Genomic DNA, 56938 nt, shown 5'->3' with positions numbered 1-56938 from the left:
GGTGGCGCCGTTCAAGGCGCAGAACATGTCGCTGAACTCGATGGTGACGGCGGACGGCGCCGAGATCGGGCGGGCGCAGTACATGCAGGCGCAGGCGGCCGGGGTGGAGCCGCGCGCGGTGATGAACCCGGTGCTGCTGAAGCCGGGCAGCGACCGGCGCAGCCAGGTCGTGGTGCTGGGCCGGCCGGTCGCCGAGGTGGACGCGGTCCAGTACGGCGACCACAAGGAATGGCTCCGCGGCGTCGTGAAGGAGAGCCTGGACGAGCTCCGGAGCGAGTACGACGTGGTGGTCTGCGAGGGCGCGGGAAGCCCGGCGGAGATCAATCTGCGCGCCGGGGACATCGTCAACATGGGCCTCGCGAGAACGGCGGACCTGCCGGTCGTCGTGGTCGGGGACATCGACCGGGGCGGGGTGTTCGCGTCGCTTTTCGGGACCGTCGCCCTGCTGGAGCCGGCCGATCAGGCGCTCATCACGGGATTCGTCATCAACAAGTTCCGGGGCGCGAAGGAACTGCTGGAGCCGGGGCTGGAGCAATTGCGGCGGCTCACCGGGCGTCCCGTCCTGGGCGTGCTGCCGTGGACGCTCGGGCTGTACCTGGATTCCGAGGACACCCTGGTCCTGGACGCGCCGCGTCCCGGCGCCGCCGCGCCTTTCGGGAGGCAGACGCTGCGGATCGCGGTCGTGCGGTTCCCGCGCATCTCGAATTTCACCGACCTGGACGCGCTGGCCTGCGAGCCGGGCGTCGTGGTGCGCTATGCCGCCGGCGCCGGCGACCTCGCGGAGGCGGATCTCGTCGTGCTGCCGGGGACGCGGGCGACGGTCAGCGACCTGGCGTGGCTGCGGGAGCGGGGAATGGCGGACGAGATCGTGCGGCGGGCCCGGGAAGGGCGTCCGGTGCTCGGCATCTGCGGTGGCCACCAGATGCTCGCGCGGGAGATCGAGGACCGCGTCGAATCGGGGACGGGCCTCGTCGAGGGGCTCGGCCTGCTGCCCACCAGGGTCGTCTTCGAGAGTGAGAAGACCCTTGGCCGGCCCAGGGGAAGCGCCTATGGCGAGAACGTCGACGCCTACGAGATCCACCACGGCATCGTGTCCGTGGAAGGCGGCGAGCCCTTCCTTGACGGGTGCCGGGCAGGCGCCGTCTGGGGGACGACCTGGCACGGCGCCATGGAGAACGACGGATTCCGGCGCGCTTTCCTGAAGGACGTCGCGGAAACGGCCGGACGCGATTTCACACCGGCGCCGGACGTGGAGTTCGCAGCGCTGCGGGAAGCGACGATGGACGCGCTGGGCGACCTCGTCGAGCGGCATCTCGACACCGACGCCGTGTGGCGGCTCATCGAGAAGGGCGCGCCGGACGGGCTGCCGGTGGTGCCGCCGGGGGGCGCTCCGGCTATCTGATGAGCCCCTGCTCGCGCATCCAGTCGCGGGCGACGAGGACCGGGTCGTCGCCGTTCACGTCGACCTTGCTGTTCAGGTTCCGCATGACGCCGGTGGTGAGCCTCGGGCTGATCTTCGCGAAGAGGCCCGTGAGCTCGGGATGCGCGCGCAGCACCGTCTCGCGGACGGTGACGGCGGGGTTGTAGTTCGGGAAGAAGTGCTTGCTGTCGCCGAGCACGTGCAGGTGGAGCGCCTGGATGCGGCCGTCGGTGGTGAACACCTCGCCGAAGGTGCATTTCCCGCTCGACGTGGCGTTGTAGACGACGCCCGACGACATCTGCCGGACGTTCGTGGCGGGGACGCTCGACCCGTAGGACAGCCCGTACGCCTGGAGCATCCCGCGCAGCCCGTCGTTGCGGGCGAAGAACTCGGGGTCGACGCAGAACGTCCGTTGCGCGGCCGGCACCTTCGCCATGTCGGAGAGGTCGGTGAGCCCGAACCGTTTCCGGTTCGCGGTCGTGACCGCCATCGCATAGGTGTTGTTGAGCGGCGCCGGAGGCGCCAGCCAGGCGATGCGGTTGCGTTTCATGTCGAGGTCGCGGACGGCCTCGAACTGCTTCTGCGGGTCCGGGACCGGGTTCTCCTGCCCGAGGTAGGTGATCCAGCCGGTGCCGGTGTACTCCCAGGCGAGGTCGTTGTCCCCGCTGGTGATGGACTTGCGGGCGGTGACGCTGCCCTGCACGTTGGTGTGGTCGACCGCGTTGGCGCCGGCGGCGGTGAGCGCCAGCACCGCGATCTTGCCGAGGATGATCTGCTCGGTGAACTCCTTCGAGGTGACCCGGATCGTCGCGTCCTTCAGGTTCGGGACGGGGCGGATGGCGCCGGGCTCGATGTGCGGGAGGAACGCCGACGCGGGCTTGAGCCCGCACCCGGCGAGGAGGAGCGGCAGCGCCGGCGCCAGGCCGGCCGCCAGGAGCCTCCGCCGCATCACAGCCCCTTCGGTGCGAGGACCCGGGCCGCCATCCCGCCGAGCCAGTCGATCAGCAGCGCGAGCAGCGCGATGAGGACGCAGCCGGTGAGCAGCACCGGTGTCCGCTGGGTGCTGACGCCGCCGGTGATGAGGTCGCCGAGCCCGCCGCCGCTGATGAACGCGGCGATGCCGGCCGTCCCGACCATGAGCACCAGCGTGGTGCGGATGCCGGCCAGGATGACCGGCGCCGCCAGCGGGAGCTCGACGCGGCGCAGCACCGTGCCCGGCGACATGCCGATGCCCCGCCCCGCGTCGGTGAGGGCCGGATCGACCTGCTGGAGCCCCACCATGGTGTTGCGGAGCGCGGGCAGCACCCCGTAGGCGACGAGCGCGACGACGGCCGTCCAGAAGCCGATGCCCCAGATCACCGCGAGCAGCACCACCACGCCGATCGCGGGCGCGGACTGCCCGACGTTGGCGACCGCCAGCACGAACGGCGTGGCGGGACGCGCCCACGAGCGGCTCAGCAGGACGCCGAGCGGGATCGCGATCACCAGGACGGCGAGCGTGGACGCGACGGTCAGCTCGATGTGCTCCCACGTCTTCTGCCCGACGTAGCGCGTAGCGAGGCTGCGGCGGGCGATGCCGTCGAGGTTCGCGTTCTCCACGTACAGCAGCCAGGCGGCGCCGATCAGGACGATGGCGACCGGCTCCAGCCACGACCGCCAGGACCGCCAGGTCGGCGTGTGCAGCGACTGCCGCGGCTCGGCGGCGGCGCTCGGGTTCTCCGCCGGCGCTTCCCCGGACGGCGCCGGGGCGGCGGGCGGCGGTGCGCTCACGAGGGCCGCCTCCGGGCCCGCGCGCGGTCCCTCATCTCCTTGAGCGCGTTCTGCAGGGTGCCGAGGGTGACGGTGCCGCGGTAGGCGCCGTGCGGCCCGACGACCGGCACCCGCTCGTGCTCGATCTGGATGAGCGACTCGAGGGCCTGCTGGAGGGTGTCGCGGGCCCGGATCGGCGGCGCGACGTCCATGCCGCGCTCGCCGATCGGCCCGGTGACGCCCTCCAGGTCCTCGGGGCGGGCCCAGCGGACGGGCCGGTCCCGCTCGTCCAGGACGATCGCGAAGCCGGTCTCGCCGCCCTCGATCCGGCGCCGGACCTCCGCCGCGTCGTCGCCGGTCCGCGCCCGCGGCACGTCCTGCAGCGGCACGTCCGCGACCCGGCTGAACCGCAGCAGCCGCATCGCCTGCCCGCCGCCGAGGAACTGCTCGACGTACGCGTCGGCCGGGTTCAGCAGGATCTCCTGCGGCGCCGCGTACTGCGCGACGCGCGAGCCCTTGTCGAGGATCGCGATGCGGTCGCCGAGCTTGAGCGCCTCGTCGATGTCGTGGGTGACGAACACGATCGTCTTGCCGAGCTCCTCCTGGAGCCGCAGCAGCGAGTCCTGGAGGTTCCCGCGGGTGATCGGGTCGAGGGCGCCGAACGGCTCGTCCATCAGCATGGCGGGAGGGTCGGCGCCGAGCGCGCGCGCGACGCCGACGCGCTGCTGCTGGCCGCCGGACAGCTCGCGCGGGTACCGGTCGCGGTACCGGGCGGGATCGAGGTCGACGAGGTCGAGCAGCTCGTCGACGCGGGCCGCGATCCGCTTCCTGTCCCACTTCAGCATCTGCGGGACGAGACCGACGTTCGTCGCGACCGTCATGTGCGGGAACAGCCCGGCGTTCTGGATGACGTAGCCGATGTGCCGGCGCAGCTCGGTCGGGTCGAGGCCCAGCGCGTCCCGCCCCGCCACGATGATCTTCCCGGAGGTCGGCTCGATCAGCCGGTTGATCAGCCGCATCATCGTGGTCTTGCCGCTGCCGGACGGGCCGAGCAGCACGACGATCTCGCCGTTCCGGATCGTCATCGTGACGTCGTCGACGGCGGGGGCGGCCTGCCCCGGATACCGCTTGGTGACGTTGATCAGCCGGATCCCGCCGCCCTCAGACACGGACGCCCCGCGGGGTCGTCAGCCGCCCGATCAGGACGAAGCACCCGTCGAACAGCAGCGCCAGGATGATGATCAGCACCGTCCCGGCGAGCGTCATGTTGATCGCGTTGGCGCCGCCCAGCCGGGCCAGCCCGGAGAAGATCTGCTCGCCGAGCCCCGGCCCGGACACGTACGCGGCGATCGCGGCGATCCCCATCGCGAGCTGCGTGCTCACCCGGACGCCGGTGAGGATCACCGGCCACGCGAGCGGCAGCTCGATGCGCAGCAGGATCGCGGTGCGGGTCATCCCGATGCCGCGCGCCGCGTCCACCAGCGTCCGGTCGACGCCGGCCAGCCCGACGATGGTGTTCCGCACGATCGGCAGCAGCGAGTACAGGGTCAGCGCGACGACGCTCGGCGCCACCCCGAGCCCGAGCGGCGTGATGAGCAGGCCGAGCAGCGCCAGCGACGGCACCGTGAAGATCACTCCGGCGGTGCCGGTGGCCACCGCGGACAGCCGGCCGCTGCGGTAGACGGCCAGCCCGATCAGCAGGCCGAGCACCAGCGCGGCCAGCACGCACTGGAACACCATGCTGGCGTGCTGCCAGGTCTCGAACTCGAGCCGCTCGCGCCGGCTGCCCAGGTACTCCCAGAAGTTCACAGCGCCTCCGCCGTGATCACTACCCACCTGCCCGTGCGATCACATGCGCCCGCGCGGGGCAGTCCGGCCTCTCCCGCACCCGTACTAAGCTCGACCCTCAACGACCTCAGTGTTGCGATCGCGTGCGAGGCAATGAGTACGGAGGAATGTCGGTGACCGACGAGCGGTCCAGTCTCATCGTCCCGCTGATGAAGGCGCGGGTTCCGGCGGAGATCCAGCTGGAGTTCCCGCTGCCGCCGGACGAGGAGCCCGTCCGCGACGCGTTCGCCGGCGACCTGTACGTCACCTACGCGCTGGAGATCGCCGACGAGTCGGCGGTGGCGGGCCGCCGCTACGAGCACGTGGCGCCGCGGCACTGCGCCGAGCTCGGCGTCGCGGCCGGCGACCTGCGCCGGCAGGCGGTGATCAACCTGCGGGACCGCAGGCCGGAGCTCGGCCTCAGCTGGTACCCGGACGTGCGCGCCGTGACGGTGACGCTCGGCGAGCCCGGCCCGACGGGCGCGGCGTCGCGGCGGGGCGGCCTGGAGGCGGCGCTGCTGCTCGACGAGGGGTTCCTCGACAAGCTCGCGCAGGACGTGGAGGGCGACCTCGTCGTCGCGGCCCCCGCGCGGGACGTGTTCGTGGCGTCCGGCACCGGGCACCCGGACGGTGTCGACAAGCTGCGCTGGGCGGTCGGCCAGGTGTGGGCGGAGAACCGCGGCGACGGCGTCGCGGACCCGGCGTGGGACGTGCCCGCCGGGAGCCTGCTGACCCACGACCTGCTGGTCCGCCGCGGCACGACCTGGGAGATCCTGGCGGGCTGACCCCGGTCGCGTGCGTGCTGACGTTCCGGGTCAGCCGAGCTTCTTGAACTCGGGCCACAGGCGGGTCCAGGGGCCGCGCTGCCCGCGGCACACCCATACCGGCTTGCCCTGCTCCTGGTTGTCGAGTCCGACGCCGTCGTCGATGCGGCCCACCGGGCGGACGTCCGTCCAGTAGCGGCGCAGGGACGAGCCGTCGGCGACGGTGTCCGGGCCGACGACGATCGCGGGGCCTCCGGTGTCGGGCGGGCGGCCGAAGTACCAGAACCCGTTGTGCCCGCTGTAGGCGCGTGGCAGGCCGAGCTTCGGGCCGTACCGGTCGAGCGCCCCGGCCTCCCCGTAGTTGCCCGTCACGATCACGGCCCTGGCGCGCTCGTCCGGCGGCAGCGTCCGGTAGACGCGCGCGACCTCCCGCGCGAAGCGGGGCCAGCCGACCGTCTCGGCGGAGTCGGCGTTGATGACCGGCTGCGGCGTGTCGGCCAGCCACTTCACCGGGTACACCGGCAGCGTCAGCGCGACGCTGCACAGCGCCGTCACCGCGTACGCGGGGACCGTCACCGCCCAGCCCCACCCGCGCGGCGCGCCGTGCCGCTCGACCTCGACGGCGCCGGCGGCGAACAGCGCCGCCCACAGCCCGGCCAGGTAGTACGGCTTGCCGCCGGTCGCGATGAACACGACGTTCAGCAGCAGGTACGCGTGGCCGAGGAAGCGGAACGGGCGCAGGGCGTCCGACCGGTACGTCCGCCACAGCCCGTAGATCCACAGCCAGGACGGCACGATCCCGGTCATCAGTATCTGGAACGGGACGAAGCCGGGCCGCCCGGCGAAGTCGCCGCTGCCGGCGATCTCACCGGCCATGTCGATCTGCGGCCAGCCGTGCCGGGCCTGCCACACCAGCCCGGGGACCACCGCGACCGCGACCACCGCGGCGCCGGCCGCGAGCATCGGGCGGCGCAGGAAGTCGCGGGGCCCGGAGACGAGCAGGCCCGCGACGATCGCGGCGAGCAGGAACCCGGCCAGGTACTTGACGTTGAGCGCCGCCGCCGCGACCACGCCGGCCGCCAGGAGCATCCGCTGGTCGGACGTCCGCACCCACCTGACCGCGAGCCACACCAGCGCCGTCGACAGCAGCAGGTCGAGCGTCGCGGTGTAGAAGCTGTGGCCCACCGCGACCGCGAACGGGCACACCGCGTAGGAGGCGGCGGTGAGGATCTGGGCGCGGCGCCGGCCGCCCATCTCCCGCGCGGTGAGCGCGGCGACCACCACGCTCGCCGCGGAGAAGGCGGCCGCGGGGACGCGCAGCGCCACGAGCGTGTCGCCGAACGCGGCCGTCGCGGCGCGGGTCAGCAGCGGCAGCAGCGGCGGCTGGTCCGGGTATCCCCAGGCCAGGTGCCGCCCGGCGACGCGGAAGTACAGCTCGTCGCGGTGGTAGCCGTAGCGGGCGGCGACCGCGAGCAGCAGCGCGCCGAGCGCGCCGGCCATCAGCAGCACGGGCCGCCAGGCGACCGGCGCCGGGCCGTCGGGGGAGGTGACGTCTACGGGCCCGGACGCGGCGCCGGCGGGGGCGGACATGCGATCACCGTATGCCGGGAATGTGGCCTAGGTCACGATCATTCCTCCGGCCAGGGCCGGTCATCTCCGCCCGCGGCGTCCCGGAACCGGCCCGGTGCTTCCGCGAACTCCCGCTTGAACGCCTTCGCGAACGCGAACTCCGACGCGTACCCCACCCGCTCCGCGACCGCCCGCAACGGCAGGTCGGTGTCCCGCAGCAGCCGCGCGGCGACCGTCATCCGCCACCACGTCGCGTACGCCAGCGGAGGCGCGCCGACCGTGGCGGTGAAGCGGCGCGCGAACGCGGCGCGGGACAGTCCCGCCCGTTCGGCCAGCGACCGGACGGTCCACGGCCGGCCCGGCTCGTCGTGGACGCCCCGCAGCGCCGCCGCGACCGCCGGATCGCGGAGCGCCGCCGCCCAGCCCGTCGCCTCGCCCGCCGGACGGTCCTCGTACCAGGCGCGCACCATGTAGAGCAGCAGGATGTCCAGGAGCGCGGGCAGCGCGGCGTCACCACCGTGCCGCGTCCCGCCGTCGAGTTCGCGGCCGAGCAGCTCGATGGCCCCGCGCAGCGACGGGTGCCTGCCGATCCGCGCCGGGATGTGGACGACGTCGGGGAGTTCGGCGAGCAGGGGATGCACCCGGGACTGGTCGAGCCGGTACGCCCCGCACAGCATCTCCGTTCGGCCGTCCGCGTCGTGGCCGTTCGCGCCGGCCGGGCCGGCGGCCTGCAGGCGGGTCAGGGAGCGCGCGTCGGCCAGCGGACGGTCCGGGACGTCCGCGATGCCGTGGCCGAGCTCGCGCGGCAGGAACGCGACGTCTCCCACGCTGAGCCGGACCGGGTCGCCCACGGTGGGAATCAGCCAGCAGGCGCCCTTGAGGAGCACATGGAAGCCCGCGCCCTGCTGCGGCTCGAACCGCACGCCCCACGGCGGGTCCAGGACGGTGCGCGAGGAGTGCGGCCGCCCGAGCCGCATGGCGGAGATCGCGTCGCTGAGCACGTCCATGTGTCCGACCGTATCGCGAGACGACCGGTAGCAAGACGAATGGACATGGTGGCTGGACCTTCAGGCATGGGGAGTCTCGCGCGCTCTCCCTACGGTGATCGCAGAGAGCACATCGACAGGGAGGCAGCAATGAGAATCGCCGTCTACGGAGCGAGCGGGTTCACCGGAGGGCTGGCGCTCGCCGAACTGCACCGCCGGGGCATCGCGGCCGTCGCCGTGGGGCGCGACCGCGAGCGCCTGTGCGCGGCCGCCGACCGCGCCGGCGCGCCGGACGCCGACCTCCGCGTCGCGGGCCTCGGCGACCACGCCGCCCTCACCGAGGCGTTCCGCGGCTGCGACGCCGTGGTCAACTGCGCGGGGCCGTTCGCGCTGTGGGGCGAGCCGGTCGTGCGGGCCGCGATCGCCGCCGGATGCCACTACGTCGATACCACGGGCGAGCAGGGCTACCTGCGGCACGTCCTCGACGCGTTCGATGCGGACGCCGCGCGCGCCGGGGTCACGGTCGTCCCCGGCCTGGCCGACGACGGCGGGCCCGGCGACCTGATCGCCGCGCTCGTCGCCGCCCGCCTCGGCGACGTCGACGACCTGCTGGTCGCCGACCTGCGGCGGCCGGGTGCGGTGTCGCGCGGCACCGCGCGGTCGATGGCGGCGGCGGACGGCGCGGCGCCGCTGGATTATCTCGACGGGGACTGGGCCGCCGCGCCCGCCGGCGACACCGGGCGGACCATCGCCCTGCCCGGCGAGCCGGAGAAGGTCGCGGTCGCGCCCTTCGCGCTGCCCGGCGTCGTCACCGTCCCGCGCCATGTGCGGGCCCGGCGCGTCCGGGGCGCGATCCGCACCGAGGTCGCCGCGCTGTTCGGGGGCCTGACCACCGAGGCGGTGGAGAGCGTCCCGGAGCGTCCGGACGAGGCGTCCCGCACGGGGGCCCGGTGGCTCATGCTGGCCGAGGCGTCCGACCCGTCCGGGCGGACCGTGCGCGGGGTGGTCACCGGGACGGACGCGTACGGGACCACCGCGGTGATCGCGGTCGAGGGCGCCCGGCGGCTCGTCGCGGACGGGGCGCCCGCCGGCACCCGCACGCCCGCCGAGGCGTTCGACCCGGCCGGCTTCCTCGGCTTCCTGGAGGCGTCCGGCGCGACCTGGCGGGTCGAGACCGCGTGAAAACCGGTGGGCGGGCGGGAAATCCGGTGCGTACTGTTCGTCCATGATGTCGACCGGACAACTGCTCGCCTTCTCCGCGATGGCGCTGGCCATCATCCTGATCCCCGGCCCGACGGTCCTGTTCGTGGTCGGCCGGGCCCTCGCGCACGGCCGCGGCACCGCGCTGACCAGCGTCGTCGGCAACGAGATCGGCGCGCTGGCGCTGGTCGTCGCCGTCGCGCTGGGGATCGGCTCGATCGTGGAACGGTCCGTCGTGGTGTTCACCGCGCTGAAGCTGGCGGGCGCCGCCTACCTCGTGTACCTCGGCGTCCAGGCGTTCCGGCACCGCCGGTCGCTGACCGAGGCGATCGGCGGCGCGGGCGGCGCCGCCGGCCGCAGCCGCGCCCGTGACCTGTGGCAGGGCTTCGTCGTCGGGGCCACCAACCCGAAGACGACGGTCTTCTTCGCCGCCGTGCTGCCGCAGTTCGTGGACCGCGGGCACGGGCACGTGCCGCTGCAGATGCTGGTGTTCGGCCTGATCTTCGTGGTGATCGCGCTGCTGTGCGACAGCTGCTGGGGGCTGGCCGCCGGCGCCGCGCGCGGCTGGTTCGCCCGGTCGCCGCGCCGGCTCGCCGCGATCGGCGGCACGGGCGGCCTGATGATGATCGGCCTCGGCGTCACCATCGCCGCGACCGGCAGGAAGGACTAGGGCGCCTTCGTGAGGGCCGGGGGAGCGGTGACGGGCGGCTTGCGGCCGAACCGCGCGCGCAGCGGGTAGCAGGCGGCGACCACCGCGAGGCTGACGAGCGAGGCGATCAGCTGCGACCGCTGGGCGTGCATGAAGGCCATCGACGCCAGCACCGCCAGCAGCGCGCCGATGACCAGGCACGACAGGTACGGGTACAGCCACATGCGGTAGGTCAGGCTGCCCGGGTCCTCCCGCCGGAGCCGGGCGCGCAGCCGCAGCTCGGACAGCATGATCGCCAGGTAGACGAACGCCAGGACGACCCCGATCGAGTTCATCAGGAACTTGAAGACCTGGTCGGGCGAGGTGTACGAGGCGATCACCGCCGCCCACGCCGCGACCGTGCCGAGCAGGATCGCGCGGACGGGGACGCCGCGCCGGTTCAGCCGCACCAGCCCGGCGGGCGCGTCCCCGTCCCGGGTCAGCACGTACAGCATCCGGGACGAGACGTAGATCGCCGAGTTCAGCACCGACAGGACCGCGGTGAGGATCACCGCCTGCATCACCGTGCCGGCGGCGGGCACGTCCAGCCGGTCCAGGGCGCTGACGAACGGGCTGGTCAGCACCTTGGCGTCGTTCCATGGCAGGATCGACACGACGAGCAGGATGGACAGCACGTAGAACAGCGCGACGCGGTACAGCACGTTGCCGGTCGCCTTCGCGACGGCGCGGCCGGGCTCCGCGCTCTCGGCGGCGGCGACCGTGACGATCTCGGTGCCGCCGAACGCGAACATCACCGCCACGATCGCGGTGAAGATCGCCTTGACGCCGTTCGGGGCGAAGCCGCCGTGCCCGGTGAGGACGTCCAGGCCGCCGGGGGAGCCGGGCCACAGGCCGGCGACCCAGAGCACGCCCAGCACGAGGAACACCAGGATCGCGGCGACCTTGATCGAGGCGAACCAGAACTCGAACTCGCCGAACGAGCGGACCGAGACGAGGTTGACCGCCGTCATCACCACCAGCAGCGCGGCGGCGAGGCACCACTGCGGCAGGCCGATCCAGCCGGCCAGGATCGCCGCGCCGGCCGTCGCCTCCGCGCCGACGAGGATGACGTACAGGTACCAGTACAGCCAGCCGATCGTGAACCCGGCGAACGGGCCGAGCGCCATCCGCGCGTACTCGGCGAGCGACCCGGCGACCGGCCGCGCCACCACCATCTCGCCGAGCGCCCGGAGCACGCACAGCACCAGGACGCCGGCCGCCGCGTACGAGACGACGGCGGCGGGCCCGGCGGTGCCGATCACGGTGCCGCTGCCGACGAACAGGCCCGCGCCCACCGCGCCGCCGATCGCGAGCATCGTCATGTGGCGGCGGCGTAGTCCGGTCCGCAGCCGGGTCGGGCGGTCGTCGGTGGTGTCGGTCATCGCTCCTGGTTCCGTGTCCGCGGCCGGGGGGCGCGACCCGTGACGGGGTCGTCACTCACCTTAGGGGAGTTCGGGACCTCGGCGACTCGCATATCGGACGTCCAAATAGGGGGCTCCGGGTGGAATGCCCCTGGCCGTACGCTGAGGGTGGCGGTACGGCGAAGGAGACGCGATGGACGTGACGGAGGACGTGCTCGGCCCCGGGTACGAGGCGATCGAGCTGCCGATGGGACGCGACGCCGAGGGCGAGGTCGTGGCGACCCTCGTCCGGCGGCGCGGCGCGGAGCCGTCCCGCCGGGCCGTGCTGTACCTGCACGGGTTCGTCGACTACTTCTTCCAGGCCCACCTCGCCGACTTCTACCTCGGGCTCGGCTTCGACTTCTACGCCCTCGACCTGCGCAAGTACGGGCGGTCGCTGCGGCCGCACCAGACCCCGAACTACGTCGAGAGCCTGACGGAGTACTTCGCGGAGATCGACGAGGCCGTCCGGATCGTCCGGGACGTCGACGGGCACGACACGCTGCTGCTGAACGGGCACTCCACCGGCGGGCTCATCGCCGCGCTGTGGGCCGACCGGGCGAAGGGCAAGGGCCTGGTCGACGGGGTGTTCCTGAACAGCCCGTTCCTCGACATCAACGAGTCCCTGCCGATGCGCAAGGTCGGTGCGGGGCTGGCGCGGGCGCTGCGCCCCCGGTTCCCGAAGGCGGCGCTGCCCGCCGGGGTGAGCGACCGCTACCCGCGCAGCATCCACCGCGACCACGAGGGCGAATGGGACTTCGACCTCGCCTGGAAGCCGATCGAGGGGTTCCCGGTGCGCGCGGCGTGGCTCGCCGCGATCCGCCGCGGCCAGCTGCGCGTGCACCGCGGGCTGGACATCGACGTGCCCGTGCTGGTGATGGCGTCCACGCGCAGCGTCCGGCCCACCCGCAAGGTCCTCGACGTCACCGGTGCCGACGCCGTCCTGGACGTCGCGCACATGGCGAAGTGGGCGCCCCGGCTCGGCCGGCACGTCACCCTCGTCCGGATCGGCGGCGGGCTGCACGACCTGACGCTGTCGGCCGAGCCCGCCCGCGGCGAGGTGTTCGCCGAGCTGGCCCGCTGGATCGCCGGCTACCTGCCCGCCGACCGGTGATCCGCGCCGGCCGGGTCCTCCCGGTCAGCCGGTGATCTTGGAGAGGTCGAAGTCGTCGAAGCCGACGACGCTCTTGTCGGCCTGGTTGCCGCCCCGCTCGATCTGCAGCTTCGCCCCGCCGTTCGGCAGCGGCTGGTCGGCGTCGGTCTTGTCGACGACCCGCTTCCCGTTCACCCAGAGCCGCAGCCGGACCTTCTTGCCGCCGTCCTCGCCCTCGCAGGCGACCTGCACCTTGTTCGGCCCCTTCTCGGCGAAGCCGGGGACGGAGTCGGGGGAGGCCAGCTCCTTGGAGCCGAGGGCGGCGCTGGTCTTGCGGAGCGTCGCGCCCTTGCCGTCGTGCCGGACGAGGAACGTGTACTGCTGCTTGCCGTCGTCGCCCGACCGGCACGCCATGCCGTAGTGCGCGTCCGGCGCGCCCTGCCAGACGGTGACCGTGACGGTCATCAACATCTTCTCCGGGACGTCCTTGGGATCCTTGGGCACGTCTCGCGACCGGGCGGCGCTGTAGGTGTCGACGTCGAGCCAGTACTTGCCGTCCCTGTAGCCGTACTGGCTGCCGTAGAGGCCGCCGCTCCAGCCGGAGTCCTGGCTGGAGAAGTCGTCGCTGAACACGGTGGCGAGCTTGTCCGGCGGGCCGTCCGAGCCGAACACGGTGAACGCCACGACCGCGGCGACGACGGCCAGCGCGGCGACGGCGGCGCCCGCGATGATCAGCGGCCGCTTCGGCGCGCCGCCGGAGCCGGCCGGCCCGCCGGCGGGCGTGGAGTCGCGGCGCGTGGCGTCCGCGCCGAACAGCGTGGCGGGGGCCGGGGCGGGGTGAGCCTGCGGCGCCTGCACGGTCGGCTCCGCCCCGGCGCCGTGCCAGCTCGCCTGGACGGTCTGCGCGAGCACGGCCGGGTCGGGCGTCTGCCCGGCGCCGACCAGGCGGCCGAGCAGCTCCTGGACGGACGGCCGCTTCCGCGGGTCCTTGTCGAGCGCCGCGGCGACGATGTCGCGCAGGCCCGGGTCGAGGCCGTCGAGCTTCGGTTCGTCGTGCGCGACCCGGTAGAAGATCTCCGGGACGGTGTTCCCCGCGAACGGCGCGGTGCCCGTCCCGGCGTAGGCGACGACGCAGCCCCAGGAGAACACGTCGGAGGCCGGGGTGACCGGCTCGCCGCGCAGCAGCTCGGGCGGCAGGTAGTTCGGCGTCCCGACGAACTGGCCGGTCCGGGTCGGGCCGTCGGCCGCGTCGAGGGCGCGGGCGATGCCGAAGTCGATCACGCGGGGCCCGGTGGAGGACAGCAGGACGTTGGCGGGCTTGAGGTCGCGGTGCACGATGCCCGCGCCGTGGATCGCGGCGAGCGCCGTCGCCACCCCGACCGCCAGGCCCTCCAGGTCGGAGCCGGGCAACGGCCCCCGCTCCCGGACCGCGGCCTCCAGGCTCGGCCCGTCGATGTACTCGGTGACCACGTACAGCGGGTCCTGGTCGAGCTCGGCGTCCAGCACGGGCGCCGTGCAGAACCGGCGGACCTGCCGCGCGGCCGTCACCTCGCGCCGGAACCGGTCGCGGAACGGCGCCTCCCCGGCCAGCTCGCGGTTGATCACCTTGACGGCGACGCGCCGCCCGCCGGCCTCCTCGCCGAGGTAGACCGTGCCCATGCCGCCGCGGCCGAGCCGTCCCACCAGCCGGTAGGGCCCGAGCTCGGTGGGGTCCTCGGGGCGCATGGCCTCGCCGTTCTCTCCTGCGTGCGTGGTCATGGTGTGAAGTTCCTGGGGAGGGGGTTGCCGGGAGGTTGCGGGGGTTTCGGGTAGCACCCTAGTGGCCGCCGACGTTTCAGACGCGCGGAGGACCGGCCGGGTTCGGGCGGCACGGGTGGTTCGCGCGCCCCGGCGGCTCAGCGCGACCGGCGCGCGCGGGGCAGCGTGCGGAACGGCGGGATCTTCTCGCCGGTGAGCCCGAACGCGTACGCCACGACGCGGCTCGACCAGCGCTGGCAGCCCACGGCCAGGCCGTAGAGCGGGCGCGGATAGCGGCCGGTGAACGGGATGACCACCCAGCTCACCAGCATGACCAGCACCAGCGCGGTGTACATGAGCAGCATCACCAGCAGGTGCGGGATCACCAGCAGCCCGCGCAGCAGCGTGAACCAGCGCCGCGGGCCGCGCCACACCTGCGGGAACGGCAGGTCGACCACGACGGTCTCCTCGTCCGGCCCCGGGGGCGCGGCCTTCGCGGGCGGCGCGGCGGCGGACGCGCCGTCGTCGGGCGCTCCGCCGGCGGGCGGCACGGAGGGACGCGGCTTCGGGACGTCCGCCGGGGCGGGAACGGGAGCGGGAGCGGGCGGCGGCGGGGCGGGCGCCGCCTCCGGACGCCGCCAGGTCGCCGAGACCGTCTCCGCGGTCCGCGCCGGATCGGCGGCCTCCTGCCCGACGAGCCGGGCGAGGAGCCGCTCGGCGGTCGGCCGCCTCCGCGGGTCCTTCGCGAGCGCGGAGCCCACGATCGCGCGCAGCCGCGGGTCCAGGCCGTCCAGCACCGGCTCCTCGGCGCCGATCCGCCGGAACGTGTCCGCGACCGACTCGCCCTGGAACGGCGGGCGGCCCGTCCCGGCGTAGGCGATGACGCAGCCCCAGGCGAAGACGTCCGACGCCTGCTCGACCGGCCCGCCGTGCAGCACCTCGGGCGCGATGTAGGACGGGGTGCCGACGAACTGGCCGGTGCGGGTGGGGCCGTCGGCCGCGTCGAGGGCGCGGGCGATGCCGAAGTCGATCACGCGGGGCCCGGTGGAGGACAGCAGGACGTTGGCGGGTTTGAGGTCGCGGTGCACGATGCCAGCGCCGTGGATCGCGGCGAGCGCCGTCGCCACCCCGACCGCCAGGCCCTCCAGGTCGGAGCCGGGCAGCGGCCCCCGCTCCCGGACCGCGGCCTCCAGGCTCGGGCCGTCGATGTACTCGGTGACCACGTACGGCGGGTCCTGGTCGAGCTCGGCGTCCAGCACGGGCGCCGTGCAGAACCGGTGGACGCGGCGCGCGGCGGTGACCTCCCGGCGGAACCGGGCGAGGAACGCCGGCTCCCCGGCCAGCTCGCGGTTGACGACCTTCACCGCGACCCGGCGCCCGTCCGGCTCGGCGGCCAGGTACACGGTGCCCATGCCGCCGCGGCCGAGCCGGCCGAGCAGGCGGTAGGGCCCGAGAACGCGGGGCTCGTCCTGTTCGAGGGGATCGGCGGTCCGAGTCGTCATGGAGGCAAGATTAGGGGAGCCGGCGCCGTGCTGATCATCGTTAGGGGATGATCGTCAGGGGACGAGGAGCAGCTTCCCGGTGGTGCGGCGCGCCTCCAGGTCGGCGTGCGCGGCGGCCGCGTCGGCGAGGTCGTACCGCTTCCCGATGTGCAGCCGGAGGGTGCCCGACACGATCCAGCCGTACACGTCGGCGGCGCGTTCCAGCAGCTCATCGCGGGTCGCGGTGTAGTGCGCCAGCGTCGGCCGGGTCAGGAACAGCGACCCGGCCGCGTTCAGCCGCTGCGGGTCGAACGGCGGCACCTTCCCGCCCGCCGCGCCGTACAGCGCGAGGACCCCGCGCCGCCGCAGGCTCGCCAGGCTGCCGTCGAACGTGGGGGCGCCGACGCCGTCGTACACCACCGCGACGCCCTCGCCGCCGGTCAGCTCCCGCACCCGGTCGGCGAAGCCGTCGTAGTCCAGCACCTCGTCGGCGCCCGCGTCGCGCGCCGTCCGCTTCTTCTCGGGCGTCGAGGCGGTCCCGATGACGCGCGCGCCCGCCGCCTTGGAGACCTGCGTGAGCAGCAGGCCCATCCCGCCCGCCGCCGCGTGCACGAGGACGGTGTCGCCGGGCTTCACCTCGTGCACCGAACGGGTCAGGTAGTGCGCCGTCAATCCCTGCAGCAGCGCGGCGGCCGCGTCGTCCAGCCCGACGCCGTCCGGGACGGGCACGACCTTGTCCACCGGGACCACGGCCTTCTGCGCGTACGAGCCCTGCACGTTCGACCACGCCACCCGGTCGCCCACCGCGACGTCGCCGACGCCCCCGCCGACCGCCGCGACCGTCCCCGCGCCCTCCACGCCCGGCACGTACGGCAGCGGCTGCGCGTAGGCGCCCGTCCGGTAGTACACGTCGATGAAGTTGACGCCGCTCGCCGCCACGTCGACGAGCACCTCCCCGGGCCCGGGCACCGGGTCGGGACGCTCGCCGGGCACCAGCACCTCGGGGCCGCCGCTCTCGGAGACGACGATCGCGCGCATTTCCACTCCTGCCGTTCGGGGAACCTACGACAACGGCGAACCCGGTGCCCGCACCGGCTATTCCGTCAGACCCAGTCGCGCATCGTGCGGCTGACGAGCGCCACCGCCTCCTCGACCCGGGACGCGACCGTCTCGGGATCCCAGATGTCCTGCCGCGCGCAGTCCTCGAACGCGATCCGCGCCGCCGACGAGTAGAACGCCACCACGATCCGGGGCCGAAGGTCGCCGAGCGGGTCCACGCCCTCGCGCCGCGCGATCTCCTCGGCGAGCTTGTTCTCCGCGGCCTGGTACCGCGCCATCTGCGCCGAGATCAGCGACGGCGTCGCCTCGATCACCCGCCGGACCCGGCGGAACCGCTCGCTGTCGGCGGGGTCGCTCCCGGCGATGGTGCGCAGCACCACCCGCAGCGACTCGAACAGCGCGGTGAACGGGCGCTCCTGCGGCGGCCGCGCCGCCAGCGCGTCCTCCAGCACCTGGTCGTGCTCGGCGAGGAAGCTCGTGACGACGTCCTCCTTGGTGGCGAAGTAGCGGAAGAACGTGCGCTGCGACACCTCCACCGCCGCCACGATCTCGTCGATCGTCGTGGCCTCGTAGCCCTGCGCGAGGAACAGGTCGAGCGCCGCGTCGATCAGCGCGAGCCTGGTCCGCTGCTTCTTGCGCTCGCGCAGCCCGGCCAGCTCGTGCCCGGTGCGGTGCGGGGCGTCCTCGTGCTCCTGCGGACCGCCTTCCGGTGGATCCGGTTCCTCGCCGGCGGGGGCGGCGGTCATCGGCTGACTCCTTCTCCGGGCCGGGCGCCGGACGCCCGTCTCAGAGAGGCTTCTATCACGGACGGTACCTCCGGATCAGAACCGGGTTCCGCTCGCCGGAACCCCGCACCAGGAGAACACCTTTCGACTCTCCGCGTTTTCCCTGCGCGAGGCCCCCGCTTGGGGTCATCCTGAGAGCCGGTCACCAACCGTCGCCGTCCGATCGCCCACGGTCGTCCGGAAGACGGTCCGGTCCATGCTGAGGCGGCTGATGCGGGTGTCTGTAGTCGAGGGACGAGATATCGCCGAGGTGCGTCGCCGGCACCTGGCGGCCCTGGCGGGCGAACTCCACGCCAGGGGCCTGACCTGCCGGTTCGCCGGGCCGGGCGAGAGCGTGCTCAGCGTCCACGGCGCGGGTGCGGGCGCGGACCGGCGGCTCATGGTCGTCGCCACCCCGGTCGGCACCGGCTGGTCCTACCTGTGGCCCGGCGGCATGGCCGATGTCACCACCGCCGCCGACGTCGCTGTGTCCATTTGCATCGCCCTCGGCGTCAGGCCCTAGGGGGCCTTCCTTCAACGGGCGCTGCGTGCGATCGCTGTGTTGATTGCACCGCCCTCGGCGGTCGGGCCCTGGGGGCCCTCCCTTCAACGGGCGATGCGGGCGATCGCTGCATCGCTCCGGCTCGCCCTGGGGGCTCGCTGCGCGATCGGATTCTCGCAGGCTCGAATCCGGCTTCGCTCGCGATCGCTACGGCCCGGCTCGCCGCGCGGCCCGGGCCCCGCCTTGCCCGGTGGTCGCCGGGGTCTCTAGACTCGGTCGCGAACGTATGTTCGAACGGCCGCATGCTCCTTCCCCCGTGCGGCGAGCACGAGGGGGAGGCAGATGACACGCGTGTTCGGCGACCCGGTGGACGTCTGGGCGAGCGACGGGCGTCCGGTCCGGTTCGTCTGGCGTGGCCGGCTCTACCGCGTCCGGCGGGTCCTGGAGCACTGGGTCACGACCCGCGACTGGTGGCGGGAGCAGCATCCCGACGGCGAGGCCACCGGCGAGCGGGAGTTCTGGCGGGTCGAGGCGACCCCGGACCGGGAGATCGGGGTCTACGAGCTGCGTTACGACGCGGTGTCCGACAGCTGGCTGCTATCCCGGGTATGGGATTGACGTGCACCTTCACGTCGCTTCGGCGTATTCGCTCCGGTACGGCGTGGCGCCGCCCGCCGCGCTGGCCGCGCGCGCGGCCGACCTCGGCCTGGAGACGCTCGCGCTGACCGACCGGGACGGCCTGTACGGCGCGGTCCGGCACGTCCAGGCGTGCGACGCCGCGGGGATCGGCGCGGTCGTGGGCGCCGACCTCGGCCTCGCCGGCGGCGAGCGCGTCGTGGTGCTGGCCGAGGGCCGCACCGGATGGCGGTCGCTGTGCCGGCTGGTCACCGCGGCGCACGCGGCGGGCGAGCGGGGGCACCCGGTGACCACGCGGGAGATGATCGGCGCCCATGCCGAGGGGCTCGTGGTCCTGCTCGGCCCCGCCTCCGATGTGGGACGGGCGATCGCGGCGCGGCGCCCCGACCTGGCGTCCCGGCTCCTCGACGCCTGGCGGGCGACCGCCGAGACGGTGATCGAGATCGTGGACCACCACGACGTGGGCGACGGGCACCGGGCGGCGCGGACGCTCGCGCTCGCCCGGGCGTCCGGGGTGCCCGCGGTGCTCGCCAACGCCGTCCGGTACCTCGAACCGGCCGACCATCCGGTGGCGCAGGTGCTGGACGTGACGCGGCGCCTCGTCCCGCTGGACCGCCGGCACCTCGACGACCGCACCGGGCACGCCTACCTGAAGTCGGTGCCGCAGATGCGCCGGGTCGCGGAGCTGGCCTGCGGCCCGGACGAGGCGGACGAACTGCTCGCCGAGACCCGGCGGCTGTCCGAGCGGTGCGTCCTGGATCCGGGCCGCGACCTGGGGATGGACGCGGTGCACCTGCCCGAGGCGGCCGGTGACCCGCACGCCCGGCTCGCCGCCCGCTGCGCCGAGGGGATGGCCCGGCGCGGCCTCGCGGGGTCGCGGCGCGCCGAGACGCGGCTCGCCGACGAGCTGGGCGTGATCGCCCGCAAGGGGCTCGCCTCGTACTTCCTCACGGTCGCCGACGCCGCCGCGCTGATCCGGTCGCGCGGCATCCGCTGCGCGATCCGCGGCTCGGGGGCGGGCAGCCTGGTCAACCACCTGCTCGGCATCGGCGACCTCGACCCGCTCCGGCACGACCTGGTCATGGAGCGGTTCCTCGCCGACAGCCGCGAGGGCCTGCCCGACATCGACCTCGACGTGGAGTCGGCGCGGCGGCTGGAGGCGTACGAGGCGCTGTTCGCCCGGTACGGCGCCGACGGCACCGCGTGCGTGTCGATGATGGAGACCTACCGGGCGCGCAGCGCGATCCGCGACGTCGGCAACGCCGTCGGGCTGCCGCCGCAGGAGATCGACGCGATCGCCAAGGCGTTCCCGCACATCCGCGCGAGCCAGATCGGCGCCGCGCTGCGGGACCTGCCGGAGCTGCGGCAGAGCAACCTGTCGCAGGGCCGCCTCGACGTGCTGTTCCGCATCGCCGAACGGCTGGACGGCCTGCCCCGGCACATCGCGATGCACCCGTGCGGGGTGCTGCTGTCCAACGCGACGCTGCGCGACCGGGTGCCCGTCGAGCAGAGCGCGCTCGGGTTCCCGATGAGCCAGTTCGACAAGGACGACGTCGAGGCGATGGGCCTGCTGAAGCTCGACGTCATCGGCGTCCGGATGCAGTCGGCGATGGCGCACGCGGTCGCCGAGGTCGCGCGGACCACCGGCGAGGAGATCGATCTGGAGGCCGTCCCGCGCGACGACCCCGACACCTTCGCGCTGATCCGCACGTCCCGCACGCTCGGCTGCTTCCAGATCGAGTCGCCCGGCCAGCGCGAGCTGATCGGCCGGCTCCAGCCGTGGAACCTCGACGACCTCGTCATCGACATCTCGCTGTTCCGCCCCGGACCGGTCAACTCCGACATGGTGACGCCGTTCCTGGACGCCCGTGCCGGGACCCGCGCCCCGGACTACCCGCATCCCGACCTCGAACCGGTGCTGCGGGAGAGCCTCGGCGTCGTCGTCTTCCACGAGCAGGTGCTGCGCGTCCTCGACGTGATGACCGGCTGCGGGCTGTCGACGGCGGAGGCGGCGCGGCGCAGCCTGAACCACGAGCGCGGCCAGGCCGTCGTCGGCGCCTGGTTCCGCGAGAAGGCCCTCGCGCGCGGCTACGGCGAGGCGACCGTCGAACGGGTCTGGCGGACGCTCACCGCGTTCGGCGCGTTCGGGTTCTGCAAGGCGCACGCCGCGTCGTTCGCGCTGCCGACCTACCAGTCCGCCTGGCTGAAGCGGCACCACACCGCCGCGTTCTACGCCGGCGTCCTCACCCACGATCCCGGCATGTACCCCAAGCGGGTCATCCTGGACGACGCGCGGCACTTCGGCGTCCCGATCCTGCCGCTGGACGTCAACCGGTCCGCGCCGCAGTGGCACGCCGAACCCGTCTCCGAGGGCGGCGCCACCGGCATCCGCGTCGCGCTGAACGAGGTCAGGGGCATCAGCGACGCCGAGGTCGGCGCGATCGTCGGCGCGCGGCCGTACGCGTCGCTGACCGACTTCTGGCGGCGCGCCCGGGTGTCCCGCCCGACCGCCGAGCGGCTCGTCCTCGCCGGGGCGTTCGACGCGCTGTACCCGGGCGGCCCCGGCGGCGGGCCGGTGCCGCGCCGCGACCTGCTCTGCCGGGTCGGCGCCCTCGACCGCGTCACCTCCCGGCCCCGCCGCTCCGGCGCCGCGCCCGTCGAGGGGCAGCTGCCGCTCGACCACGAGGACGGCGACGGCGGCCTGTCCGGCGCCGAGCCCGGCCTCGCCGAACCCGTCCCGCTCGGCGAGCTGCCGCCGATGACGCCCGCCGAGATCGTCGAGGCCGAGCTGGACGTCCTCGGCATGGACGTCAGCCGGCACGTCCTCGGGTTCTACGACGGGCTCCTCGACGGCCTCGGGATCGTCCGCGCCGCCGCGCTGCCGGGCCGCCCCGCCGGATCCGACGTGCTGGTCGCCGGGGTGAAGGTCGCGACGCAGACCCCTGCGGTGCGGTCGGGCCAGCGCGTCATCTTCGCCACGCTGGACGACGCCACCGGCCCCGTCGACCTGGCGTTCTTCGAGTCGGTGCAGGAGCGGTGCGCCGCGACCGTGTTCGGCTCGTGGCTGCTGGTCGTCCGGGGCCGGGTCCGGCACGCCGGGGCCCGCGCCGTCTCGATCACCGCGACCGCCTGCTGGGACCTGAACACCCTCTACGAGGAGTGGCGGCGCGGCGGCCTGGACGCCGTCCGCTCCGCGATGGCCCGGCGGGGACCGCAGGGCCGCCCGGCCGGCCGCCGCGTCGTCCAGCCGACCGGTTTCGCGATGTCCCCGTACTCCGACATCGGCCATGCCGGACCCGCCGTCAAACGGCCCCCGCGCGCGCCCCTCTGGCACACCAGCGGAGGCTCGTCCGGCCCGTCCCCGAACTAGTCGCGCGCCACCTGGAGGCGGGTGATCTTGAAGACGGTGGCCATGCACAGCGCGGCGGCGAGCGCCTGGAACGCGGACGCGGCGACGCCCACGTGCACGTCGAAACGGGCGTCGGCGAGCGTGTCGACGCTGCCGTGGCCGAACATCCGGGCGAGCAGCAGGCCGACCAGCGCGCACGCCCACCAGGCGGCCACGACGAGGCCCGCCGCCTGCCGCTCCGTCGTCCGGTACCGGCCGCTGTTCACCCACACCTCGTAGACCATGCGCGGCGGCAGCCACAGGTTCACCACGGGGCAGAACCAGCCGAGCAGCACCCACGCGCGGTGGTGCCGGTGCGGCCCCGGCGACTGCCCGTACGCGCGCCACAGCCACGCCAGGTACAGCATCCCGGTGACCGCCGCCATGATCGCGCCGATCAGGAACACGTCCTGGTACGGCGTGAGGGCCTTGTCCGTCACGGACGCGTCGTAGGTGTCATGAGTGGCGTCGTGCAGCGGGCGCGCCATCCGCAGCAGGCTGATCCCCGACCCGAGCGAGACGAACGCGTCGAAGCCCAGCAGCATGAACACCGCCACCCCGACGGCGCGGAAGTCGCGGCGCCGCGCCCAGGCCCCGCATGCCGGGCACCGGGCGACCTCGGACGGGATGATGTCGCCGCATAGCGCACACGGCATGGTTTCACCTCCGAGGGCCCCTTTTTACCGTTCGCTGCTTCGGATACTACGTATCTTTGACTGGCTTGGGCCCCGAAGGGTTCGCGCTCTTCCAGGGGATCTTTCGGGAGCGGCCGCCGCTACCGGCCGAGGACGAGGCGCCCCGTCACATACGTCACGGCGGCGGTCACCAGCAGCCACGCGGCCAGCCGCCGCAGGCCGCCACCGGCCACGAGCCGGGCCGGCTGGAACCCCGTCACCGCCGCCAGCGACCACCACTCCGCGGCCAGCGCGATCGTCGCGTACAGCGACCCGTACCCGAGCACGGCGAACGTCAGGACGACGCCCGCCGGGGTGACGGTGTGCGCGAACAGCGCCGGGCCCCGCTCCCGGCCGCGCAGCCCGCGGCGCAGCCCCGCGAGGACCACGCCCCATCCGGCCGCGCACAGGATCCAGATGACCACCACGGTCACGGGGATGCCCTCGATCGACTCCGGTGCCAGTGCCGTTCCCCCGTGCTCCTCCGATGTGCGCGCCGCGGCGCCGTGCTCCGGTCCGCAACCCGCTAGGCCATCAGGCCGGACTCCCACGCCCACGCCGCGACCTCGACCCGGTTCCGCGCGCCCAGCTTGCGGTGCACGCTGCCGAGGTGGGTCTTCACCGTGGACAGCGACACGAACAGCTCCCCGGCGATCTCCTCGTTCGTGCGGCCGCGCGCGACGAGCCGGATCACCTCCAGCTCCCGCTCCGTCGGCTGCTCGCGGGGCGGCGCGGGCGCGGCGGGCGGGCGCGCCAGGTGCTCCAGCAGCCGGACGGTGATCGAGGGCGACACCAGCGCCTCCCCGTTCGCCGCCGCACGCACCGCCTCCAGCAGCAGCGCCGGCCCGCTGTCCTTGAGCAGGAACCCGACCGCGCCGCCGCGCAGCGCCCCGTACACGTACTCGTCCATGTCGAACGTCGTGACGATCACCACCCGGGGCGGGTCCGCCACGTCCGGGCCCGCGACGAGCCGGGTCGCCTCCAGGCCGTCCATCTTCGGCATCCGGATGTCGAACAGGCACACGTCCGGGCGGAGCCGCCGGGCCAGCGCCACGGCCCCGGCGCCGTCGGCCGCCTCCCCGACCACCTCCATGTCGGGCTGCGAGTCGACGATCATCCGGAACCCGGTCCGGACCATCTCCTGGTCGTCGGCGATCAGTACGCGGATGGTCACGGGATCATTTTGCCCTGTCCTCGGCGCCGGGCCGCAGACGGCCGCGGGTCACTCGTTCCCGGCGGCGGGGAGGAGGGCGACGACCTCCCAGCCGCCCTCCGGGCGGGGGCCGGCGCGGAGGCGGCCGCCGAGCGCGTTCACCCGCTCGGTCAGCCCGGCCAGCCCGAACCCCGAGGACGGCAGCCGCCGGCCCCGGCCCTGCCCGTCGTCGCGGACGCTCACCTCGACCGACCCGCCGGCCGCCCGCGCGACCGCGACCCGGACGGACGCGGCGTCCGCGGCGTGCTTGCGGACGTTGGTCAGCGACTCCTGCACCACCCGGTGCACCGAGGCGGCGACCTCGGGCGGCAGCGGGCCGAGGTCGGGCGCGAGCGCGAGGGTGGCGGGCGGGTCGGCGAACCCGGCGACCAGGTCGCGGAGCCGGCCGAGGTCGCCGACCGGGCGGGTCGCCGCCGCACCCGCCGCGCCGCCCGCCGCGCCGCTCGCCGTCCTGCCCGCCGCCCCGAACGCCTCGCCGTCGGCCGCGCCGGTGTGCTGCGCGTCCCGCAGCAGCCCGACCATCTGCCGCATCGACGTCAGCGCCTCGGTGCCCGCCTTCTCGATCCCGGCGAACATGGTGTCGAGCCGCTCGGGCGACTGCGCGGCGCCCGACTGCGCCGCGAACCGCGCGGCCTGCGCCTGGACGACGATGCCGGTCACGTGGTGGGCGACGAAGTCGTGCAGGTCGCGGGCCAGTTCCAGCCGCTCGTCGCGGCGCGCCGCCGCGAGCGACCGGGCCCGGCGGGCGTCGATCGCGCGCAGGTAGAGCCCGACGCCGAGGGCGACCGCGACCGTGATGCCGAGCGGCGCCGTGAACACCAGCGCGGCGACCGGCGACCAGCGCAGCGGGACGGCCAGCACCGCCGCGCCGAGCAGCACCGCGAGCGGCACGAGCCGGTCCCGCGGCGCCTTCCAGACCGCCCGGGCGATGACGATGAGCAGCCCGCCGATCTCGGCGGCCACGCCGGGGTTGCTGTGGTGCAGGTCGGCGGCGGTGCTGATGTAGAGGGTGCCGAGCAGGGACAGCGCGCCCGCGCCGAACGCCGCGCGGATCCGCCACCGGCCCGGGGCGAGGACCGCCGCGTTGGCCACCGCGGCGAAGACGATCAGCCAGATCTGCGGCCGCTCGTGGTGGACCGCGATGAGCCCGGCCAGCAGGTACAGCGAGGCGAAGCCGCCGTACGCGATGCGCATGAGGCACCCGCCCACCGAGTGGACGCGGTCGAGCCCCGTTCCCGTATCGCTCACGATTATGCAGATTACGACCCGGAGCGGACCCCGGGATCGGCCGTTCGGCCGATGGGCGGCCGCCGGGGACCGGACCTGTGCCCGATGTACGCGCGCCCCCGCCGCGCGCACGCTGGAGCCATGGAACTGATCTACACCCCCCTCATCGTCGTGTTCGCCGTCTTCGTGATCTACGGCGGGCTGGTGATCCCCGTCCGGGAGATCGTCGAGTCGGTCCGGGACCGGCGCTCCCGCGGCCCGTCGGACCACGCCGAGCCCGGACCGGGCACTGGGCCCGGCGCGGGGACCGGCGCGGGGACCGGCTCGGCGTCCGGCGAGGTCATCGAGCTGCGGTCGGCCGGGGAGCGGCGGAGGGCCGCGGCGTGAGCGAGCCCCGTCCCCTCGCCGGGCCGGAGCCGGTCCTGACGGGCCGCGGCCTGGCCAAGCGGTTCGGCGCCGCCGTCGCGCTGGACGGCGTCGACCTCGCGATCGGCCGCGCCGAGGCAGTCGCGATCATGGGGCCGAGCGGGTCCGGCAAGTCCACCCGCTGCACTGCCTCGCCGGGATCATGCGACCGGACGCGGGAGAGGTGCACCTGCTCGGGCAGCGCATCGACGCGCTCGGCGAGCGCCGCCGCAGCGCGCTGCGGCGCACCCGGTTCGGGTTCGTGTTCCAGTTCGGGCAGCTGCTCCCCGAACTGCCCGCCGAGGAGAACGTCGCGCTCCCGCTCATGCTGAACGGCACGCCGCGCCGCGAGGCCGTCACGGCCGCCCGGACCTGGTTCGGCCCGCTCGGGCTCGCCGGGCTGGAGGGCCGGAGGCCGGGCGAGCTGTCCGGCGGGCAGGCGCAGCGGGTCGCGATCGCCCGCGCGCTGGCGCCGCGCCCGGCGGTCGTCTTCGCCGACGAGCCGACCGGCGCCCTCGACCAGGCCACCGGCCACGAGACGATGCGGCTGCTGACCGAGGCGACCCGGCACAACGACGCGTCGCTGGTCGTGGTGACGCACGACCCGTCCGTGGCGCGCTGGTGCGACCGGACGGTGCACGTCCGCGACGGCCGCGTCCGGCAGCCGGTCCCCGGGGCGGCGTGATGCGCGGCACGCTGGACCTGACCTGGCGGTTGCTGCGCGGCGGGGGCCGCCGCAACCTGCTCGGCTCGGGGCTCACCCTCGCCGCGGTGGCCGTCTCGACGGGCCTGCTGCTGTTCGCGGTGACGGCCAACCTCGCGTTCGCGCAGCGGACCCGCGCCGACGCCTGGCGGCACCCCGGCAAGGCGGCCGCGGCCCCCGTGATGATCGAGGCGCTCGCGACCGACCACGTCCGCGGCAAGCCGATCACCGTCGTGGACCTGGCGGCGCTGAAGCCGGACGCGCCCGCCCCGCCCGGCATGCCGCGCTTCCCGAGGCCGGGGGAGACGTGGACCTCGCCCGCGCTCGCCCGGCTGATGAAGGACCTGCCGTCCGACCAGCTCGCCGGCCGCTTCCCGGCCCGCGCCGGGACCCTCGGACGGGCCGCGCTCGTCCATCCCGGGGAGCTCGTCGCCGTGGTCGGCCACGCCCCCGGCGACCCCGCGATGACGGCGCCCCGCGACGGCCTCTCCGGCATGGAGGGCACCGCCGCGCCCACCCGGATCGCCCGCTACTCCACCGGCGCCACCGCGTTCTCCGGCGCCTACCAGGCGCTCGTCGCGATCGCGTCGGTGCTGATGGTCGTCCCGCTGCTGGTGTTCGGCGGCGCCGCCGCCCGGCTGACCGTCGCGCGCCGCGACCGGAGGCTCGCCGCGCTGCGGCTGGTCGGCGCCACCCCCGGGCAGGTCGTCGCGATCACCACCGCGGAGGCCGTGGTCACCGCGGCGGCGGGCGCGCTGGCCGGGACCGCCCTGTACGCGGCGGCGATCCCGGCGCTCACCCGCATCACCATCGCGGGCGGCGGCTGGTATGCCTCCGACCTGTGGCCGGGCCTCCCCGTCGCCGGGGCGGTGCTCGCGGCGGTGCCCGTCCTCGTCGGCGCCAGCGCGGTCGCCGGGCTGCGCCGCGTCGTGGTGAGCCCGCTCGGCGTCGCCCGGCGCGAGACGCCGCCCGCGATGCGCGCCGTCCGGTTGCTGGTGCTCGGCGCCGTCGTGGTCGCGTTCGGCGCGACGAGCGGCGGGCTGACCGGCCTCGGGCGGCTCGGGCTGGTGATCATGCTGGCGTTCCTCGTGCTGGCGTTCCTCGCGATCAATCTCGCCGGGCCGTGGGTGGTCGCGCTGATCGGCCGGATCACGGTCGGCCTCGCGCGGAGCCCGGCACGGCTGCTGGCCGGGCGCCGGCTGATGGACGACCCGCGCTCCGCCTGGCGGACGGTCGCCGGCGTCGCGCTGACCGGGTTCGTCGCCGGGTTCCTCGCCCTGCTCAGCGGGGCGGCCACTGGGACGGGGGACTCCGGCGAACTGCGGCTGAGCGTCCCGCCCGGGCGCGCCGCCGCCGTCGCCGAGCAGGTCAGGGGCAGGCTGGACGGGATCGACGCGGGCGTCGCGGTGCGGCCGCCCGTCGCCGGGAGCCCGGTGGAGGGCGCCGCCGTCGTGGCGATCACCGTGCGCGGCGGTGCGGGCGCCGTCGACCGGGCTCGTACGGCGCTCACCGCGGCCGTCCCCGGCCACGTGGCCACCACCCCGGCCGACGAGGACCGGAGCGAGGCGCAGCTGTTCGCCGACCTGCGGACGGGGGCGCTCACCGTGCTGGCCGTGTCGTTCCTCATCGCGATCACCAGCGCGGGCATCACCGGCGCCTCGGCCGTGCTGGACCGGCGGCAGGCCTACGCGATGCTGCGCCTCGCGGGCACCCCGCTGCGGGTGCTGGACCGGGCGCGGCGGCAGGAGACGCTCATCCCGCTCGTCGTGATGGGCGGCGGCTCGCTGGCGACCGGGCTGTTCTTCGCCTCGCCGTTCGCGATCGGGTTCGGCGCGTCCGGGGCGGTGACGCTCGCCGCGTTCGTGGCGCTGGGGTTCGGCGGGATCGCCGGCGCGAGCGCGCTGAGCCGGCCGCTGCTCCGCTCGGTCACCACCGACCCCGCGCCCGCCCCCGACTAGCCGAATATCTGTTCGAGAAATGTCCGAGGGGGGCTCTAGGTTGGGATGTGACTTAGGGGACAACCTGGGGCGATTGGGAACAGGCGCCGAACCGAGTGGCTTGTGCCTACGTACCTAGGGGTATGTGACAACCGGTGGCCGCCGCACAGGCGCGGGGCCGCCGGGTCAAGGAAGGGGTGTCGACAGTGAGCGAAGCGACCGGCACATTCCATCTCACCCACCCGCGGCTGGACGGGCCCGCCGAGCGGACCGTCGTGCAGCCGTGGCTCACCGAACTCACCCACGCGACGCTGAACGCCTACGCCGAGGTTCCGCCGGCGCTGGCCATGATCGAACCGCTGCCCGCCCCGGCGCCCGTCCCGGCGGTCCCCGCCGCGCGGCGCGTCGCCGCCCGGCGCATCGCCCTGGCCGCATGACGAGCAACGCGACCTGGCGAGCAACCCGGCCTGGCGAGCAAGGTCGCATGACGGGGAAGGCGGCCTGACGGCGGCCGCCTGACGAACCGGCTCCGGAAGGGGGCCGAGGCATCGCGCCTCGGCCCCCTTCCGCATGTCCGCACGCCGACACTGTCTCATTATACGAGATTCAGTTCTCAAATTCTGAGAAGTCGGCGTAGGGTACGGACATCGACAGAGAGGTGATCCCGATGTCCGCGAACGCGACCTACACCCACGGCCACCACGCGAACGTGCTGAGCGCGCACCAGTGGCGCACCGTCGAGAACTCCGCCGCGTACCTGGTCCCGCACCTGCGTGCCGGGCTCTCGGTGCTGGACGTCGGCTGCGGTCCGGGCACCATCACCGCCGGGATGGCCGAGCTGGTCGCGCCCGGACGCGTCGCCGCCACCGACGCCGCCGAGGTCGTCCTGGCCGAGGCCCGCCGCAACGCCGAGGCCAAGGGCGTGACCAACGTCGAGTTCGCCGTCGCCGACGTCCACGCCCTGGACTTCCCCGACGACACCTTCGACGTCGTCCACGCCCACCAGGTCCTGCAGCACATCGCCGACCCCGTCCGGGCGCTGGCCGAGATGCGCCGGGTCGCCAAGCCCGGGGGGATCGTCGCCGCCCGCGAGGCCGACTTCGGCACCATGATCTGGTACCCGGAACCCGAGGCCATGGCCCCCTGGCGGCACATCTACTACAAGGTGGCCCGCGGCAACGGCGGCGAGCCGGAGGGCGGGCGGCGGCTGGTCTCCTGGGCGCGGCGGGCCGGGTTCACCGACGTCACCGCGTCCGCGTCGGCCTGGTGCTATGCCACCCCGGAGGAGCGCGAGTGGTGGAGCGAGTCATGGGGAGGCCGGATGCGGGACTCGTCCGTCGCGGACAAGGCCGTCGCCGCCGGCCACGCCACCCGCGAGGAACTGCAGCGCGTCTACGAGGGCTGGAAGGAGTGGGCCGCCGCCGAGGACGGCTGGTACTCCGTCACGCACGGCGAGATCCTCTGCCGCGCCTGATCCGCGTCCGGGACGCGGCGGCGGGGGCGGCCGCGTCCCGGTCAGGACCGCCCGTCGAGGAACTCCTCGGCCAGCCTCCGGGCGAAACGGGCGTCGGTGCCCGGGATCGAGAAGACGACCCGGAAGTACAGCGGCGCCACCACCCGGTCGATGATCTCCTCGACCGGCGGCGGGTCGGCCTCACCGCCCGCGCGGGCCGCGGCGACGACCGCCTCCAGGTCGCCGTTGACCTGCCGGAGGCATTCCCGCAGGCCCGCCTTGCGCTCGTCGAGGTCGTCCGCGACCTCCGCGCGGAAGAACGCGATGCCGCCGGGGCGCGACAGATGCGCCAGGTCCCACTCGGCGTACGCCGCGAGGTCGGCGCGCAGGTCGCCGGTCGGCGGCGGAGGCGCGTCGGCGTCCAACTCCTTGGCGGCCACATCGGCCAGCAGCGCGGGCACGGTGCCCCAGCGTCGGTAGACCGTCGTCGGGTTGACGCCCGCGCGCGACGCGACCAGGGGGATCGTGACCCGGTCGGCGCCGCGCTCGCAGATCAGCTCGGTGACCGCGCGGTGCACCGCGTCCCGGACGCGGGCGCTGCGCCCGCCGGGCCGCGCCGCCGCGGAACGGGTGGCGGTGCTCATGGGGCCAGGTTAACGCAATAATCTTTGCTTTAGTGTCCGGAGGGGAGTACGGTCTCTTAAAGCCAATATCTTTGCTTTAGGAGTTCGCCGTGACCACCGCCCTCCCGGCCGCCGAACCCGCCGCGCGCCCGCGGACCCGCCGGCTGCCCCGCGCCGCCGCTTTCTGGACCCTCGCCGCCACCCTCCTCGCCTTCATGGCCGCGGCCGCCGCGCCGTCCCCCCTCTACGTCGTCTACCAGGCCGAATGGAAGTTCTCGGCGACCACGCTGACCGTCGTCTTCGCCGTCTACGCTCTCGCGCTGCTGGCCGCGCTCGTCACCGTCGGCGCCCTCTCCGACCACATCGGGCGCCGTCCCGTGCTCGCCGCCGCGCTGGTCGCCCAGGTCGCCGCCATGCTGATGTTCGTCGCCGCGGACGGTGTCGGCTGGCTCGTCGCCGCCCGCATCCTGCAGGGCCTCGCGACCGGCACCGCCACCGGCGCGATCAGCGCGGGCCTCGTCGACCTGCAGCCCCCGCACGACCAGCGCCTCGCCTCCCTCGTCAACAGCGCCACCCCGGGCATCGGCCTCGGCGCCGGCGCCCTCGGCTCCGGCCTGCTCGTCCAGTACGCGCCCGCGCCGACCACCCTCGTCTACTGGCTGCTCGCCGCGCTGTGCGCCCTCGCCGCCGCCGCCATGCTGCTCATGCCGGAGACGTCCGCCCGCCGTCCCGGCGCGCTCGCCTCGCTGCGCCCGCAGGTCAGCGTCCCCCGCGGCGCCCGCGGCACGTTCCTGCTGATCGTCCCCAGCCTGATCGCCACCTGGGGCGTCGTCGGCCTCTACATGTCGCTCGGCCCCTCGCTCGCCGCCGGCGTCCTCGGGGTCCGCAGCCACCTCGTCGGTGGACTCGTCGTCTTCGCGCTGATGGTCGCGAGCGCCACCGCCGTCATCGCGACCGGCGCCCGCCGCCCCCGCCCCATGATGATCGGCGGCTCCGTCGTCCTCGCGGCCGGCCTCGCCCTCACCCTCACCGCGCTCGCCGCCGCGTCCACACCGCTGTTCTTCACCGCCACCGTGATCTCCGGCTTCGGCTTCGGGGCCGCGTTCCTCGGCGCCTTCCGCATCGCCGCGTCCCTCGCCGAACCGGCCCGCCGGGCGGCCCTCTTCGCGACCGTCTACACCCTCAGCTACCTCGCGTTCAGCCTGCCCGCGATCGCCGCCGGCATCGCCACCACGCACATCGGCCTGCGCGACACCGCCGACATCTACGGCGGCGCCGTGATCGTCCTGGCCCTCCTCGCCGCCGCCGGCCTCCTCCTCAACCGCTCCACCACCGAGAACCGCCCGCAGAGTTGATCACGCTGCCCCGCCCTGGTCGGCCGACGTCAGCATCATCCGGCGGATCGTGCTTTGCTCACCGCGTCCGGGATCTCCCGCCAGAACGGCCCGAGATGCCGCCCGGAGAAGCGAACAGGACGGTCCGCCCCCCGTGACCCCAACCCACGAACCGGTCCCGCCCACCACAGGACGGGACCGGACCCGCATCAGTCGAAGAGGCCGTCCGCAACGTCCATGTCGACCGCGCGGTCGAGCCAGCGCTCAAGCTGTTCGATGTCGTCGCAACCGGCGATCCGGTCGCGCGTCTCGTCCGTGACGACGACCCCCCGCCTGTCCAGAACTCGCAACACCACCTTGGCCATGCCCTGGCGGTATCCCTCGGCGATGTGCTTCTTGGCGAAGTCCGACTGCCACTCGTAGTTCTTGATGTCCATGGTCTCTTCCCCGAGGCCGATGCGCTCAGCAGAGCGAGCCGGGCGCGGAGCTTCGATGGCGTTCGGAGGTGGCCGCCCCCGCTCGGCAGCGGGGGCGGCCGGGACATCAGTCGAAGAGCTGCTCGGCGCGGTCGATGACGAGTGCTCGGTCGCCCCAGCGTTCGAGCTGGTCGGTGTCGGTGCAGCTCGTGATGCGCTCGCGGACTTCGTCGGGGACGGTGATGCCGCGGTTCTTGAGGATGCGGAGCAGGAACCTGGCCTCGCCGATCGCCTCTCCCTCGGCCCGCCCTTCAGCTCGTCCCTCGGCCCGTCCTTCAGCGAGTCCTTCGGCTATGTGCTTCTTGGCGAAGTCTGACTGCCACTCGTAGCCGGCGGTCTTCACAGTGTCCTCCAGGAGCTTGCGTGCAGCGTCGGAGAGCAGCGTCCTCAGGTAGTCATGGTACAGAGGGCCGGTGTCTCCGGTGAGCGTGTCGATGGCCGCCGCGACGGCGCTGACCACGTCTTTTGCGTGCGGGCCGTCGGCGTGCGCTGGGGCGCTGAGGACGGCGAGCTCGGGCATGCGGGCGGCTTCGTCGGGGTCGGTGATCGGGGGGAGCATGCCGGGGTGGACGGTCAGGGGTTCGAGCACCCAGTTGGGATGCCCCATGTCGATGGGGGCGGCGCATCTGCGGGCGCTGTTCTCGTCCGGGCAGAGGACGAGCAGCGTCGCTCCGCATTTGTGGCGTAGCCGGAGCAGCGCGATGTAGGCGGGCCAGCTGTACTGCTTGCCGCCGTCGAACCGCTGCTGCGACTCGACGATGACGCCGTGGGCGCGCTTGTCCCGGGTGTCGAACAGGACGGTGGCGTCGCACCGTAGTTCGGCCGGGTTCAGATCCGCGAAGGACTCGGACGTGATGCTGGGTTCGCCGAGGATGTCCAGGCCGAAGACGGTCCGCAGGATGGTGGGGACGAGCTCGGGCCGGTTGCGGACCATCTCCAGCGGGAGCTCGTGTGCACTTGTTGGCATGCACGCCAAACTAAGGGTAATCGAACGGTCACGCGATGTTCATGGTCTCGAATGGTCATTCGAGACCATGAACACCGCGGCGGATGATCAGAACGGGCCGGTCAGGTCGCCCAGCTTGTCGGTCAGCTGCAGATTGTGGGAGTAGTCCACCGGGACGGTGATGACGGACACGGTGTCCTCGGCGAGGGCCTTGCGGAGGGTGGGGAGGAGCTCGGCGGCGGATTCCACCCGGTAGCCGCGGGCGCCGAAGCTCTCGGCGTACTTCACGAAGTCGGGGTTGCCGAACTTGATGTGGGAGCTGGTGCCCATGTCGAGGTCCATCTTCCACTCGATCAGGCCGTAGGCGGAGTCGTCCCAGATCAGGACGGTGATCGGGATGTTCTCGCGGACGGCGGTCTCCAGCTCCTGGGAGTTCATCAGGAACGCGCCGTCGCCGGTGGCGGCGAGGACCCTGCGGTCGGGGTGGGCGAGCTTGGCGGCGATGGCGCCGGGGACCGAGAAGCCCATGGACGACAGGCCGTTGGAGACGAGGAGCGTGTTCGGCTCGTACGTCGGGTACATGCGGGCCATCCACATCTTCACCGCGCCGGTGTCGGCGAGGACGATGTCGGCGCGGCCCATGGCGGCGCGGACGTCGGCGACGATGCGGCGGGGGGAGAGAGGGAAGCCGTCCTCGGCGGCACCCTCGGCGAGCTCGTCGCGCATCATCCGGCGGATCTTCTCGCCGGTGCCGTTGACGTCCCAGCGGCGGTGGACGCTGTCGGCGAGGGCGCGCAGGGAGCGGGAGATGTCGCCCTGGATGCCGACGGTGACGGGGTAGTGGTCGTCGACCTCGGCGGGCGACTGGTGAATGTGGATGATCTTCTTGTCGGCGTTCGGGTTGATCTTGACGGGGTCGAACTCCTGCAGCTCGTAGCCGACGGCGATGAGGACGTCCGCCTCGTCGAAGCCGAAGTTGACGTAGTCGTGGCGCATGAAGCCGACGGCGCCGAGGGCGTTGCGGTGGTCGTCGGGGAAGACGCCCTTGCCGTTGAAGGTGGTGGCGACGGGCAGGCCGAGGCGCTCGGAGAAGTGGATCAGCGCGTCGCTCGCGCGGTCGCGGGTGGCGCCGTGGCCGGCGAGGACGATCGGCTGCCGGGCGAGGGCGATCACGTCGGCGGCGCGGGCGATCTGCGACGGCGACGGCTCCTGCGGCCGGACGATGTTGACCGGCAGCGGCCTGAGCGCGTCCGAGACCTTCGCGGACTCGACGTCCTCGGGGATGGCGAGGTACACGGCGCCGGGCCGCTCGGTCTGCGCGGTCTTGAACGCCTTGCGGACCATCTCCGGCAGCGCCTCGGCGGTCGGGGCCAGCTCGGACCACTTGGTGATGGGACGGAACAGCGACACCAGGTCGACGATCTGGTGCGACTCCTTGTAGATGCGGTCGAGGCCGACCTGGGCGGAGATCGCGACGACGGGGGTGCTGTTGGTGGTGGCGTCGGCGACGCCGAGCTGCAGGTTGATCGCGCCCGGGCCGAGGGTGGCGGAGGCGACGCCGGCCTTGCCGGTGAGGCGGCCGTAGATCTCGGCCATGAACGCGGCGCCCTGCTCGTGGCGGACGAGGATGTAGCGGATCGGTGAGTCGTTCAGGGCGTGGACGAAGTGGATGTTCTCCTCGCCGGGTATGCCGAAGACGTATTCGACGCCCTCCGCCTCGAGGGTCCTCACGAGCAGCCGGGCGGCGTCTTCCTGCGTGGACATCGTGTGTCCCATCTCCAGTCTCTGATCTCCGGGTGCCTTCGGTGCAGCACCCGGTTCGCCGCCTCCATTCCATCGCGCCGTGTGTGATCGGTTACGGGCGCCCCACCCCGGAATGGGGAGGGGCGGCCCCGCCTGAACCGGACCTCTCGCTCAGCCGTCGACCATCTCCCTGATCGCGCGCAGCGTCGGCTCGTCCTTCACCCCGGCGATCAGCACGGTGCTGACCGGGCTGTCGCGCCAGAGCTGGAGCCGCTCCTTGATCCGGCCGATGGGGCCGAGCAGCGAGATCGAGTCGGCGAGGTCGTCGGGGACGGCCTTGATCGCCTCGGCGCGGCGCCCGTCGAGGAACAGCTCCTGGACGCGCTGGGCCTGCTCCGCGTAGCCGAGCCGGCCGATGAGGTCGAGGTGGAAGTTGCGGTCCTTGGCGCCCATCCCGCCGATGTAGAAGGCGAGGGGGATCTTGGCGAACTCCAGTGCGGACGCCAGGTCGTCGGTGACGATCGTGGTGACGGTCGCGGCGATCTCGAAGCCGTCGGGGCGGTTCGCCAGCGACGCGCCGAACACCGGCTCGATCTGCTCGGGGTCGACGAACAGCGGCAGCCAGCCCTGCGCCACCTCGGTGGACAGCGCGACGTTCTTGGGCCCCTCGGCGCCGAGGTAGACGGGGATCTCCGGGCGGACGGGGTGGACGATCGACTTGAGCGGCTTGCCGAGGCCGGCGCCGCCGGGGTACGGCAGCGGGTAGTGCGGGCCCTCGCTGGTGACCGGCTCCTCGCGCCGCCAGACCTGCCGGACGATGTCGAGGTACTCGCGGGTGCGGGCGAGCGGCTTGGGGAACGGCTGCCCGTACCAGCCCTCCACGACCTGCGGGCCGGACGCGCCGAGGCCGAGGATCACGCGCCCGCCGGACAGCGCGTCGAGGGTGAGCGCGTGCATCGCGGTGGCGGCGGGCGTGCGCGCCGACATCTGGACGACGGCGGTGCCGAGCTTGATCCGGGACGTGCGGGCGGCGTACCAGGCGAGCGGGGTGAACGCGTCGGAGCCGTAGGCCTCGGCGGTGAAGACCGAGTCGTATCCGCAGCGCTCGGCGGCCAGCACCGTCTCGGTCTGGTCCTCGGGGTCGCGCTGCCAGTAGCCGACGTTGATGCCGAGCTTGAGTTCCGCGGTCACGATGCCATCCTCCGGTCGCGGGGGCCGCGTCGCCGGGTCGGCGCCGCACGGGCGATACTAGAACACGTTCTACTTTCGAGGGAAGGGCGGGGTCACCGCGCCGGTCCCCGTTCCGGCCCCGGCACGGCGCGCGGGCACGGCGAAGGGCCGCGGCGACGTGCGCCGCGGCCCTCCGGGGTCGTGCTCAGACCTCCCGGATGGAGTCGAGGAGGGTCTGCCAGGCGTCCGGCGTCAGCACCAGGGCCGGTCCGCCGGGGTCCTTCGAATCGCGAACAGCGCGTAGATCGCTGGAGAGGGGGGCCACCTCGACGCACTGGTCGCCGCTCCCACTGCGGGAGGACTTGCGCCAGGTGGCTCCGTTGAGTTCGCGCTGCAGGTTGGTCACAGGCTGCTCCTTGCTGCCTCGGCTATGAGGTGCGCGGATTCCTCGGGGGACAGGGCGGCCGCCTCGATCCGATCGAAGCGGTCCCTATGTTTTGCTATTGCCTCGCTGCTCTCAAGGTAAACGTCGCCCATGGTCCCCTCTACGTAGGCGATATCGGGGTCTGCGGGGTCCGGATACGACAAAATGGTGAAACGTCCGTCAAGGCCCGCATGTCCCCCCTGTGCGAACGGGAGGACCTGAACGGTCACCGTTGGGCGGTTCACCGCCTCGACCAGGGACTCCAGCTGGGCGCGCATCACGTCGCGGCCGCCGATGGGCCGGAGCAGCACCGCCTGGTCGAAGATCACCTGGAGCCGGGGCGCGCTCTCGCGGTCGAGCAGCGCCTGGCGGATCTTGCGGGCCGCGATGCGGCGCTCGATGTCCTCCTGCGCGGGCAGCAGCCGGCCCGCCGTGATGACCGCGCGGGAGTACTCCTCGGTCTGCAGCAGGCCGTGGATGAGCTGCGGGTCCCAGGTGCGGATGTGCGACGCCTCGTCCTCCAGCGCGACGTAGCTGCCCGCGAAGACGTCCTGGTAGGCGGTCCACCAGCCGCGCTGCCCCGCCTGCCTGGCCAGCGTGATCAGCGCGTCGCGGTCGGGGCTCGGCACGCCGTACAGGTCGAGGATGTCGGCGATGTCGCCGGGCCGCGGCCGGGTCTGGCTGGTCTCCAGGCGGGAGACGGTGGCCCTGGACCAGTCGAGCCGGTCCGCGACCTCCTGCAGGGTGAGTCCCTGCTCCTCGCGCAGCTTGCGGAGCTCCCGCGCCAGACGGCGGCCACGAACGGTGGGGCGGTAGGTCATGGGAGCGAAGTCTCGCTGCTCTCGGGCCGCGCCACAACGCGATTGGCGAACCCGGCACGAAGGGCAGGGCAATTCCATCAAGGCGCTTGCGTACGTGAGAATCTCACGAGAGTCTTGAATGCGTGACTGCTCGGGGACCGATAGTGACGGCGACCGGACCGCGCTCCCGGCAGGCGGCCCGCGGGAGGCGCTCGTGAAGACCCCGCCTGAGACCACCGACGCGAGCCGGCGCGCTCCGCGGCACACCGCCGCCCCGCGCGCCGGGCACGACCTGGCGGCCGGCGTCCCGGCCGCCGCCGACCGCGCGGCGCCGCCCGGCGCCCCCTCCGACCCGGCGGCCGACCTCGCCGCGGACATGATGATCGACGCCGCCGCCATGGCCGACGCGATGGCCGCCGGGGGTGCGTGCGGGCCGGGCGGCGCCAGGCCGGGATGGGTGTGGGCGCTGCCCGGCGGGCCCGGCTGCGCGAGCCACGCCCGCCGCGTGCTGCGCGACGCGCTCGCCTCGCTCGGCGTGCGGGACGAGGTGATCGGCGACGCGCAGCTGATGGTGAGCGAGCTGGCCACCAACGCCCACCAGCACGCCGGCGACCACGGTCCCCACGAGCTGTGGCTCTACCTCGGCGACCCGCCCGGCGCCGGGCCCCGCGCGTCCGGCGTCCCGGCAGGTCCCGGCGCCCCGGCCGGCGCCGAGGTGCGGTGCGCCGTCTTCGACGCCCACGTCGACGCGTCGCTGCCCGGCTACTCGTGGACGTCCGGGGACTGCGGGCGCGGTCTCAGCATCGTCCGGGAGCTGTCGCGGGGGCGCTGGGGCATGCTGCGGACGCTGTCACGGCTCGGCCCGGGCGTCCGGGGGAAGGCCGTCTGGTTCGCCGTCCCGGTGCGCGGCGGCGTGAAGCAGCCGGTCCCCGGTCTCTAGTCGCCTCCCGGCTCCGTCCTGGGCCTCCAGCGCGGGGGCGATGTCGGTGACCATCGACAGCAGCGACCTGGTCAGCAGCGTCTGCACCTGCGCGCGGTCGAGGGTCCGCTCCTGGAGCCACTGCCGCGTCGCCGCGTCCGCGAGCCCGGAGTAGATGCGCAGGACGGCCCGCAGCGTGCCGGTCGGGGCGGGCACCCGCAGGACGGCGAGCATGTGCTCGACCGTCCGGTCGCGGAACCGGTTGACGATGTGGAGCAGTTCCGGGTCCTGCCCGAAGCCCTCCGCGTCCAGCGCCGCGAACCAGGTGGTGGCGTTGCGCTCGGCGGTGTCGAGGAAGAGGTTCACGCACAGCTCGACCGTCTCGGGCAGCGTCATCCGCTCGTCCGGCGGCGGGGCCTGCACCGCCGCGGTGGCCGTCAGGCCCTGGACGACCTTGAGGAACAGCTCCCGCTTGGTGCCGAAGTAGTAGTGGATGAGCCCGCGCTGGACGCCGGCCTCGCGGGCGATCGCCGCGGTGGCCACCTCCGCGTACGGCAGTTCGGTGAACATGCGGCGCGCGACGTCGAGGATCTGGTCGCGCCGCTCGTCGCGCGGCAGGCGCTGGTAGCGGGCCTTCGGGCTCCGGGTGTCGCCCGGGCGCGGCGTCGCGGCTCCGGCGGCCTCGCCGCGCGGGGCTGCGCGTCGCTCCATACCGACCAGTAGACCATCTCATTGGCGTATCGCCAACATGGATCGGCACTTCGCCGATAGACGGCCGGGTCGAGCGCGTCCGGCCGGTGTGCGATCCTGGGCGGGCGACGGACGCGGAGGAACCCGGTGCGAATCCGGGGCTGTCCCGCAACTGTGACCAGGGGAGCCCCCCTCGACGCGGCCACGGCACCACGAGGTGCTGGAAGGCCGAGGGGGAGCGGTGATCCGGGAGCCAGGAGACTCCGGCCGTCGGACAGGCACCGCCACGGGCGTGGACACCCGAGGAAGGACGACGAGACGTGCGATCTGCGTCGGCGACGGACGCCGGCCGGCCGGAGAGGCGCGCCCGCGCGCGCTACCCCTTCTCCGCCGTCGTCGGAATGGCCGATCTGAAGCTCGCCCTGCTGATCAACGCGGTGTCGCCGGGCGTCGGCGGCGTGCTGGTCCGCGGCGAGAAGGGCACCGCGAAGTCGACGATCGTGCGCGCGCTGGCCGGGCTGCTGCCCCCGGTGCCGGTCGTGCCGGGCTGCCGCTTCTCCTGCGACCCGGACGATCCCGACCCGGCGTGCCCGGACGGTCCGCACGGTTCGGGCGAGGCGGGGACCCGGGCGGCGCGGCTGGTCGAGCTGCCGGTGGGCGCGTCCGAGGACCGGCTCACCGGCTCGCTGGACATCGAGCGCGCGCTGACCGAGGGCGTGAAGGCGTTCGAGCCGGGCCTGCTCGCGGCGGCGCACCGCGGCGTCCTGTACGTCGACGAGGTCAACCTCCTCCATGACCACCTGGTCGACCTGCTGCTGGACGCGGCGGCCATGGGCGAGTCGTACGTGGAGCGCGAGGGCGTCTCCGTCCGGCACGCGGCGCGGTTCCTGCTGGTCGGGACGATGAACCCGGAGGAGGGCGAGCTGCGCCCGCAGCTGCTGGACCGGTTCGGGCTGACCGTCGAGGTCGCCGCGACCCGCGATCCGGCCGAGCGCGCCGAGGTCGTCCGGCGGCGGCTGCGGTTCGAGGACGACCCGGACGGCTTCGCGGCGGCCTTCGCCGCGGACGAGGCGGACCTGGCCCGGCGGATCGCCGCCGCCCGCCGCCGGCTGCCCGGCGTGGAGCTGACCGACGCCGCGCTCCGCCGGATCACCGCCGTGTGCGCGTCGTTCGAGGTGGACGGCCTGCGCGCCGACCTGGTGACGGCGCGGGCCGCGATCGCGCTGGCCGCCTGGCACGGCCGCGACGCGGTGACGGCGGACGACGTCCGGACCGCGGCACGGCTGGCGCTGCCGCACCGGCGCCGCCGCGACCCGTTCGACGCGCCCGGCCTGGACCGGCAGAAGCTCGACGAGGTGCTCGACGAGCACGGCGACGACCCGGAACCGCCCGACGACCCGGGACCTCCCGGCGACGGGCCGGGCGGCCCGGACGGGGGAGGCGGCGTTCCCGACGACGGCCCCGGACAGGACGCGCCCGTCCCGCCGCCGGCCGGCGCGCCCTCAGAGGAGACGCCGCAGTCCGCGGAGAGCGGCGGTTCGGGGCGGTCGGGCGAGAGCGAGCCCGCGCCGGCGGACGCCGCCTACAAGCCGCGCCTCTTCACCGTTCCCGGGCTGGGCGAAGGCGCGCCGGGACGGCGGTCCAAGGCGCGCAGCCCGTACGGACGCGTGTCAGGTGCACGTCCGGGGGCGCGCGGGCTGCACCTGACGGCGACGCTGCGCGCGGCGGCACCGCACCAGCGCGCGCGGGGACGCACTGGTTCCGGTCTGGTCGTGCAGCCCGAAGACCTGCGCGAAGCGGTCCGCGACGGGCGGGAGGGCAATCTCGTCCTGTTCGTCGTCGACGCCAGCGGTTCGATGGCGGCGCGCAAGCGGATGCGCGCGGTGAAGGGCGCGGTCCTCAGCCTCCTCCTCGACGCCTACCAGCGGCGCGACAAGGTCGGCCTCATCACCTTCCGGGGCCGGGACGCGGACCTGGCGCTGCCGCCCACGTCGTCGGTGGAGGCCGGGGCCCGCCGCCTCGACGCGCTGCCGACCGGGGGCCGCACCCCGCTGTCCGCCGGACTGGCGCGGGCCGCGGAGGTGCTGCGGGTCGAGCGGCTGCGCGACCCGGCCCGCCGCCCGCTGCTGGTCGTGGTGACGGACGGCCGCGCCACCCACGGACCCGACCCGTCGGCGGCGGCCGGGCTGCTCGCTGGCGTCGCGTCGGTGGTCGTCGACTGCGAGTCCGGGCCGGTGCGGCTCGGCCTCGCCGCAGCGCTCGGCGCCCGGCTCGGCGCCGAGGTCGTCCGGCTCGACCGCCTCGCCGCCGACGCGCTCGCCGGGGTCGTCCGCGACGCGCGGAACGTCGCGTGACGCCGGCCGAGGCCCGCGCCTGGCTCTGCGCGCACCTGCGGCCCGTGCTGGAGGACGAGCTGGCGGCCGGAGCCGAGGCGGTCGGGTTCGTGTCGGGGCTGGACAACGCGCTGGCGGTCACGGCGCCGCAGGGACCGCCGAGGGACTACCCGGCTCCCGTGACGTTCTGGGACGACTTCCCCAAGAGGGGCAACCCGTACGGCGTGGGCGGCGGCTACACCTGCCCGGAGCACGGGCAGCTCCTCTACCTGGTCGGCGGTTCGGCCATCGCCGTCAACGACAATCCACGAACGGGGCGCTGAGATGCCGCAGGGCAAGCCGGAGTACGTGCCGGACGACGGGCTCACCACCAGGCAGCGCCGCAACCGGCCGCTGGTGATGGTGCACACCGGCCCGGGCAAGGGGAAGTCGACGGCCGCGTTCGGGCTCGCGCTGCGGGCCTGGAACCAGGGCTGGCCGATCGGGGTGTTCCAGTTCGTCAAGTCGGCGAAGTGGCGGATCGGCGAGGAGAACGCGCTGCTCGCGCTGGGCCGCCTGCACGAGCAGACCGGCGAGGGCGGGCCGGTGTTCTGGAACAAGATGGGCGAGGGCTGGTCGTGGATCCAGCGGCCCGGCACCGAGGCCGACCACGAGGCCGACGCCCGCGAGGGCTGGGAGCAGATCAAGCGCGACCTGGCCGCCGAGACCTACCGCCTCTACGTCCTGGACGAGTTCACCTACCCGATCAAGTGGGGCTGGGTCGACGTCGAGGACGTCGTCGCCGCGCTGGCGGACCGGCCGGGCAACCAGCATGTGGTGATCACCGGCCGGGACGCGGACCCGCGGCTGATCGAGGCCGCCGACCTGGTCACGGAGATGGCCAAGGTGCGGCACCCGATGGACGGCGGCCAGAAGGGGCAGAAGGGCATCGAGTGGTGAGCGTCCCGCGCCTCGTCGTCGCGGCGCCCTCCTCAGGCAGCGGCAAGACGACCGTGGCGACCGGCCTGATGGCCGCGTTCGCGATGCGCGGCCTGCGGGTCTCGCCGCACAAGGTGGGCCCGGACTACATCGACCCCGGCTACCACGCGCTCGCCACGGGCCGCCCCGGGCGGAACCTGGACCCCTGGCTGGCGTCCGAGGACCTGGTCGTCCCGCTGTTCCTGCACGGCGCGGAGGACGCGGACATCGCGGTCGTCGAGGGCGTGATGGGCCTGTACGACGGCGCCGCCGGCCTCGGGCCGTCCGACTCGGCCGGGGGCGGGGACTACGCGTCCACAGCGCACGTCGCGACGCTCCTGGACGCGCCGGTCGTGCTCGTCGTGGACGCGTCCGCCGCCGCGGGGCGGTCCGTCGCGGCGCTCGTCCACGGGTTCCGGTCGTTCGGGACGGTCCGCGTCAGCGGCGTCGTGCTGAACAGGCTCGGCTCCGACGGCCACGAGCGCATGTGCCGTGAGGCCGTCGAGGAGCTCGGGCTCCCCGTCCTGGGAGCGCTGCGCCGCAGCGACGACGCCGCGACGCCGTCCCGGCACCTCGGGCTGATCCCGGCCGCCGAGCGCAGCGCGGAGGCGGTGGACACCGTCCGGCGGCTGGGCGAGCTGGTCGCGTCCTCGTGCGACCTCGACGCCCTGCTCGCGCTCGCCCGGGAGGCGCCGGAGCTGGACGCCGCGCCCTGGGATCCGGCCGAGGCCGTGCCGGAGAAGCACCCAGGACGGCCCCGGATCGCGGTGGCGGGCGGGCCCGCCTTCACGTTCGGCTACGCGGAGAACGAGGAACTGCTCGAAGCGGCGGGCGCGGAGGTCGTCCGGTTCGATCCGCTGCAGGACGCGGGCCTGCCCAAAGGGACGCGCGGAGTCGTCGTCGGGGGCGGGTTCCCCGAGGTGTACGCGGCGCAGCTGTCGTCCAACGAGCCGCTGCGCGAGGAACTGGCGGCGTTCGCCGACGCGTCCCGGCCCGTGTACGCCGAGTGCGCCGGACTCCTCTACCTCGCGGAGGAACTCGACGGCGCGCCCATGTGCGGTGTGCTGAATGGCGCCAGAGCGGCCATGGCCCCGCGGCTGACGCTGGGTTATCGTGCCGCGGTGGCGGTGGCCGACTCGGTCGTCGCCCGCGCGGGCGAACGGGTGCACGGGCACGAGTTCCACCGCACGGTGACGGACCCCGAGCGCGGGGAGACCGCCGCCTGGCAGTGGTCCGCGTCCGGCCCGGTCGGCTTCGTGCGGGGCGACTGCGTCGCGTCCTACCTCCACGTGCACTGGGCCGGATCGCCCTGGTTCGCCAGCCGGATGGTCGCGGCCTGCCTGTGACGGTCCCGCCTGCGGGCATGGAGGGGAGCGGTGTGGACGTCTTCACCGGGAGCGTGCGCCTGGAGGCGGGGCGCCTCGTCCTGCGCCCGTTCGGGCTCGACGACGCGCCCGACCTGATCGAGGTGATCCGTGCGGGCGAGGACTTCCTCCCGCCGAACTTCCCCGACGCGCTGGAAGCTGAGCCGCTCGCCTGGTTCCTGCGCGAAGGCGTCCACAAGGTGCACCGCTTCGGCCTCGGCATCCATCTGGCGGTGACCGACCGCGAGACGGGCGGCCTCATCGGCACCATCGGGCTCTTCAAGGTGGACTGGACTCAACTGACCTGCGAGGTCGGATACGGGGTGCGGTCAAGCGCGCGCGGGCGCGGGTACGCGACCGAGGCGCTCACCCTCGTCTCGAACTGGGCGCTGCGGGACTGCGGGCTGTTCCGGGTCGAACTGCGCGCCCTGACCACGAACCACGCCTCGATCCGGGTCGCCGAGAAGGCCGACTACGTGCGCGAAGGGGTCGCGCGGGGCGCGGAACGCGACGCCGACGGCGTCAACCGGGACATGTTCGTCTTCAGCCGCATCGCGCCCGATCTCCGGCAAGGTGGTCCGGCATGCTGACCGATCCGGGGACGCGCGGCGCGCCGCGTCCCGGGCCGGGCGCGCCCTCCGGGAGGCTCGACGCCCACGACCAGGAGGGACGGGCATGACCGGGACACACGCGACGGAAGCGCCGGCGGTACGGCGGACGCTGGTGATGCACGGCGCGGACGCGGCGGACACCGCCCGCCGCATGCTGCCGGGACTGCCGGACGACTGCTTCGTCCCCGCCGGCCTCGACGCGCTGGGCACCGCGGTCGGGGAGGGGCTCGCGCAGATCGTGCTGGTCTCCGGCGTGGACGAGCAGGCCGCGATCGCGGGCGGCGTCCCCGCCCTCGCCGCGATCACCGCGGACATGGACGGCGGCCCGGCGCTGGCGGCCGAGGTCGAGGCGGCCGGGACGCCGCGCCGCGCCTACGAGCTGTGGGAGGCCGCCGGACGGCTCGGGCCGTGCGGGCGGGAGCTGTGCCGCCGTACCGCGGGGGAGCTGGAACGTCTCGCCGCCGAGGCGGCCGGGTCAGCCGAGAGCCCGGTGGCGGCGCAGGTCGTGCTGGTCGACGCGAAGGGAGAGCGCATGGTGGGAATGTTCGGGCGGATGGCGCGGTAGCCGTGCTCACGGTCAGCGGCCGTGACGGCGCGCCGCGCTCAGGGACGGCCCTTGCGGCACGGGCCTTCGCGCTGGCGGGCGTGCCCCGGGACGATGCCCTCGTCGTGTCCGCCGCAGAGTTCCGGCGCGCGGTGAACGCCTGCCGTGCGCACCCCAAGGTGGCCGTCCTGACCGCCCCCGGCGCGGGACCCGCCGAACTGGGGCGCGCACTGTTCCCGCAGACGCCTCGCTCGTTCATCGTGTGCGAGGACGTGGACGGGCCTTCCCAGCGCGTCGTCCACGTCCGTCCGGCAGAGGCGACCACGCGGCCCTGGCACAAGCCGGACGTGGTCCTCGTGCTGGACAACCGGCGAGCGGGGGACGCGCCAACATGGATCGCGGGCCTCGCCCTGAGGGAACCGGTCTGGGCGCTGGCTCAGGACGACTTCGACGGGGAGCCGGCCTTGACGCCCGAGGCGCGTGCGTTCGCCTTGGCCAAACTGGGGCCCCGCACAGGGGACATGGTGTGGGACATCGGTTCCGGCGACGGCTCGGTGGCGATCGAGTGCGCGCGGTTCGGCGCTGCGGCCGTCGCCCTCGACCGTGACGACTCCGTCTGCGTCCGGCTGCGGGAGAACGTCCGCAGGCACGGCGTCCGGGTCGCGGTGTCGCGAGGCGAGATCGGCACGGTCGTGGACCACCTGCCCGTCCCCGACGCCGTCTTTCTGGCGGACGCGTCCCCGAAGGCCCTGGCGACCTGCGCCGCGCAGGCCCTGCACCGCCTCGTCGTGACGGCACCGGCCGGCGCCGTCCCCGCGCTCATGGACGTCCTCGCGGGCCACGGCTTCACCGCGCACGCCACGACCCTCCAGACGATCCCGCTCGTCGGCGACGCGGAGCCGCCGTCCCCGATCACCCTCATCTGGGCCGAACGCCCCGCCCCCGTCGCCGAGACGCCCGCCGCGAAGCGGATCAGGGGCATCGAGACGCTCTCGCCCCCGCCCGGACGCTCGGTCCTGTGACGCTGGTCATCGGCGTCGGCGCGTCCAGCCGGGCGGACGCGCGCGAGATCGGCGAGCTGATCGGCGCCGTGCTGGCCCGCGACGACCTGCGCGGCGAGGACGTCGCGTGCGTGGCGACCGTCGAGGCCCGCGCGGGCACGGGCGGTGTCCGCGATGCCGCCGAAATGCTCGGATTTCACCTCGTCGCCTACTCTGTGGGCGTGCTGGCGCAGGTGGCGGTGCCGAACCCGGCGGAGGGCGTACGGGCCCGGACCGGGACGGCGAGCGTGGCCGAGGCGGCGGCCCTGCACGGGGCCCGCTCCCTCGGCGGCGACGCCCGCCTCGTCGTGGCGAAGCGCGCGACCGCGCGCGTCACGGCGGCGGTCGCCCGGATCGTCCCGGCGGCGCCCCGCGCCGCGGGCGCGCCGGCCGCCGCGGGCGGCCTCCGGATCACCGGCGAACCCGGTGAACCCGGTGAAGCCGGGTCATAGCGACCGGCGACCCGTGAAACCCTAGGTGCCCGACGACGAACCCCCGGCGACCGCGAGGACCGACCGTGACCCACCCGACCATGATCAATCCGGAGGCGCAGTGACCGTACGCCAGCCCCACCCGATCGAGGTCCGGTCCTACGAGATCCTGCGCTCCCGGGTCGACCTGTCGCCGATGCCGCCGCTGTGGCGGGCCGTCGCGGAACGGGTGATCCACGCCACCGCCGACCTGGAGTACGCGGTGGACCTGGTCACCACGGAGGACTTCCTCGTCCAGGGCTGGTCCGCGCTGCGCGCGGGCGCCCCGATCGTCACCGACGAGCACATGACCGCCGCCGGGATCAGCGCCCGCGAGACGGCCTGCCACGCCGACGACCCCGCCGCCGCGCGGATGGCGCGCGCCGCCGGGATCACCCGGCCCGCCGCCGCGGTCCGCATCGCCTACTCCGAGGTCGGGCCGGGCGCGGTCTGGGTGGTCGGCTCCGCGCCCGAGGCGATCTTCGAGATCATCGCGCGCCGGGTCCGGCCCGCGCTGGTGGTCGGCACGCCCGTCGGCTTCGTAGGGGCTGCCGAGGCGAAGGAGGCGCTGCGGGCCAGCGGGCTGCCGCAGCTCAGCAACGTCTCGGAGAAGGGCGGGCCGGCGGTCGCCGCCGCGGCCGTCAACGCGCTGCTCTACTTCGAGCAGGCCCCGCAGCCCTTCGGCCAGGGCGCGTCCTCGCACGGCCAGGGCGCGTCCTCGTACGGGCAGGGCGCGCCGTCGTTCGAGCAGGGGGCGCCGTGATCGGGCAGAGGCCGGTGATCGCCCCACCCGAGGACGGCGCCGACGAGGTCGACCTGCGCCACCACGGTGACGCCGAGGTCGGCGGCGGGCTCGCCGACTTCGCCGTGAACGTGCGCACCGGCATGCCGCCCGCGTGGCTCGCCGACCGGCTCCGCGCGTCCGTCGCCGACCTGGCCGGCTACCCCGACCCGCGCCCGGCCCGGCGGGCCGTCGCGCGGCGGCACGCCCGTGCCGCCGAGGAGGTGCTGCTCACCGCCGGCGCCGCCGAGGCGTTCGTGCTGCTGGCGCGCGTCCTGACGCCCCGCAAGGCGGTCGTGGTGCACCCGCAGTTCACCGAGCCGGAGGCGGCGCTGCGGTCCGCCGGGCACGCGGTGGAGCGGGTCGTCCTCACCAAGGACTTCACCCTCGACCCGGCCGCCGTGCCGGACGACGCCGACCTCGTCGTGGTCGGCAACCCGACCAACCCCACGTCGGTGCTGCATCCGGCCGCCGCGATCACCGCGCTGGCCCGGCCCGGCCGGACGGTCGTGGTGGACGAGGCGTTCATGGACTGCGTCCCGGGCGAGCCGGAGACCCTCGCGACCCGGCTGCCCGCCGGGATCGTGGTGATCCGCTCGCTGACCAAGACGTGGGGCCTCGCCGGGCTGCGCGCCGGATACCTGCTCGCCGACCCGTACCTGGTGAGCCGCCTGGCGGACGCGCAGCCGCTGTGGGCGGTGTCCACGCCCGCGCTGGTGGCGATCGAGGCGTGCTGCGAACCGGCCGCGATCGCCGAGGCGGCGGCCTGGGCCGCCGACCTCGCCGCCGAACGCGACCGGCTGGCCGGCGAGCTGACCGCCCGGGGCCTGTACGTGGTGCCCGAGGCGCGCGCGTCGTTCCTGTGCCTGCGGGTGCCGGACGCGCTCGGCATCCGGGCGCTGCTGCGGCAGCGCGGCTACGCGGTCAGGCGCGGGGACACCTTCCCGGGCCTCGGCACCGACTGGCTGCGGATCGCCGTGCGCGACCGCCCGTCCAACGACGCTCTGCTGGAGGTGCTCGGTGAGCTGGGAATCTGAGGGAGACGACGTGCCGGACAAGGAAGCGGGCGGCGTGATCGAGGAGACGCTGGCCGCCATCGCGCCGCCCGACCGGGCCGCGATGGACGAGGCCCGCGACCTGCAGGGCCGCCTGACCAAGCCGCCGGGGTCGCTCGGCGTGCTGGAGGAGGTCTCGGTCCGGCTCGCCGGGCTGGCGGGACGGTGCCCGCCGCCGCTGCCCGAGCCCGCGGCCGTCGCCGTCTTCGCCGCCGACCACGGCGTGCACGCACAGGGCGTCACCCCGTGGCCACAAGAGGTCACCGCGCAGATGGTCGCGAACTTCGTGGCGGGCGGGGCGGTCGTCAACGCGTTCGCCAAGCAGGTCGGCGCCCGCGTCACCGTCGTGGACATCGGCGTCGCCGCGCCGCTGGAACCGGCGCCCGGCCTGCTCTCCCGCAAGATCGCGCCCGGCACCGCCGACATGACGGCCGGTCCCGCGATGACCGCGGACGAGGCCCGCCGCGCCGTCGCGACCGGCATCGAGGTGGCCCGCGAGCTGGCGGGCCGGGGCGCCCGCTGCCTGATCACCGGCGACATGGGCATCGCCAACACCACCGCGTCCGCCGCGCTGATCGCCGCGTTCACCGGCCTGCCGCCCGAGCGGGTCACCGGCCGCGGGACCGGCATCGACGACGCCACCCACGCCCGCAAGGTCGAGGTCGTGCGGACGGCCCTCGCCCGGCACGGACTCCTCGACGGCGCGGGCTCCCGCGACCCGATGGACGTCCTGGCGGCCGTCGGCGGCTTCGAGCACGCCGGGATCGCCGGGTTCGTCCTCGGCGCGGCGGCGCTGGGCGTGCCGGTCGTGCTGGACGGGGTGATCGCCGGATCGGCCGCCCTCGCCGCCGCCGCGCTGAGCCCCGACGCCCTCGCCGGCTGCGTCGCCGGGCACCGCTCCGCCGAACCCGGCCACTCCGCCGCCCTCGATCATCTCGGGCTGCGCCCGCTCGTCGACCTGGAGCTGCGGCTCGGCGAGGGAACCGGTGCCCTGCTGGCGTTGCCGCTGGTCCAGGGCGCGGTGCGGGTGCTGCACGAGGTCGCCACGTTCGACTCGGCCGGCGTCACCGAGAAGGAGGCGGCGCCCCGTAACGACCTGATCTCGGAATGAGTCACGCTCGGCTATCGAACGGCCGGAGCCCCTCTCCATGAACTCGCCAACCCGAGTACCTTTGTTCCGCAAAGACACTTGTCCGTCACCGGCGTCCGAAAGAATCACCACGTGCCCCCGTACCTGCTAGGTCTGCGCCTTCGAGGGCGACGCGTCCTCGTCGTCGGCGGCGGCCGGGTCGCGCAGCGCCGCGTCCCCGCGCTGCTGGACGCGGGCGCCGAGGTCGTCCTCGTCTCGCCCGAGGTGACCGCCTCGCTGCAGGGCCTCGCCGAGGCCGGCCGCATCGCCTGGCACGCGCGCCCCTACCGGCGCGGCGACTGCGCGGGCGCCTGGCTGGTGCAGGCCGTCACCGACGACGCCAAGGTCAACGGGGACGTCGTCGCCGACGCGGAGGCCGCCCGGATCTGGTCGGTGCGGGCCGACGACGCCGAGTCGTCCCCGGCCTGGACGCCCGCGAGCGGGCAGGCCGGCGACGCCACCGTCGGGGTGCTGCTCGGCGGCGACCCGCGGCGCGCCGCCGGCATCCGCGACGCCGTCGTGGACGGGCTCCGCGACGGCGCCCTGGAGTCCCGGCACTCCCGGCGCAAGCCGTCCGGCGTCGCGCTGGTCGGCGGCGGCCCCGGCGACCCCGGCCTGATCACCGTCCGCGGGCGGCAGTTGCTGGCGATGGCCGACGTCGTCGTCACCGACCGGCTCGCCCCCGGCGGGCTGCTGGACGAGCTGGCCGCCGACGTCGAGGTGATCGACGCCGCGAAGATCCCCTACGGCCGGACCGTCACCCAGGACAAGATCAACGACTACCTCGTCGAGCACGCGAAGCAGGGGAAGTTCGTCGTCCGGCTCAAGGGCGGCGACCCGTTCGTCTTCGGCCGCGGCGGCGAGGAGGCGCTGCACTGCGCCCGCAACGGCGTCCCGGTCATGGTGGTGCCCGGGATCAGCAGCTCGGTCGCGGTGCCGTCCGCGGCCGGCATCCCGGTGACCCACCGCGGCGTCGCGCAGGAGTTCCACGTCGTCTCCGCGCACGTCCCGCCGGGGCACCCCGAGTCCACCGTCGACTGGGAGGCGCTCGGCCGCGCCCACGGGACGCTCGTGCTGCTCATGGCGGTGGAGCGGATGGCGCTCATCGCGCCCGCCCTCGTGCGCTATGGTCGGTCGTCCGACACGCCGGTCGCCGTCATCCAGGACGGCACCCTCCCGGGCCAGCGGACGCTGACCGCGACGCTGGGCACCGTGGCCGACGAGATGGCCGCCGGCGGAGTCCGGCCCCCGGCGATCGTGGTCGTGGGCGACGTGGTCGACGTGGCGCGAGAGATCGACATGATTCGAGCCGACTTGGGACGGGATCCGTGACACCCCCCGCAGAGCGAAGCGCGGTCCACGACGAGGAGGCGGGCACCGGACGCGGAAGCGAGGACTCCGCGAAGCCCGCGTCCGGGAACGCCATGCCCGAAGAGCACGCGCCCTCCGGCGCCGCGACGGTCCGGCAGGGCGAGCTGGTCAGAGCGCTGACCGCGCTGCGCGAGCAGCTCGGCGCCTTCGACTTCCTGCTGGACGCGCCCGGCGTCGAGGAGGCCCGCGAGGCCCGCGACGAGCTGCGCAACCAGCTCGACGACTACGTCCTGCCCCGCCTGCAGGCGGCGGGCGCGCCGATGCTGGTGGTCCTCGGCGGGTCGACGGGCGCGGGCAAGTCCACGCTGGTCAACACGCTCGTCGGGGCCCGCGTGAGCGCCACCGGCGTGCTCCGCCCGACCACCAGCAGCCCGATCCTGGTGTGCCATCCCGACCACGTGCGGTGGTTCATGGAGGGGCCGCTGCTGCCCGGCATGGGCCGCGTCCGCGGCCCGGCGCCCGACGCCATCGCGGGTGACCAGCTGGTCATCATCGCCAGCGAGGCCCTCCCGCCCGGCCTGGCGCTGCTCGACAGCCCCGACTTCGACTCCGTCTTCGAGGACCACTACGAGTTCGCCACCAAGCTGATGGCGGCCGCCGACCTGTGGCTGTGCGTCACCACCGCCGCCCGCTACGCCGACGCGCAGGTGTGGCAGATGCTCCAGCGCGCCAAGGAGAACGGCGCCACCATCGGCGTCGTGCTCTCCCGCGTCCCGCAGGGCGACGGCCCCGGCGGGCGCGCCGGATCGGTCGGGCAGGGCAGCTCCGACGTCGTCGAGCACTTCGGCGAGATGCTCGACGAGCACGAGGTCGGCGACGCCCGCCGCTTCACGATCCCCGAGACCCGGATCGAGGAGAGCCGGCTGCCCGAGGAGACCGTCGAGGACATCCGCGCCTGGCTCACCGGCGTCGCCGAGGACGTCGAGGACCGCGAGGTCGTCATCAGCGACACCCTCGCCGCCGTCCTCGACAGCTTCCGCACCCGCGTCCCCGAGCTGGCCCGCCAGGTCGAGGCGCAGGTCGAGCAGCGCGCCGAACTCGCCCAGCAGGTCGAGGCCGCCTACGGCACCGCCCTCGCCGAACTCGACGAGGCCACCCGCAACGGCTCGCTGCTGCGCGGCGAGGTCCTCGCCCGCTGGCAGGACTTCGCCGGCACCGGCGACCTGCTGCGCGCCCTGCACGTCCAGCGCGCGCGCCGCGGCCGGGGCTCCAACCGGCGCCGCCGCAGCCCCGCCCGTGTGCGCGCGCTCAAGGCCGCGCTGCGCAGCGGCCTCGAATCGCTGATCATGTCGACCGCCGAGCACGGCGCCGAGCAGGTCGTCGCCCGCTGGCGCGCCCACCCCGCCGGCGGCACGGTGCTCGCCGGGCGCGGCGACGAGATCGGGCACGTCTCCCCGGAGCTGTCGCGCCGCGTCACCCGTGCCGTCAGCTCCTGGCAGGACCACGTCCAGGAGCTGATCCGCACCGAGGGCGTGACCAAGCGCTCGGTCGCCAAGCTCGTCTCGTTCGACACCGAGGCGGTCTCCCTCGTCCTGATGATCGGCCTGCTCGGCTACGGCACCTCCGACGTGGCCGTCGAAGGCGGCAACAGCGCCGTCCCGCAGCGGCTGCTGAAGGCGCTGTTCGGCGCCGAGTCGCTGCGCGGCATGGGCGCCAAGGCCCGCGCCGACCTGCGCAGCCGCATCGGGATGCTGTTCGACGAGGAGGCCATCCGGTTCGGGCAGGTGCTCGACGGCGCCGGCATCCCCGACGAGACCGTCCCCGTCCAGCTGTACCAGGCCACCTACAACCTCGAGGTCGCCCGATGACCACCTCGGCCCTGCCCGCCGGCTCGCCGACGAGCCCCGGCGGCATCCCGCTCCCCGCCACGGACGTCCCCGGCGCGCCCCCGGCGGTGCCCGCCGAGCACGCCCCGCACGCCGAGCCCGCGGCTCCCACCCTCACCGACCGGCTCAACGGCCTGGACCGCCTCGTCCAGGCCGGCACCGGACGGCTGGACCGGCCCCTCCTCGACGACGCCGGAGCGCTGCTCGACCGGGCCGGCCAGCGGCTGCGGCTGTCCGGCGAGCACACCGTCGTCACCCTCGCCGGCGGCACCGGCAGCGGCAAGTCCTCGCTGTTCAACGCCATCTGCGGGCTGGAGCTCTCGCCCACCGGCATGCGCCGTCCCATGACCTCCAAGGCGCACGCCTGCGTCTGGGGCCTCGACGGCGCCGGCCCCCTGCTGGACTGGCTCGACGTCGACAAGCGGCACCGCTACGCCCGCGCCAGCGCCCTCGACCTGGAGCGCGCCGACAGCTCCCTGCAGGGCCTCGTGCTGCTCGACCTGCCCGACCACGACTCCATCCAGGCCATGCACCGCGCCGAGGTCGACCGGTTCGTCGCGATCGCCGACCTGCTCGTCTGGGTCGTCGACCCGCAGAAGTACGCCGACGCCGCCCTGCACCGCAACTACATCGTCCCGTTCGCCCGGTACGCCGGCGTCACCCTGATCGTCCTCAACCAGGTCGACCGGCTCGCCCCCGACGAGATCGACGACTGCGTCGCCGACCTGCGCCGCCTCCTGGAGGCCGAGGGCCTCGCCCAGCCGCGCATCATCACCACCTCCGCCGTCGCCGAGGACGGCGTGCACGGTTTCCGCGACGTCCTCGTCGACACCGTCGCGGCCCGCCGGGCCCGCAGCGAACGCCTCGCCGCCGACGTCGACCGGATCGCCGAGCGCTTCGCCGACCACCGCTTCGACGCCGAGCCCCCCACCACCGTCGACGAGGGGCGCCGCACCGAACTCGTCCAGGCCCTCACCGACGCCGCCGGCGCGCCCGCCGTCGCCGAGGCCATGGAGAGCGCCTACGAGCTGCGCGCCGCCGACTTCGTCGGCTGGCCCGTCAGCGCCCTGATCACCCGGCTCCGCTCGGACCCGCTGCGCCGGATGCGCCTCACCGAGCTGCGCGAGGAGCTGCGCAACGCCTTCACCGGCCCCATCGGCGCCCAGCAGGGCGACGTGGACAACGCCCTGGCCGGCGTCACCGACGGCGTCACCGGCGAGCTGCCCGTGCACTGGGCCCGCTCCGTCCGCGCCGCCGCCCGCTCGCACGCCACGGAGATCCCCGAGGCGCTCGGCGAGTCCCTCAAGGAGGCGCTTCCCACCTTCAACCAGGTGCCGCGCTGGTGGTGGCTGGTCAAGACCTGGCAGTACTTCCTGATCCTGGTCGCCGTCCTCAGCGTCGTCTGGATCGGCGTCCTGGTCGCCTACGGCGTGCTCAAGGTCGGCGGGGACGACCCGAGCGGCTTCATCGGCCGGTCCGGCCTCATCCCGTACGTCGCCGTCCTGGTCGTCTGCACCCTCGGCATGGGCTGGCTCACCTCGTCCGCCTGCCGCAACCTCGTCGCGCTCTCCTCGGCCAAGCACGGCGACAAGATGGAAGAGCACATGCGCGAGGGCATCGAGCGCGTCGCCCGCGACAAGGTCATCGAACCCGTCGCCGCCGACCTGCGCGTCTACGCGGGCTTCCGGCACGATGTGGACATCGCCCTGGGCCGCCCGCCCGCATAGTTATCCACATTTTCCGCAGGACTGTCGCGGACGGTGACGGCTCCGGCACTGTTGGTTCCGTAAGTCGCGAACCAACGGAGGACCCGTGAACGAAGCGCACGTCACCGTCATCGGCTGGACGGCCGCCGAGCCCTATTACACCGTCACCGGCAACGGCACGCCGTTCCTGTCCCTGCGGGTCGGGTGCACGCCCCGCCGCTACGACCGCGAGGCCGGCTCCTGGCAGGACCTCGACACCATGTTCCTGACCGTCAACTGCTGGCGCGGCCTCGCCGACAACGTCAACGCCTCCGACTTCCGGCGCGGCACGCCGGTCCTGGTCACCGGCCGGCTCCGCGTCCGCCAGTACGAGCGCGACGGCCAGTGGCGGTTCTCCGCCGAGATCGAGGCGAACACGGTCGGCCACGATTTGGGCCGGGGCACGGCCGACTTCCGCCCCGTCCAGCGGGGCGGCGCCCTCACCGACGAGGACCGCCAGGCCGCCCGCGACGCCGCCGACCAGTGGGCCCTGACGGCCCCGCCCGACGCCGAGGGCGGCATCCCCGCCGAGGCCGCCCCTCAAGCCGCCTGACCCGGGGGAGCGGTACCTCCGCCTCAGGTCGTCCCCACAACGAAAAAGCACCGCCGCACCGCCCCAAAAGCTCGCAAGGTAGCAGCACAAGGGCGACAAGGGTGGCGTTGCGTGAAGATCCTTGCGCGATGAGTGAGGTGGAGTGTGCGCACAACACCGGCGGGCGCCTGGGCGTCCGGGATTCGCGGTCGGACGGGGGCGCGGCCGGCAGGTCGGTCACTGCCGGTCTTTGCCCCCGCACCGTCGGGGTCCTGCGGCCCGCCTAAATCCAGGAAACGCCGCGCATGGTGTTGCCCCCCTCAGGATGTGCCGAGGTCCGCCGATCCGCGGCCTCCTCTGCATGGTGCCCAGAACGGTCACCAGCATGTCCCCTACCGAAGGTACCTGTTTCCCGCCCGTTCCGCACACGTTGCAACTATCGTGTTACACAACGTGATGCGTGTAAGGGGGAAGGATGACGGCAGTGCAGTCGTCCGCCGAGGACCGGGGCGGGGAACTCACCCGCGTGCCCCGCCGCCGATCGCTTCTGGGGCGTCCGTCCCTGCTCGTGGTCTATGTGCCGGCGGTCGTCGCCGTCCATCTGGGGTTGATCGTCGCCCTGCTGTTCCGCACGCCGTTCCGCCTCCACGACCTGGCGACCTTCGCGGCGCTGCTGGCGTGCGGCGCGGTCTGCATCGAGGCCACCCGCCGCCTCGGCATGCCGGCGGGGGTGGCGCGGGACCTGCTGTCGGCCTGGTGGCTGCCGGTTGCGCTGCTGCTACCGCCGCTGTACGCGCTGCTGATCCCGATCCCCCTGCAGGTGCTCCTGCAGTTCCGGGTGCGCCGGACGCTCGTCTACCGAAGGGGCCTGGTCGCCTCGGCGCTCGGCATAGCCGGAGCCTGCGCGTCGCTGGTGTTCCACCTGGTGGTGCCGCAACCCCTGGGGGGCGCGCCGCAGTGGGTGGTGCAGGCGTATCCGGGCATCCCTGCGGCGGTGGGGTGCGCGGCGCTGTTCACCATCGTGAACACTGCGCTGGTCGCGGTGGCCGCGCACGCCGCCAACCCCGAGAGCCGCTGGCGGGACGTCCTCTGGACGCGCGAGAGCCTGCTGCTGGACGTGGTGGAACTGTGCGTCGGCATCCTCGTCGCGATCACGAGCGCGCTGACGCTCGGGCTGCTGGTGCTGGCGCTGCCGCCGGTGATGCTGCTGCAGCGCAGCCTGATGCACCAGCAGCTGCAGGCCGCCGCGCGCACCGACGCCAAGACCGGCCTGCTGAACGCGGCGGCCTGGCAGCGGGAGGCCGACACCGAGCTGTCCCGGGCCCAGCGCACCCACGACGCCCTCGCGCTGCTGCTGATCGACATCGACCACTTCAAACGGGTGAACGACACCCACGGCCACCTGATCGGCGACCAGGTGCTCGTCGGCGTGGCCAGCACCCTCTGCCACCAGCTGCGCGACTACGACCTGGTGGGCCGGTTCGGCGGCGAGGAGTTCGTGGTCCTGCTGCCGGGCGCCGACACCGTCGAGGCGTGCCGGGTGGCCGAGCGCCTGCGAGGCCGCGTCCGCCGCCTCGCCGTCCCCGCGGAGGAGGGCACCGTCACCGTCACGGTCTCGGTCGGCGTCGCGCTGTTCCGTACCCACGGCGAAGACCTCATCGAACTGCTCGCAGCGGCCGACCTCGCCCTCTACCGCGCAAAAGAGTCCGGCCGCGACCGCGTCTGCCTCCCCGCCGTAGACACCCCCCGCCCCGACGACACCTGATCCCCCAACCTCCCCACCGACCCGCCCCGCCTACCCGGCCCCCGTCTGCTCAGCCCGCCCACCCCTACCGGTCCGCGCCTACGCAGTCCCGTCCGCTAGACCCACCAACTCACCCGCGCCTCCAACCCCTACCTATCCAACCCGCCCCGCTCGCCGGTTCGCGCTTGCCGGCCCGCTAATCCGACCCGCCTACCCGTCCCCGCCTATGCGGCCGCCCCCGCCTACCGGCCGCGCCTGCGACTCGCCTACCAGCCCGTCCGCCACTTGATCCGTAGCCCCGCCTACTCGGCCCCGCCTACTCGGCCCCGCCTACTCGGCCCCGCCTACTCGGCCCCGCCTACTCGGCCCCGCCTACTCGGCCCCGCCTACTCGGCCCCGCCTACTCGGCCCCGCCTACTCGGCCCCGCCTACTCGG

General features: G+C 74.2%; 54 protein-coding genes and 1 riboswitch (1 of these 55 cut by a window edge). Of the genes, 31 read left to right on the top strand and 23 right to left on the bottom strand.

Annotated elements, in window-relative coordinates:
* Positions 1–1402, top strand: the 3' portion of a protein-coding gene (locus tag J4557_RS34630; RefSeq protein ID WP_208270995.1) for a cobyric acid synthase. Its footprint begins 98 nt before the window's first position; the window shows 1402 of its 1500 coding nt (coding positions 99–1500); the start codon falls outside the window, past its left edge; it ends in the stop codon at positions 1400–1402.
* Here J4557_RS34630 and J4557_RS34625 read toward each other — a convergent pair.
* From J4557_RS34625 to J4557_RS34610, 4 genes are read right to left on the bottom strand one after another with little or no spacing between them, the layout of a single operon-like run.
* Positions 1395–2369, bottom strand: a complete 975-nt coding sequence (locus tag J4557_RS34625) for a glycine betaine ABC transporter substrate-binding protein (protein ID WP_208270994.1) — start codon at positions 2367–2369, stop codon at positions 1395–1397. The two genes, J4557_RS34630 and J4557_RS34625, sit on opposite strands and share 8 nt — an antisense overlap.
* On the bottom strand, positions 2369–3190 hold the full coding sequence (locus tag J4557_RS34620; protein ID WP_208270993.1) for an ABC transporter permease: 822 nt from the start codon (positions 3188–3190) through the stop codon (positions 2369–2371). The genes J4557_RS34625 and J4557_RS34620 overlap by 1 nt, the downstream gene beginning before the upstream one ends.
* A complete protein-coding gene (locus J4557_RS34615; RefSeq protein ID WP_307800381.1) occupies positions 3187–4338 on the bottom strand; it encodes an ATP-binding cassette domain-containing protein in 1152 nt (383 codons plus the stop codon). The genes J4557_RS34620 and J4557_RS34615 overlap by 4 nt, the downstream gene beginning before the upstream one ends.
* Positions 4331–4978: an ABC transporter permease gene (locus J4557_RS34610; protein WP_208270992.1), complete on the bottom strand. Its 648-nt coding sequence runs from the start codon at positions 4976–4978 to the stop codon at positions 4331–4333. Before J4557_RS34610 ends, J4557_RS34615 begins: the two co-directional genes overlap by 8 nt.
* Positions 4979–5130: 152 nt before the next feature.
* Between J4557_RS34610 and J4557_RS34605 the strand changes: the two genes are divergently transcribed.
* The gene (locus tag J4557_RS34605; RefSeq protein WP_307800379.1) at positions 5131–5781 is read left to right on the top strand and encodes a DUF1444 domain-containing protein; all 651 of its coding nucleotides are present in this window, start codon (positions 5131–5133) and stop codon (positions 5779–5781) included.
* Between the two features lie 30 nt (positions 5782–5811).
* On the opposite strand, the gene J4557_RS34600 is transcribed toward J4557_RS34605, so the two are convergent.
* Complete coding sequence (locus J4557_RS34600) at positions 5812–7350, bottom strand: glycosyltransferase family 39 protein (protein WP_208270990.1); 1539 nt, start codon at positions 7348–7350, stop codon at positions 5812–5814.
* Between the two features lie 38 nt (positions 7351–7388).
* Positions 7389–8336: an AraC family transcriptional regulator gene (locus tag J4557_RS34595; protein ID WP_208270989.1), complete on the bottom strand. Its 948-nt coding sequence runs from the start codon at positions 8334–8336 to the stop codon at positions 7389–7391.
* A 129-nt stretch (positions 8337–8465) separates the two neighbouring features.
* Here J4557_RS34595 and J4557_RS34590 point away from each other — a divergent pair, with 129 nt between their 5' ends.
* Positions 8466–9497 (top strand): saccharopine dehydrogenase family protein, encoded by a 1032-nt coding sequence (locus tag J4557_RS34590; RefSeq protein ID WP_208270988.1) that lies wholly within the window; start codon positions 8466–8468, stop codon positions 9495–9497.
* Positions 9498–9540: 43 nt separating this feature from the next.
* Complete coding sequence (locus J4557_RS34585) at positions 9541–10185, top strand: LysE family translocator (RefSeq protein ID WP_208270987.1); 645 nt, start codon at positions 9541–9543, stop codon at positions 10183–10185.
* Here J4557_RS34585 and J4557_RS34580 read toward each other — a convergent pair.
* Positions 10182–11585 (bottom strand): amino acid permease, encoded by a 1404-nt coding sequence (locus tag J4557_RS34580; RefSeq protein WP_208270986.1) that lies wholly within the window; start codon positions 11583–11585, stop codon positions 10182–10184. The two genes, J4557_RS34585 and J4557_RS34580, sit on opposite strands and share 4 nt — an antisense overlap.
* Positions 11586–11757: 172 nt before the next feature.
* Between J4557_RS34580 and J4557_RS34575 the strand changes: the two genes are divergently transcribed.
* Positions 11758–12717, top strand: a complete 960-nt coding sequence (locus tag J4557_RS34575; protein ID WP_208270985.1) for an alpha/beta hydrolase — start codon at positions 11758–11760, stop codon at positions 12715–12717.
* A 24-nt stretch (positions 12718–12741) separates the two neighbouring features.
* On the opposite strand, the gene J4557_RS34570 is transcribed toward J4557_RS34575, so the two are convergent.
* The 4 genes from J4557_RS34570 to J4557_RS34555 form a co-directional block, all read right to left on the bottom strand.
* Positions 12742–14454, bottom strand: coding sequence for a serine/threonine-protein kinase (locus J4557_RS34570; protein WP_208270984.1), 1713 nt, complete (start codon positions 14452–14454; stop codon positions 12742–12744).
* A 137-nt stretch (positions 14455–14591) separates the two neighbouring features.
* On the bottom strand, positions 14592–15935 hold the full coding sequence (locus tag J4557_RS34565) for a DUF4389 domain-containing protein (protein ID WP_208270983.1): 1344 nt from the start codon (positions 15933–15935) through the stop codon (positions 14592–14594).
* Between the two features lie 54 nt (positions 15936–15989).
* Positions 15990–16952 carry a quinone oxidoreductase family protein gene (locus J4557_RS34560; RefSeq protein ID WP_208270982.1) on the bottom strand — a complete coding sequence of 321 codons (963 nt, stop codon included), beginning with the start codon at positions 16950–16952 and terminating at the stop codon, positions 15990–15992.
* A gap of 65 nt (positions 16953–17017) precedes the next feature.
* Positions 17018–17719 carry a TetR family transcriptional regulator gene (locus J4557_RS34555; RefSeq protein ID WP_208270981.1) on the bottom strand — a complete coding sequence of 234 codons (702 nt, stop codon included), beginning with the start codon at positions 17717–17719 and terminating at the stop codon, positions 17018–17020.
* Between the two features lie 235 nt (positions 17720–17954).
* Here J4557_RS34555 and J4557_RS34550 point away from each other — a divergent pair, with 235 nt between their 5' ends.
* From J4557_RS34550 to J4557_RS34540, 3 genes are all read left to right on the top strand, one after another.
* Positions 17955–18260: a hypothetical protein gene (locus J4557_RS34550; RefSeq protein WP_243776812.1), complete on the top strand. Its 306-nt coding sequence runs from the start codon at positions 17955–17957 to the stop codon at positions 18258–18260.
* 321 nt (positions 18261–18581) lie between these two features.
* Positions 18582–18857, top strand: a complete 276-nt coding sequence (locus J4557_RS34545) for a DUF6504 family protein (RefSeq protein WP_208270980.1) — start codon at positions 18582–18584, stop codon at positions 18855–18857.
* Position 18858: 1 nt separating this feature from the next.
* Positions 18859–22245, top strand: coding sequence for a DNA polymerase III subunit alpha (locus tag J4557_RS34540; protein ID WP_307800378.1), 3387 nt, complete (start codon positions 18859–18861; stop codon positions 22243–22245).
* On the opposite strand, the gene J4557_RS34535 is transcribed toward J4557_RS34540, so the two are convergent.
* The 4 genes from J4557_RS34535 to J4557_RS34520 all read right to left on the bottom strand — a co-directional run bounded on the left by J4557_RS34535 (position 22242) and on the right by J4557_RS34520 (position 25398).
* Positions 22242–22919 (bottom strand): DUF4328 domain-containing protein, encoded by a 678-nt coding sequence (locus J4557_RS34535; protein ID WP_208270979.1) that lies wholly within the window; start codon positions 22917–22919, stop codon positions 22242–22244. The genes J4557_RS34540 and J4557_RS34535 overlap by 4 nt on opposite strands.
* 119 nt (positions 22920–23038) lie before the next feature.
* Entirely contained in the window at positions 23039–23371 is a 333-nt protein-coding gene (locus J4557_RS34530) for a hypothetical protein (protein ID WP_307800377.1), read from the bottom strand.
* A 92-nt stretch (positions 23372–23463) separates the two neighbouring features.
* Positions 23464–24111, bottom strand: coding sequence for a response regulator (locus tag J4557_RS34525; RefSeq protein WP_208270978.1), 648 nt, complete (start codon positions 24109–24111; stop codon positions 23464–23466).
* Positions 24112–24159: 48 nt separating this feature from the next.
* On the bottom strand, positions 24160–25398 hold the full coding sequence (locus J4557_RS34520; RefSeq protein ID WP_307800376.1) for a sensor histidine kinase: 1239 nt from the start codon (positions 25396–25398) through the stop codon (positions 24160–24162).
* Between the two features lie 120 nt (positions 25399–25518).
* Between J4557_RS34520 and J4557_RS34515 the strand changes: the two genes are divergently transcribed.
* From J4557_RS34515 to J4557_RS34495, 5 genes are all read left to right on the top strand, one after another.
* The gene (locus tag J4557_RS34515; protein ID WP_208270977.1) at positions 25519–25764 is read left to right on the top strand and encodes a hypothetical protein; all 246 of its coding nucleotides are present in this window, start codon (positions 25519–25521) and stop codon (positions 25762–25764) included.
* Positions 25765–25945: 181 nt separating this feature from the next.
* On the top strand, positions 25946–26467 hold the full coding sequence (locus J4557_RS34510) for an ABC transporter ATP-binding protein (protein ID WP_425544048.1): 522 nt from the start codon (positions 25946–25948) through the stop codon (positions 26465–26467).
* A complete protein-coding gene (locus tag J4557_RS34505) occupies positions 26467–28443 on the top strand; it encodes an FtsX-like permease family protein (RefSeq protein WP_208270976.1) in 1977 nt (658 codons plus the stop codon). Before J4557_RS34510 ends, J4557_RS34505 begins: the two co-directional genes overlap by 1 nt.
* Positions 28444–28628: 185 nt before the next feature.
* Complete coding sequence (locus J4557_RS34500; RefSeq protein ID WP_208270975.1) at positions 28629–28859, top strand: hypothetical protein; 231 nt, start codon at positions 28629–28631, stop codon at positions 28857–28859.
* A 230-nt stretch (positions 28860–29089) separates the two neighbouring features.
* The gene (locus tag J4557_RS34495) at positions 29090–29896 is read left to right on the top strand and encodes a methyltransferase domain-containing protein (RefSeq protein ID WP_208270974.1); all 807 of its coding nucleotides are present in this window, start codon (positions 29090–29092) and stop codon (positions 29894–29896) included.
* Positions 29897–29937: 41 nt separating this feature from the next.
* On the opposite strand, the gene J4557_RS34490 is transcribed toward J4557_RS34495, so the two are convergent.
* Positions 29938–30519: a TetR/AcrR family transcriptional regulator gene (locus J4557_RS34490; RefSeq protein WP_208270973.1), complete on the bottom strand. Its 582-nt coding sequence runs from the start codon at positions 30517–30519 to the stop codon at positions 29938–29940.
* A gap of 89 nt (positions 30520–30608) precedes the next feature.
* On the opposite strand from J4557_RS34490, the gene J4557_RS34485 reads away from it, so the two are divergent.
* Positions 30609–31853, top strand: coding sequence for an MFS transporter (locus J4557_RS34485; protein WP_208270972.1), 1245 nt, complete (start codon positions 30609–30611; stop codon positions 31851–31853).
* 188 nt (positions 31854–32041) lie between these two features.
* On the opposite strand, the gene J4557_RS34480 is transcribed toward J4557_RS34485, so the two are convergent.
* From J4557_RS34480 to J4557_RS34455, 6 genes are all read right to left on the bottom strand, one after another.
* Entirely contained in the window at positions 32042–32269 is a 228-nt protein-coding gene (locus tag J4557_RS34480; protein ID WP_208270971.1) for a hypothetical protein, read from the bottom strand.
* Between the two features lie 106 nt (positions 32270–32375).
* Positions 32376–33275: an RpnC/YadD family protein gene (locus J4557_RS34475; RefSeq protein ID WP_208270970.1), complete on the bottom strand. Its 900-nt coding sequence runs from the start codon at positions 33273–33275 to the stop codon at positions 32376–32378.
* 87 nt (positions 33276–33362) lie between these two features.
* On the bottom strand, positions 33363–35018 hold the full coding sequence (locus J4557_RS34470; protein WP_208270969.1) for an acetolactate synthase large subunit: 1656 nt from the start codon (positions 35016–35018) through the stop codon (positions 33363–33365).
* Positions 35019–35168: 150 nt separating this feature from the next.
* The gene (locus tag J4557_RS34465) at positions 35169–36188 is read right to left on the bottom strand and encodes an LLM class F420-dependent oxidoreductase (protein WP_208270968.1); all 1020 of its coding nucleotides are present in this window, start codon (positions 36186–36188) and stop codon (positions 35169–35171) included.
* Positions 36189–36372: 184 nt separating this feature from the next.
* Positions 36373–36573: a DUF397 domain-containing protein gene (locus J4557_RS34460; RefSeq protein ID WP_208270967.1), complete on the bottom strand. Its 201-nt coding sequence runs from the start codon at positions 36571–36573 to the stop codon at positions 36373–36375.
* The gene (locus J4557_RS34455) at positions 36570–37412 is read right to left on the bottom strand and encodes a helix-turn-helix domain-containing protein (protein ID WP_208270966.1); all 843 of its coding nucleotides are present in this window, start codon (positions 37410–37412) and stop codon (positions 36570–36572) included. The genes J4557_RS34460 and J4557_RS34455 overlap by 4 nt, the downstream gene beginning before the upstream one ends.
* Before the next feature lie 193 nt (positions 37413–37605).
* Between J4557_RS34455 and J4557_RS34450 the strand changes: the two genes are divergently transcribed.
* Complete coding sequence (locus J4557_RS34450) at positions 37606–38331, top strand: ATP-binding protein (protein ID WP_243776811.1); 726 nt, start codon at positions 37606–37608, stop codon at positions 38329–38331.
* Here the strand turns inward: J4557_RS34450 and J4557_RS34445 are convergent.
* A complete protein-coding gene (locus J4557_RS34445) occupies positions 38242–39021 on the bottom strand; it encodes a TetR/AcrR family transcriptional regulator (protein WP_208270965.1) in 780 nt (259 codons plus the stop codon). The genes J4557_RS34450 and J4557_RS34445 overlap by 90 nt on opposite strands.
* 116 nt (positions 39022–39137) lie before the next feature.
* Positions 39138–39264, top strand: a riboswitch (cobalamin riboswitch).
* 137 nt (positions 39265–39401) lie between these two features.
* Between J4557_RS34445 and J4557_RS34440 the strand changes: the two genes are divergently transcribed.
* From J4557_RS34440 to J4557_RS34365, 16 genes are all read left to right on the top strand, one after another.
* Entirely contained in the window at positions 39402–41354 is a 1953-nt protein-coding gene (locus tag J4557_RS34440; protein WP_208271078.1) for a putative cobaltochelatase, read from the top strand.
* Entirely contained in the window at positions 41351–41656 is a 306-nt protein-coding gene (locus J4557_RS34435; RefSeq protein ID WP_208270964.1) for a hypothetical protein, read from the top strand. The genes J4557_RS34440 and J4557_RS34435 overlap by 4 nt, the downstream gene beginning before the upstream one ends.
* A gap of 1 nt (position 41657) precedes the next feature.
* A complete protein-coding gene (gene cobO, locus J4557_RS34430) occupies positions 41658–42272 on the top strand; it encodes a cob(I)yrinic acid a,c-diamide adenosyltransferase (RefSeq protein WP_208270963.1) in 615 nt (204 codons plus the stop codon).
* On the top strand, positions 42266–43636 hold the full coding sequence (locus tag J4557_RS34425; protein WP_208270962.1) for a cobyrinic acid a,c-diamide synthase CobB: 1371 nt from the start codon (positions 42266–42268) through the stop codon (positions 43634–43636). Before cobO ends, J4557_RS34425 begins: the two co-directional genes overlap by 7 nt.
* A gap of 32 nt (positions 43637–43668) precedes the next feature.
* Positions 43669–44244 carry a GNAT family N-acetyltransferase gene (locus J4557_RS34420; protein WP_307800374.1) on the top strand — a complete coding sequence of 192 codons (576 nt, stop codon included), beginning with the start codon at positions 43669–43671 and terminating at the stop codon, positions 44242–44244.
* Between the two features lie 85 nt (positions 44245–44329).
* The gene (locus J4557_RS34415; RefSeq protein WP_208270960.1) at positions 44330–44830 is read left to right on the top strand and encodes a hypothetical protein; all 501 of its coding nucleotides are present in this window, start codon (positions 44330–44332) and stop codon (positions 44828–44830) included.
* A 2-nt stretch (positions 44831–44832) separates the two neighbouring features.
* Positions 44833–45831 (top strand): hypothetical protein, encoded by a 999-nt coding sequence (locus J4557_RS34410; RefSeq protein WP_208270959.1) that lies wholly within the window; start codon positions 44833–44835, stop codon positions 45829–45831.
* On the top strand, positions 45828–46301 hold the full coding sequence (locus J4557_RS34405) for a cobalamin biosynthesis protein (RefSeq protein ID WP_208270958.1): 474 nt from the start codon (positions 45828–45830) through the stop codon (positions 46299–46301). The genes J4557_RS34410 and J4557_RS34405 overlap by 4 nt, the downstream gene beginning before the upstream one ends.
* 100 nt (positions 46302–46401) lie before the next feature.
* Positions 46402–47082, top strand: a complete 681-nt coding sequence (locus J4557_RS34400) for a precorrin-8X methylmutase (RefSeq protein ID WP_208270957.1) — start codon at positions 46402–46404, stop codon at positions 47080–47082.
* Positions 47079–48137, top strand: a complete 1059-nt coding sequence (gene cobC / locus J4557_RS34395) for an Rv2231c family histidinol phosphate aminotransferase CobC (protein ID WP_307800373.1) — start codon at positions 47079–47081, stop codon at positions 48135–48137. The genes J4557_RS34400 and cobC overlap by 4 nt, the downstream gene beginning before the upstream one ends.
* 10 nt (positions 48138–48147) lie before the next feature.
* A complete protein-coding gene (cobT, locus tag J4557_RS34390; protein WP_307800372.1) occupies positions 48148–49266 on the top strand; it encodes a nicotinate-nucleotide--dimethylbenzimidazole phosphoribosyltransferase in 1119 nt (372 codons plus the stop codon).
* 111 nt (positions 49267–49377) lie between these two features.
* Complete coding sequence (gene cobA / locus J4557_RS34385) at positions 49378–50616, top strand: uroporphyrinogen-III C-methyltransferase (RefSeq protein ID WP_208270956.1); 1239 nt, start codon at positions 49378–49380, stop codon at positions 50614–50616.
* Positions 50613–52463, top strand: coding sequence for a GTPase family protein (locus tag J4557_RS34380; RefSeq protein WP_243776810.1), 1851 nt, complete (start codon positions 50613–50615; stop codon positions 52461–52463). Before cobA ends, J4557_RS34380 begins: the two co-directional genes overlap by 4 nt.
* The gene (locus J4557_RS34375; protein ID WP_243776809.1) at positions 52460–54208 is read left to right on the top strand and encodes a GTPase family protein; all 1749 of its coding nucleotides are present in this window, start codon (positions 52460–52462) and stop codon (positions 54206–54208) included. The genes J4557_RS34380 and J4557_RS34375 overlap by 4 nt, the downstream gene beginning before the upstream one ends.
* Positions 54209–54293: 85 nt before the next feature.
* A complete protein-coding gene (locus J4557_RS34370; protein WP_208270955.1) occupies positions 54294–54779 on the top strand; it encodes a single-stranded DNA-binding protein in 486 nt (161 codons plus the stop codon).
* A gap of 454 nt (positions 54780–55233) precedes the next feature.
* Entirely contained in the window at positions 55234–56523 is a 1290-nt protein-coding gene (locus tag J4557_RS34365) for a sensor domain-containing diguanylate cyclase (protein WP_208270954.1), read from the top strand.
* The last annotated feature ends 415 nt before the right edge of the window (positions 56524–56938 follow it).

The organism is Actinomadura nitritigenes, assembly GCF_017573545.1.
In the GTDB taxonomy this organism is placed as follows: domain Bacteria; phylum Actinomycetota; class Actinomycetes; order Streptosporangiales; family Streptosporangiaceae; genus Spirillospora; species Spirillospora nitritigenes.
This window is presented reverse-complemented; position numbering and strand designations above follow the sequence as displayed.

Coding starts and splice junctions, on each gene's coding strand:
- J4557_RS34625 (WP_208270994.1), bottom strand. CDS start 2,369: ATGCGGCGGAGGCTCCTGGCGGCCGGCCTGGCGCCGGCGCTGCCGCTC.
- J4557_RS34600 (WP_208270990.1), bottom strand. CDS start 7,350: ATGTCCGCCCCCGCCGGCGCCGCGTCCGGGCCCGTAGACGTCACCTCC.
- J4557_RS34595 (WP_208270989.1), bottom strand. CDS start 8,336: ATGGACGTGCTCAGCGACGCGATCTCCGCCATGCGGCTCGGGCGGCCG.
- J4557_RS34590 (WP_208270988.1), top strand. CDS start 8,466: ATGAGAATCGCCGTCTACGGAGCGAGCGGGTTCACCGGAGGGCTGGCG.
- J4557_RS34585 (WP_208270987.1), top strand. CDS start 9,541: ATGATGTCGACCGGACAACTGCTCGCCTTCTCCGCGATGGCGCTGGCC.
- J4557_RS34580 (WP_208270986.1), bottom strand. CDS start 11,585: ATGACCGACACCACCGACGACCGCCCGACCCGGCTGCGGACCGGACTA.
- J4557_RS34575 (WP_208270985.1), top strand. CDS start 11,758: ATGGACGTGACGGAGGACGTGCTCGGCCCCGGGTACGAGGCGATCGAG.
- J4557_RS34570 (WP_208270984.1), bottom strand. CDS start 14,454: ATGACCACGCACGCAGGAGAGAACGGCGAGGCCATGCGCCCCGAGGAC.
- J4557_RS34565 (WP_208270983.1), bottom strand. CDS start 15,935: ATGACGACTCGGACCGCCGATCCCCTCGAACAGGACGAGCCCCGCGTT.
- J4557_RS34560 (WP_208270982.1), bottom strand. CDS start 16,952: ATGCGCGCGATCGTCGTCTCCGAGAGCGGCGGCCCCGAGGTGCTGGTG.
- J4557_RS34555 (WP_208270981.1), bottom strand. CDS start 17,719: ATGACCGCCGCCCCCGCCGGCGAGGAACCGGATCCACCGGAAGGCGGT.
- J4557_RS34550 (WP_243776812.1), top strand. CDS start 17,955: ATGCTGAGGCGGCTGATGCGGGTGTCTGTAGTCGAGGGACGAGATATC.
- J4557_RS34545 (WP_208270980.1), top strand. CDS start 18,582: ATGACACGCGTGTTCGGCGACCCGGTGGACGTCTGGGCGAGCGACGGG.
- J4557_RS34535 (WP_208270979.1), bottom strand. CDS start 22,919: ATGCCGTGTGCGCTATGCGGCGACATCATCCCGTCCGAGGTCGCCCGG.
- J4557_RS34515 (WP_208270977.1), top strand. CDS start 25,519: ATGGAACTGATCTACACCCCCCTCATCGTCGTGTTCGCCGTCTTCGTG.
- J4557_RS34510 (WP_425544048.1), top strand. CDS start 25,946: ATGCGACCGGACGCGGGAGAGGTGCACCTGCTCGGGCAGCGCATCGAC.
- J4557_RS34505 (WP_208270976.1), top strand. CDS start 26,467: ATGCGCGGCACGCTGGACCTGACCTGGCGGTTGCTGCGCGGCGGGGGC.
- J4557_RS34495 (WP_208270974.1), top strand. CDS start 29,090: ATGTCCGCGAACGCGACCTACACCCACGGCCACCACGCGAACGTGCTG.
- J4557_RS34490 (WP_208270973.1), bottom strand. CDS start 30,519: ATGAGCACCGCCACCCGTTCCGCGGCGGCGCGGCCCGGCGGGCGCAGC.
- J4557_RS34480 (WP_208270971.1), bottom strand. CDS start 32,269: ATGGACATCAAGAACTACGAGTGGCAGTCGGACTTCGCCAAGAAGCAC.
- J4557_RS34475 (WP_208270970.1), bottom strand. CDS start 33,275: ATGCCAACAAGTGCACACGAGCTCCCGCTGGAGATGGTCCGCAACCGG.
- J4557_RS34470 (WP_208270969.1), bottom strand. CDS start 35,018: ATGTCCACGCAGGAAGACGCCGCCCGGCTGCTCGTGAGGACCCTCGAG.
- J4557_RS34455 (WP_208270966.1), bottom strand. CDS start 37,412: ATGACCTACCGCCCCACCGTTCGTGGCCGCCGTCTGGCGCGGGAGCTC.
- J4557_RS34445 (WP_208270965.1), bottom strand. CDS start 39,021: ATGGAGCGACGCGCAGCCCCGCGCGGCGAGGCCGCCGGAGCCGCGACG.
- J4557_RS34440 (WP_208271078.1), top strand. CDS start 39,402: ATGGCCGATCTGAAGCTCGCCCTGCTGATCAACGCGGTGTCGCCGGGC.
- cobO (WP_208270963.1), top strand. CDS start 41,658: ATGCCGCAGGGCAAGCCGGAGTACGTGCCGGACGACGGGCTCACCACC.
- J4557_RS34415 (WP_208270960.1), top strand. CDS start 44,330: ATGACCGGGACACACGCGACGGAAGCGCCGGCGGTACGGCGGACGCTG.
- J4557_RS34375 (WP_243776809.1), top strand. CDS start 52,460: ATGACCACCTCGGCCCTGCCCGCCGGCTCGCCGACGAGCCCCGGCGGC.
- J4557_RS34365 (WP_208270954.1), top strand. CDS start 55,234: ATGACGGCAGTGCAGTCGTCCGCCGAGGACCGGGGCGGGGAACTCACC.